The 57,671-nt window shown below is 36.9% G+C and carries 54 protein-coding genes (1 of these 54 running past the window's edge); 49 read left to right on the forward strand and 5 right to left on the reverse strand.

All coding sequences use genetic code 11. From position 1 onward, the window contains the following. Positions 1 to 34: 34 nt before the first annotated feature. Together AC4J95_RS01740 and AC4J95_RS01745 are read right to left on the reverse strand one after the other, a co-directional pair. Positions 35 to 1,273, reverse strand: coding sequence for an aminopeptidase (locus tag AC4J95_RS01740; RefSeq protein WP_494548354.1), 1,239 nt, complete (start codon positions 1,271 to 1,273; stop codon positions 35 to 37). A gap of 160 nt (positions 1,274 to 1,433) precedes the next feature. Then, entirely contained in the window at positions 1,434 to 1,877 is a 444-nt protein-coding gene (locus AC4J95_RS01745) for a flavodoxin (protein WP_316403754.1), read from the reverse strand. A 289-nt stretch (positions 1,878 to 2,166) separates the two neighbouring features. Here AC4J95_RS01745 and map point away from each other — a divergent pair, with 289 nt between their 5' ends. The 42 genes from map to AC4J95_RS01955 all read left to right on the forward strand — a co-directional run bounded on the left by map (position 2,167) and on the right by AC4J95_RS01955 (position 48,088). Then, on the forward strand, positions 2,167 to 2,931 hold the full coding sequence (gene map / locus AC4J95_RS01750) for a type I methionyl aminopeptidase (RefSeq protein ID WP_494548355.1): 765 nt from the start codon (positions 2,167 to 2,169) through the stop codon (positions 2,929 to 2,931). 15 nt (positions 2,932 to 2,946) lie between these two features. Then, complete coding sequence (locus tag AC4J95_RS01755) at positions 2,947 to 3,870, forward strand: YihY/virulence factor BrkB family protein (RefSeq protein ID WP_494548356.1); 924 nt, start codon at positions 2,947 to 2,949, stop codon at positions 3,868 to 3,870. An 89-nt stretch (positions 3,871 to 3,959) separates the two neighbouring features. Continuing rightward, entirely contained in the window at positions 3,960 to 5,078 is a 1,119-nt protein-coding gene (locus AC4J95_RS01760) for a glycosyltransferase family 4 protein (RefSeq protein WP_494548357.1), read from the forward strand. 15 nt (positions 5,079 to 5,093) lie between these two features. Next, on the forward strand, positions 5,094 to 5,888 hold the full coding sequence (locus AC4J95_RS01765) for a glycosyltransferase family protein (protein ID WP_494548358.1): 795 nt from the start codon (positions 5,094 to 5,096) through the stop codon (positions 5,886 to 5,888). Positions 5,889 to 5,901: 13 nt separating this feature from the next. Further along, positions 5,902 to 6,639, forward strand: a complete 738-nt coding sequence (locus AC4J95_RS01770; RefSeq protein WP_494548359.1) for a glycosyltransferase family 2 protein — start codon at positions 5,902 to 5,904, stop codon at positions 6,637 to 6,639. Positions 6,640 to 6,708: 69 nt separating this feature from the next. Next, positions 6,709 to 7,578, forward strand: coding sequence for a glucose-1-phosphate thymidylyltransferase RfbA (gene rfbA / locus AC4J95_RS01775; protein ID WP_494548360.1), 870 nt, complete (start codon positions 6,709 to 6,711; stop codon positions 7,576 to 7,578). An 11-nt stretch (positions 7,579 to 7,589) separates the two neighbouring features. Then, positions 7,590 to 8,162: a dTDP-4-dehydrorhamnose 3,5-epimerase gene (gene rfbC, locus AC4J95_RS01780; RefSeq protein ID WP_494548510.1), complete on the forward strand. Its 573-nt coding sequence runs from the start codon at positions 7,590 to 7,592 to the stop codon at positions 8,160 to 8,162. Positions 8,163 to 8,175: 13 nt separating this feature from the next. Further along, a complete protein-coding gene (rfbB, locus tag AC4J95_RS01785; RefSeq protein WP_316403763.1) occupies positions 8,176 to 9,204 on the forward strand; it encodes a dTDP-glucose 4,6-dehydratase in 1,029 nt (342 codons plus the stop codon). Between the two features lie 72 nt (positions 9,205 to 9,276). Then, positions 9,277 to 10,122: a dTDP-4-dehydrorhamnose reductase gene (gene rfbD, locus AC4J95_RS01790; RefSeq protein ID WP_494548361.1), complete on the forward strand. Its 846-nt coding sequence runs from the start codon at positions 9,277 to 9,279 to the stop codon at positions 10,120 to 10,122. A gap of 22 nt (positions 10,123 to 10,144) precedes the next feature. Beyond that, complete coding sequence (locus tag AC4J95_RS01795; RefSeq protein WP_494548362.1) at positions 10,145 to 10,993, forward strand: glycosyltransferase; 849 nt, start codon at positions 10,145 to 10,147, stop codon at positions 10,991 to 10,993. Further along, on the forward strand, positions 10,974 to 13,070 hold the full coding sequence (locus tag AC4J95_RS01800) for a DUF7657 domain-containing protein (protein ID WP_494548363.1): 2,097 nt from the start codon (positions 10,974 to 10,976) through the stop codon (positions 13,068 to 13,070). The genes AC4J95_RS01795 and AC4J95_RS01800 overlap by 20 nt, the downstream gene beginning before the upstream one ends. Before the next feature lie 20 nt (positions 13,071 to 13,090). Next, positions 13,091 to 14,347, forward strand: a complete 1,257-nt coding sequence (locus AC4J95_RS01805) for an EpaQ family protein (protein ID WP_494548364.1) — start codon at positions 13,091 to 13,093, stop codon at positions 14,345 to 14,347. A 140-nt stretch (positions 14,348 to 14,487) separates the two neighbouring features. Continuing rightward, positions 14,488 to 15,300, forward strand: coding sequence for an ABC transporter permease (locus AC4J95_RS01810; RefSeq protein WP_494548365.1), 813 nt, complete (start codon positions 14,488 to 14,490; stop codon positions 15,298 to 15,300). Between the two features lie 15 nt (positions 15,301 to 15,315). After that, positions 15,316 to 16,521 carry an ABC transporter ATP-binding protein gene (locus AC4J95_RS01815; RefSeq protein ID WP_494548366.1) on the forward strand — a complete coding sequence of 402 codons (1,206 nt, stop codon included), beginning with the start codon at positions 15,316 to 15,318 and terminating at the stop codon, positions 16,519 to 16,521. A gap of 2 nt (positions 16,522 to 16,523) precedes the next feature. Next, complete coding sequence (locus tag AC4J95_RS01820; RefSeq protein ID WP_494548367.1) at positions 16,524 to 19,685, forward strand: glycosyltransferase; 3,162 nt, start codon at positions 16,524 to 16,526, stop codon at positions 19,683 to 19,685. A 4-nt stretch (positions 19,686 to 19,689) separates the two neighbouring features. Beyond that, entirely contained in the window at positions 19,690 to 21,837 is a 2,148-nt protein-coding gene (locus AC4J95_RS01825) for a glycosyltransferase family 2 protein (protein ID WP_494548368.1), read from the forward strand. Between the two features lie 95 nt (positions 21,838 to 21,932). Further along, positions 21,933 to 22,952 carry an acyltransferase family protein gene (locus AC4J95_RS01830; protein ID WP_494548369.1) on the forward strand — a complete coding sequence of 340 codons (1,020 nt, stop codon included), beginning with the start codon at positions 21,933 to 21,935 and terminating at the stop codon, positions 22,950 to 22,952. A gap of 657 nt (positions 22,953 to 23,609) precedes the next feature. Beyond that, positions 23,610 to 23,813: a DUF1659 domain-containing protein gene (locus tag AC4J95_RS01835; protein WP_316403777.1), complete on the forward strand. Its 204-nt coding sequence runs from the start codon at positions 23,610 to 23,612 to the stop codon at positions 23,811 to 23,813. A gap of 21 nt (positions 23,814 to 23,834) precedes the next feature. After that, complete coding sequence (locus tag AC4J95_RS01840) at positions 23,835 to 24,047, forward strand: DUF2922 family protein (RefSeq protein ID WP_494548511.1); 213 nt, start codon at positions 23,835 to 23,837, stop codon at positions 24,045 to 24,047. Positions 24,048 to 24,123: 76 nt separating this feature from the next. Continuing rightward, positions 24,124 to 24,507, forward strand: coding sequence for a hypothetical protein (locus tag AC4J95_RS01845; RefSeq protein WP_494548512.1), 384 nt, complete (start codon positions 24,124 to 24,126; stop codon positions 24,505 to 24,507). Between the two features lie 48 nt (positions 24,508 to 24,555). Then, positions 24,556 to 25,182, forward strand: coding sequence for a DUF2922 family protein (locus tag AC4J95_RS01850; protein ID WP_494548370.1), 627 nt, complete (start codon positions 24,556 to 24,558; stop codon positions 25,180 to 25,182). Between the two features lie 125 nt (positions 25,183 to 25,307). Beyond that, positions 25,308 to 25,670 (forward strand): phage holin family protein, encoded by a 363-nt coding sequence (locus AC4J95_RS01855; protein ID WP_494548371.1) that lies wholly within the window; start codon positions 25,308 to 25,310, stop codon positions 25,668 to 25,670. Positions 25,671 to 25,924: 254 nt separating this feature from the next. After that, positions 25,925 to 28,519 (forward strand): hypothetical protein, encoded by a 2,595-nt coding sequence (locus tag AC4J95_RS01860; protein WP_494548372.1) that lies wholly within the window; start codon positions 25,925 to 25,927, stop codon positions 28,517 to 28,519. Positions 28,520 to 28,720: 201 nt separating this feature from the next. After that, positions 28,721 to 30,112: a sugar transferase gene (locus AC4J95_RS01865; RefSeq protein WP_494548373.1), complete on the forward strand. Its 1,392-nt coding sequence runs from the start codon at positions 28,721 to 28,723 to the stop codon at positions 30,110 to 30,112. Between the two features lie 14 nt (positions 30,113 to 30,126). Further along, positions 30,127 to 31,167 (forward strand): glycosyltransferase family 2 protein, encoded by a 1,041-nt coding sequence (locus tag AC4J95_RS01870; RefSeq protein ID WP_494548374.1) that lies wholly within the window; start codon positions 30,127 to 30,129, stop codon positions 31,165 to 31,167. A gap of 15 nt (positions 31,168 to 31,182) precedes the next feature. Then, positions 31,183 to 32,055, forward strand: coding sequence for a LicD family protein (locus AC4J95_RS01875; RefSeq protein ID WP_494548375.1), 873 nt, complete (start codon positions 31,183 to 31,185; stop codon positions 32,053 to 32,055). Continuing rightward, positions 32,056 to 32,757, forward strand: a complete 702-nt coding sequence (locus AC4J95_RS01880; RefSeq protein ID WP_494548376.1) for an IspD/TarI family cytidylyltransferase — start codon at positions 32,056 to 32,058, stop codon at positions 32,755 to 32,757. A gap of 10 nt (positions 32,758 to 32,767) precedes the next feature. Continuing rightward, positions 32,768 to 33,823, forward strand: a complete 1,056-nt coding sequence (locus AC4J95_RS01885) for an NAD-dependent epimerase/dehydratase family protein (RefSeq protein WP_494548377.1) — start codon at positions 32,768 to 32,770, stop codon at positions 33,821 to 33,823. Then, positions 33,823 to 34,803: a glycosyltransferase family 2 protein gene (locus AC4J95_RS01890; protein ID WP_494548378.1), complete on the forward strand. Its 981-nt coding sequence runs from the start codon at positions 33,823 to 33,825 to the stop codon at positions 34,801 to 34,803. The genes AC4J95_RS01885 and AC4J95_RS01890 overlap by 1 nt, the downstream gene beginning before the upstream one ends. Before the next feature lie 36 nt (positions 34,804 to 34,839). Next, positions 34,840 to 36,243, forward strand: coding sequence for an O-antigen ligase family protein (locus AC4J95_RS01895; RefSeq protein ID WP_494548379.1), 1,404 nt, complete (start codon positions 34,840 to 34,842; stop codon positions 36,241 to 36,243). Positions 36,244 to 36,257: 14 nt separating this feature from the next. Next, a complete protein-coding gene (locus tag AC4J95_RS01900; RefSeq protein WP_494548380.1) occupies positions 36,258 to 37,475 on the forward strand; it encodes a CDP-glycerol glycerophosphotransferase family protein in 1,218 nt (405 codons plus the stop codon). A gap of 80 nt (positions 37,476 to 37,555) precedes the next feature. After that, the gene (locus AC4J95_RS01905) at positions 37,556 to 38,962 is read left to right on the forward strand and encodes a lipopolysaccharide biosynthesis protein (protein WP_494548381.1); all 1,407 of its coding nucleotides are present in this window, start codon (positions 37,556 to 37,558) and stop codon (positions 38,960 to 38,962) included. A gap of 26 nt (positions 38,963 to 38,988) precedes the next feature. After that, positions 38,989 to 39,939 (forward strand): NAD-dependent epimerase/dehydratase family protein, encoded by a 951-nt coding sequence (locus AC4J95_RS01910; protein ID WP_494548382.1) that lies wholly within the window; start codon positions 38,989 to 38,991, stop codon positions 39,937 to 39,939. A 66-nt stretch (positions 39,940 to 40,005) separates the two neighbouring features. Next, positions 40,006 to 40,956: a glycosyltransferase family 2 protein gene (locus AC4J95_RS01915; RefSeq protein ID WP_494548383.1), complete on the forward strand. Its 951-nt coding sequence runs from the start codon at positions 40,006 to 40,008 to the stop codon at positions 40,954 to 40,956. Positions 40,957 to 41,632: 676 nt separating this feature from the next. Further along, positions 41,633 to 42,775: an endolytic transglycosylase MltG gene (gene mltG / locus AC4J95_RS01920; RefSeq protein WP_494548513.1), complete on the forward strand. Its 1,143-nt coding sequence runs from the start codon at positions 41,633 to 41,635 to the stop codon at positions 42,773 to 42,775. A gap of 95 nt (positions 42,776 to 42,870) precedes the next feature. Beyond that, entirely contained in the window at positions 42,871 to 43,350 is a 480-nt protein-coding gene (gene greA / locus AC4J95_RS01925; protein ID WP_494548384.1) for a transcription elongation factor GreA, read from the forward strand. A gap of 135 nt (positions 43,351 to 43,485) precedes the next feature. Beyond that, on the forward strand, positions 43,486 to 44,208 hold the full coding sequence (gene liaF / locus AC4J95_RS01930; protein ID WP_494548385.1) for a cell wall-active antibiotics response protein LiaF: 723 nt from the start codon (positions 43,486 to 43,488) through the stop codon (positions 44,206 to 44,208). Then, positions 44,205 to 45,305: a sensor histidine kinase gene (locus AC4J95_RS01935; RefSeq protein WP_494548386.1), complete on the forward strand. Its 1,101-nt coding sequence runs from the start codon at positions 44,205 to 44,207 to the stop codon at positions 45,303 to 45,305. Before liaF ends, AC4J95_RS01935 begins: the two co-directional genes overlap by 4 nt. A 148-nt stretch (positions 45,306 to 45,453) precedes the next feature. After that, positions 45,454 to 46,086 carry a response regulator transcription factor gene (locus AC4J95_RS01940; protein WP_316403330.1) on the forward strand — a complete coding sequence of 211 codons (633 nt, stop codon included), beginning with the start codon at positions 45,454 to 45,456 and terminating at the stop codon, positions 46,084 to 46,086. 86 nt (positions 46,087 to 46,172) lie between these two features. Beyond that, complete coding sequence (locus tag AC4J95_RS01945; RefSeq protein WP_494548387.1) at positions 46,173 to 46,838, forward strand: potassium channel family protein; 666 nt, start codon at positions 46,173 to 46,175, stop codon at positions 46,836 to 46,838. 12 nt (positions 46,839 to 46,850) lie between these two features. Beyond that, the gene (locus AC4J95_RS01950; protein ID WP_494548388.1) at positions 46,851 to 47,144 is read left to right on the forward strand and encodes a HesB/YadR/YfhF family protein; all 294 of its coding nucleotides are present in this window, start codon (positions 46,851 to 46,853) and stop codon (positions 47,142 to 47,144) included. 11 nt (positions 47,145 to 47,155) lie between these two features. Then, complete coding sequence (locus AC4J95_RS01955; RefSeq protein WP_494548389.1) at positions 47,156 to 48,088, forward strand: glycosyltransferase family 2 protein; 933 nt, start codon at positions 47,156 to 47,158, stop codon at positions 48,086 to 48,088. A 12-nt stretch (positions 48,089 to 48,100) separates the two neighbouring features. Here the strand turns inward: AC4J95_RS01955 and AC4J95_RS01960 are convergent, their stop codons facing one another. Then, positions 48,101 to 49,048, reverse strand: coding sequence for a phosphoglycerate dehydrogenase (locus AC4J95_RS01960; protein ID WP_494548390.1), 948 nt, complete (start codon positions 49,046 to 49,048; stop codon positions 48,101 to 48,103). A gap of 71 nt (positions 49,049 to 49,119) precedes the next feature. Further along, positions 49,120 to 49,935, reverse strand: a complete 816-nt coding sequence (locus tag AC4J95_RS01965) for a DUF1189 domain-containing protein (protein ID WP_494548391.1) — start codon at positions 49,933 to 49,935, stop codon at positions 49,120 to 49,122. Positions 49,936 to 50,097: 162 nt separating this feature from the next. Here AC4J95_RS01965 and AC4J95_RS01970 point away from each other — a divergent pair, with 162 nt between their 5' ends. The 3 genes from AC4J95_RS01970 (at position 50,098) to AC4J95_RS01980 (ending at position 52,758) form a co-directional block, all read left to right on the forward strand. Beyond that, complete coding sequence (locus tag AC4J95_RS01970) at positions 50,098 to 50,565, forward strand: GtrA family protein (protein WP_494548392.1); 468 nt, start codon at positions 50,098 to 50,100, stop codon at positions 50,563 to 50,565. 72 nt (positions 50,566 to 50,637) lie between these two features. Beyond that, positions 50,638 to 51,246 (forward strand): superoxide dismutase, encoded by a 609-nt coding sequence (locus AC4J95_RS01975; protein ID WP_316403338.1) that lies wholly within the window; start codon positions 50,638 to 50,640, stop codon positions 51,244 to 51,246. 249 nt (positions 51,247 to 51,495) lie between these two features. Further along, on the forward strand, positions 51,496 to 52,758 hold the full coding sequence (locus AC4J95_RS01980; RefSeq protein WP_494548393.1) for an LCP family glycopolymer transferase: 1,263 nt from the start codon (positions 51,496 to 51,498) through the stop codon (positions 52,756 to 52,758). Between the two features lie 90 nt (positions 52,759 to 52,848). On the opposite strand, the gene rlmD is transcribed toward AC4J95_RS01980, so the two are convergent. Beyond that, positions 52,849 to 54,222, reverse strand: coding sequence for a 23S rRNA (uracil(1939)-C(5))-methyltransferase RlmD (rlmD, locus tag AC4J95_RS01985; protein ID WP_494548394.1), 1,374 nt, complete (start codon positions 54,220 to 54,222; stop codon positions 52,849 to 52,851). 180 nt (positions 54,223 to 54,402) lie between these two features. Between rlmD and recX the strand changes: the two genes are divergently transcribed. The 4 genes from recX to AC4J95_RS02005 form a co-directional block, all read left to right on the forward strand. Beyond that, positions 54,403 to 55,200: a recombination regulator RecX gene (gene recX, locus AC4J95_RS01990; protein ID WP_494548395.1), complete on the forward strand. Its 798-nt coding sequence runs from the start codon at positions 54,403 to 54,405 to the stop codon at positions 55,198 to 55,200. Beyond that, positions 55,193 to 56,344 (forward strand): A/G-specific adenine glycosylase, encoded by a 1,152-nt coding sequence (gene mutY / locus AC4J95_RS01995; protein ID WP_494548396.1) that lies wholly within the window; start codon positions 55,193 to 55,195, stop codon positions 56,342 to 56,344. Before recX ends, mutY begins: the two co-directional genes overlap by 8 nt. 98 nt (positions 56,345 to 56,442) lie before the next feature. Continuing rightward, entirely contained in the window at positions 56,443 to 56,976 is a 534-nt protein-coding gene (ntdP, locus tag AC4J95_RS02000) for a nucleoside tri-diphosphate phosphatase (RefSeq protein ID WP_010740416.1), read from the forward strand. A 394-nt stretch (positions 56,977 to 57,370) separates the two neighbouring features. Next, positions 57,371 to 57,671, forward strand: partial view of a DUF6056 family protein gene (locus AC4J95_RS02005; RefSeq protein ID WP_494548397.1) — the beginning only. It continues 1,445 nt past the right edge of the window; only the first 301 of its 1,746 coding nucleotides appear in the window; it begins with the start codon at positions 57,371 to 57,373; its stop codon lies beyond the right edge, outside the window.

The raw sequence follows: 57,671 nt of genomic DNA on the forward strand, positions 1-57,671 counted from the left end.
GAGTCATTCCAAGCGGACTTTTTTCTATTCTAAATCAAGCCCAATCTCCATTTCTAAAAATCGGAACCTTTGAACCATCTTTTCGAATACCATCAATATCCATTTGAGCAGAGCCCACCATGAAATCAACATGTGTTTGGCTGCTATTTAATCCAGCATTTGCTAGTTCAGCTTTCGTCATTTCGGTGCCACCTTCTACACTGAATGGGTAAGCAGCCCCGAGAGCTAAGTGATTCGATGCATTTTCATCAAACAAGGTATTGAAGAAAGTAATCCCTGATTGAGAGATAGGCGAAGGGTCAGGGACTAAGGCAACTTCGCCCAAGTGTTTGGCCCCTTCATCGATATCCAACAATGAGGCTAAAACATCAGCGCCATCTTTTGCGGAAAATTCAACGACTTTGCCATCTTTGAATGTGAATTTCATTTCGTTAAGAGTTGTTCCAGCATAGCTCAATGGTTTTGTGCTGGTTATATAGCCATCCACGCGATTGCGATCAGGGGCAGTGAATACCTCTTCTGTTGGCATATTGGCCATGAATTCCTTGCCATCAGCGGCGAAGCTTCCGGCTCCTTCCCAAACGTGATTTTCTGGTAATCCAATCACGATATCCGTGCCAGGAGCAGTGTAATGAAGGGCATAAAACTGTTCATTATTCAGACGTTCTGCTTGTTTACGCATTGTAGCATCGTGTTCTTCCCAAGCTTTCACTGGATCATCAGCATAAATACGTGTGGTTTTAAATATTTCATCCCAGAGCTTATCCACTTGTTCATCACTTGAATCAAGCTCTGGAAAGACTTTTTGTGCCCAAGCGGGACTGGCAGCAGCTACTACAGTCCAACGTAATTTATTTGATTGTGTTGCTTCCATAACCGCTTGTAATGCTTTTCCGCGAGCTGCTTGATACGTAGCGACACGTTTTGTATCAACGCCTAATAGAGCATCTGGGTTTTGAGAAACGATACTGATTCGGGTCACTCGATTTTCTGCAAAAGTATTTGCTTCATCAACTTTATAGGCAGGAACTTCATTGATTCGGTCATCCGCTGCGTGACTTAAAAATTCTCGTTGGATATCGTCATCATTCCACTGCACGATGACTTCTGCCGCGCCTAATTGGTAAGCTTCTTTCGTAACCAGTCGAGCTAAGCGTGCTTGTTCAACACTAGCGTATACGACAACAGTATCCTCTTTTTGAATATTTACTCCAACTTTTGTGATCAAGTGGGCGTATTTTTTTAGTAATGTATCAAAATTAGGTAAAACCATCTATATCCCTCCGTTTCGTTAATCATATATTAGCATTTCTTAGATTTTCTTTATACTAATATAAACTGAAAATAGTTGCATTTACAAATAACAAAAGTAGAACTGCCAAATTTTGTATTAAAAAAGATGCACCAATAATTTGGTACATCACTAAAAGTGATTATGAAACTGCTTCGACGATTTTTTTTGCGAAGGCTTCTAAGTTTTCGATATCTTCTTCTTCTGCTGCCATTTCAACCTTTACACTGTCAGCACCACGTGTTGCGCCGGTTTTTGCGAAAGCCGCATCAAAGTCGTCAACGGACTTACAGTATTGATCATAAAAAGTGTCGCCAGATCCACATACGCCAAAGATTTTTCCACTTAAGTCCAACTCTTGCAGATCTTCATAGAAGTCGACAATCTCGTCAGGTAGATCGCCTTCGCCATATGTATAGGTTGCGACGACACAAATATCTGCGTCTTCAAAATCTTCCGCTTCTACTTGAGTACATTCATCGATTTCTACGTCTAAATCTAAATTCTCGAAGGCCTCGGCAACAATATCAGCGATTTCCTCGGTATTTCCAGTCATGCTGGCATAAACGATTTTTGCTAGTGTCAAAATAATTCCCCCTTATTCGTTTGAATGAATTAATTTTTCAAGGAAAATTAATTCAATTAGGATGCCATATATCATTCAGCTAAAGCATTATTAAGATAATTTCTCTTCTTAACGGATCGTGAAAATTTAACTTCACATCCATAGCTTTAAGCTAAATTTATGGTCATTATATCAAAATAGAAATCAAAAGGAAATGACTGCTCTCTAACCATTTGTTCGCTGTATAGGGTTATGTTAAAATAGACAAGATGAAAAAATGAATATTACGGTCTGAATAGGAGACGAGAACATGATTACATTAAAATCACCCCGTGAAATTGAAATGATGAATGAATCAGGCGAATTATTGGCTGATGTTCATCGCCATTTACGGGATTTTATAAAACCAGGTGTTACAAGTATGGAAATTGAAAAATTCGTCAGAAACTTTATTGAAAGTCATGGCGGAATAGCGGCTCAAATCGGTTTTGAAGGCTATGAGTATGCGACTTGTTGCAGTATCAATGACGAAATCTGTCACGGTTTTCCAAGAAAGAAACCTTTGAAAAATGGTGACTTAATTAAGGTTGATATGTGTGTTGAATACAAGGGAGCAATGTCTGATTCTTGCTGGTCATACGCCGTTGGAGAAGTATCACCTGAGATAAAACGTTTAATGGAAGTTACTAAAAAGGCAATGTATTTAGGGATTGAACAGGCCGAAGTAGGAAATCGTATTGGAGATATTGGTCATGCGATCCAAACATATGCGGAGGGCGAAGGCTTTTCAGTGGTTCGCGACTTTGTTGGACACGGCATTGGACCAACAATCCATGAAGAGCCAGCGATTCCTCATTATGGTGTGGCCGGAAAAGGGCTTCGCTTAAAAGAAGGCATGGTCATTACAATTGAACCAATGATCAATACCGGTGTATGGCAAATGAAAATGGATCCCAATGGTTGGACTGCTTACACTCGCGATGGCGGCTGGTGTGCCCAATACGAACATACGCTGGCAATCACAAAAGAAGGACCAAAGATTTTGACTTCACAAGGTGAAGAAGGAACATATTAGGACGACGGGGTTTTTATGGGACCAATAGATAAAATTAAAGATAATAAAAAAATAATGAGTTTTATCCAATCGATCCAAAAACATTTAGCAGAGACAGAAATAGGCGACCGCTCAGTGGTAGTTGCCTATTATTTGTTGCTGTCCTTTTTTCCAATCTTGATTATCGTCGGAAATCTATTGCCATACTTCAATATTACTCCTGAAACAGTTTTGCCCTATCTAAGTGAAGCAATACCGCCAAATGTCTTCAGCTTTTTAAAACCAGCAATCATCAGCTTATTAGAAAGCACTTCTGGAGGCATGCTGTCTATTTCCGTTTTGGCAGCATTATGGTCTTCTAGTCGAGGGATTAATGCTTTACAAACAGCTTTGAATCGAGCATACGGTGTTGAGGATCGAGGTAATTTTGTGATTAGCCGAATCGTTTCGGTCGGGATTGTCGGCATTCTAATGATGGCCATCATCGCAGTTGCGTTGTTTTTCAGCGCGGGGCAGGTGATTTTAGATGCATTACAGCAATTATTACGTTTTTCACCAGATATTATTGAAACATTCTTAGCCCTACGCTGGCCGGTAACATTGATCGGACTGTTGGTTATTTTAGGAGGCCTATATATCGTTATTCCAAATGCCCATGTTCGAATCAAATACGCGCTGCCTGGTACTGTCTTTGCTACGGTCGGTTGGATCGTATTAGCCCAAGGATTCAGTATATATGCACAAACATTCGCACAACGTGTTTCAGGTTATCAGATTATCGGAAGTTTTATCGTGTTGATGTTTTGGCTGAATTTTGCAGCAACGATTATTATTTTAGGCGGTGTGCTGAATGTGGCGATTGAAGAATATCGCACAGGGCAAGAAGTTAAAGAGGGTTCAAATCGAGTCAATAAATGGTTCAATGAATTGAAAGATCGATTCTTTAAAAAGAAAAAATAATCTCAAGATTTTTTGTAAGTTTCCTGAAGAACCTTGTAAAGAATGTTGAATCCGATATAATAATTTTTAGTAAAAAGGCAGGTGGCAATATGTTAGTATCATTCGGGTTGATTATTAAGTACTTTTTAACGTTCTTGATTTCCTTGATTTTGACCCCGATTTTCAAAATAATTTCGGTACAGACAGGGTTAGTCGATAATCCAAACGCTCGCCGAATGAACCAAGTGCCGATGCCTAGTGCAGGTGGCTTGCCGATTTTCATTACTTTTGCTATTTCGTCGTTAATTTTATTTCGCGGCGTGATTCCTTTCGATTATATTAGCAAGATCCTAATCGGTGGGTTGATCATTGTGATTACTGGCCTTTTGGACGATAAGTACGAGTTGACTCCTAGACAGAAAAGTGTCGGGATATTGTTAGCAGGGTTAGTTATTTATTTTTATGCGGATATTCGTTTTGATTTCTTTACAGCCCCGCTATTTGGTCGAATCAACTTAGAATGGTTAAGCCTGCCTGCGACTTTGTTTTGGATCTTTGGTATAACGAATGCGATGAATTTGATTGATGGATTGGATGGGCTTGCTTCTGGGGTGTCGATCATAGGGTTAACAACGATTGGTTTGATTGGATACTTTTTCCTGCATTCTTCTCAAACATTTATCTCTTTAATCATCTTTTGCTTAGTAGCTAGTATATTAGGATTTTTTCCTTATAATTTTCATCCCGCCAAGATTTATCTTGGCGACACAGGCGCACTTTTTTTAGGCTTTATGGTCGCTGTCCTTTCTTTACAAGGATTAAAAAATGTTACCTTTATTTCTTTGATTACCCCTTTGATCATTCTTGGTGTTCCGGTAACGGATACATTCTTTGCGATGGTTCGCCGGAGATCAAAGAATATGCCGATTTCTGTCGCCGATAAGCAGCACCTACACCATCGTTTGCTGAATTTAGGTTTTACGCATCGAGGAGCGGTCTTAACAATATACGCGATTGCGGTGTTGTTCTCATTTACTGCATTATTACTTAATTATACAAGCCGCGTAGGAACAATTGTTTTGATTATTGCGATGGTTTTTGCCTTGACATTCTTATTAGAATTGATTGGCTTGATTCCTGAAAAATACGGTATAATTACCAAAAGTTTCCGCTTTTTCGGCAATAAGGAATATCGTTCTCAAGTGCTGCATAAATATTTCAAGAAATGAGTGTTGTTGTCCGTTATGAATGTGAATGAACTTAATGTGACTATCAGCATTGTGACCCATAATAGTGATAAGATTTTTTTGAGTATGGATTCATTAATAGAAACAATTGGTGAGAATTCGGGAATTCGGATCAGGATTTTTGACAATGCTTCGGAACCTGATTATCGCGAACGTTTAAAAAAATACCTTGCTTACCCCTTTATTGCTATTGAGTTTCATGAGGAAAATAAAGGTTTTGGGTTTGGACATAATGCAAATCTTTTAGAAATTGATGGATATGGGATTATTTTCAATCCAGACATTATTCTCACAGAGAATCATTTATTAGAGATGGTTAAGCATTTGGCCGATTATTCTGATTGTGGTCTTTTAGCTCCGAAAATTTTAAATGAAGATGGAACGACTCAATTTTTAATTCGCAACCATTTAGATGTATTTGATTATATGCTACGTTTCATTCCATTTAAATTTGTTAAAAAGCTGTTTGACAAACGTTTAGCGAAATTTGAGTGTCGTGATTTACCTGATGAGCAAGATAGTTTTGTACGAATGATTTCCGGTAGTTTTATGGTAGTGGATCTCGCTAAATTCAAGGAGATCGAAGGCTTTGATGCTCGTTACTTTATGTATTTTGAGGACAATGATCTTTGTCGTAAGATGGAACAAGCGGGATACCAAGCGGTTTACAGTCCCCAATTTACAGTGATTCACTTGTACGAACGTGGAGCTGTTAAAAGCAAAAAATTATTTTTAATTTTCTTACAGTCCATGAGAAAATATTTTCAAAAATGGGGCTGGCAATTTTTTTAATTGGAGGTAGGGAATGCAAAAGCAATCCAAGAAGAGAATTTCGGTTTGTATGGCAACGTACAACGGCCGACACTTTATTGAAGAACAATTGAACAGCATCTTCCCACAACTTTCAGAATATGATGAGCTGATTATTTCCGACGACCATTCAACTGATGGGACGTGGGAATTTTTATTAGATTTAAAAGCAAAGGATTCGCGCATCAGACTTTTTCAGAATCAAGGAAAAGGGTTGATCGCGAATTTTTCTAATGCAATTGAAAAAAGTACACACCCAATTATTTTTCTAAGTGATCAGGATGATGTTTGGCATCCAAACAAAATTGCTAAGACAATGCCATACTTTGACAATCCGAAGACAAAGGTGGTTGTTTCTGATTTGATCATTGTTGATAACGACTTCGAAGTACTGGTACCATCTTATCAATCGTTGCGTCATACACATCATGGATTTTGGCATAATCTAGTGAAGAGCAGCTATATCGGTGCAGGAATGGCGTTTCGTGCAGAGCTAAAGAAAATTATTTTACCGATTCCGCCAACTGTTCCCATGCACGACATGTGGATCGGGTTATTGGCAGATTATTATCGTGGTGTCACATTTATTCCAGAGCAACTGGTTTATTATCGCCGACATGGCTTGAATGCTTCTGAAATAAAGACGACAGCTTCAAAGGTCCAGCAATTCAAATGGCGTTGGAACGCACTGCAATTAGTAAGAAAAAGAATAAAAGAAATCAAAAAAAAGTAGCAAAACGATTTTTCTAATACCTAACATCAGGTATAATATGTTCGTATGCATTAAAAAAGGAGCGTAATCATGAAAGGAATCATTTTAGCTGGAGGAAGCGGAACGCGCTTGTATCCTTTAACAAAGGCAACTTCGAAACAATTAATGCCGGTTTATGATAAACCGATGATCTACTATCCAATGTCTACCTTGATGTTGGCAGGGATCAATGAAATTTTGATTATTTCTACACCACAGGATACGCCTAGATTTGAAAATCTTTTTGGAAATGGACATGAATTAGGTATCCATATCGAATATGCTGTTCAGGAAAGCCCAGATGGATTGGCTCAAGCATTTATTATCGGTGAGAAATTTATTGGTAATGACAGTGTCTGCTTAGTATTAGGCGACAATATCTATTATGGCGATGGTTTGTCTCGTATGCTGCAACGTGCGGCTAAGAAAACTGAAGGTGCCACTGTTTTTGGTTACCACGTGAATGATCCTGAACGCTTTGGGGTCGTAGAATTCGACGACGATATGCAGGCTGTTTCGATTGAAGAAAAACCAGAACAGCCGAAATCACATTATGCTGTGACCGGATTATATTTTTACGACAATGATGTGGTAGAAATCGCAAAAAACATCGAACCTTCAGAACGCGGTGAATTAGAGATCACTGATGTTAACAAAGAGTATTTGAAACGTAACAAATTATCTGTTGAAGTCATGAGTCGAGGATTTGCGTGGTTAGATACCGGAACACATGAATCATTATTAGAAGCATCAACGTTTATTTCGACGATCGAAAAACGTCAAAATTTGAAAGTCGCATGCTTGGAAGAGATTTCTTATCGGATGGGTTACATTTCCAAAGAGGATCTGATTGAATTAGCGCAGCCGTTGAAGAAAAACCAATATGGACAATACTTATTACGTTTAGCAAAAGAGGATTAATCATGGGGAAAATTAAAGTAACAGAAACAAATTTAACAGATGTAAAAATTGTTGAACCAGCTGTTTTCGGTGATCATCGCGGATTTTTTACCGAAAGCTTTTCAGTAGAAGATTTTAAAGAAGCAGGCATCGATTTTGACTTTATTCAAGACAATCATTCCTTATCGAGTGAAGCAGGCGTATTACGTGGTCTGCATTTTCAGAAGGGCAAATCAGCACAAACCAAATTGATTCGTGTTGTAACTGGCGCGGTCCTTGATGTAATCGTTGATATCCGAAAAGGAAGCCCAACCTATGGTAAGTGGGAAGGTTACATCCTTTCTGAACATAATCACCGCCAATTATTAGTTCCTCGTGGATACGCTCATGGATTTGTCACATTGACGCCAAACGTCAACTTCATGTACAAATGTGATAACTACTATGATGCAGAAGCGGACGGCGGTATTTCATTTGCGGATCCTGATTTAGCAATTGACTGGCCGATCGATATCGAAAAGGCAATTACATCAGAAAAAGATGCCAAACAACCAACCTTGAAAGAATTTGAAGCTGAGAATCCTTTCGTATATGGTGAGATATAAAGGAGTAAACAAGATGAAAAACATTATCGTAACTGGCGGAGCGGGCTTTATCGGCTCTAACTTCGTTCACTATGTCATAAACAATCATCCAGAAGTTCACGTAACAGTTTTAGATAAATTAACCTACGCCGGCAATAAGGAAAATTTAGCCGGTCTTCCAGCAGAGCGTGTGGAATTAGTTGTTGGCGACATAGCTGATGCAGAGTTGGTAGATCGATTAGTGAAAAATACAGATGCAGTTGTTCATTATGCGGCTGAATCTCATAATGACAACTCATTGAAAGATCCATTTCCATTTGTACAAACGAACATCATTGGAACTTATACGTTGATTGAAGCGTGTCGTAAGTATAATGTTCGTTACCACCATGTTTCAACAGACGAAGTTTATGGAGACCTTCCGCTAAGAGAAGATTTGCCAGGACATGGTGAAGGTGAAGGCGAGAAATTTACTGCCGAAACACCTTACAATCCTTCAAGCCCATATTCATCTACTAAAGCAGGTTCAGACTTATTAGTCAAAGCTTGGGTCCGTTCCTTTGGATTACAAGCAACGATTTCCAATTGTTCAAATAATTATGGCCCTTATCAACATATTGAGAAGTTTATTCCTCGTCAGATCACGAATATTTTGAGTGGCATTCGTCCAAAACTTTACGGGGACGGCAAAAATGTCCGTGACTGGATTCATACGAACGATCATTCTTCTGCTGTCTGGGCGATTTTGACAAAAGGAAAAATCGGCGAAACCTATTTGATTGGTGCCGATGGCGAAGAAGACAACAAAACTGTAATGGAAATCATTTTAGAAGAAATGGGTCAGTCAAAGGATGCTTACGATCACGTGAAAGACCGTGCAGGACATGATCTACGTTATGCGATTGATTCAACAAAATTACGAGATGAATTAGGCTGGACACCAGAATTCACTAACTTCCGTGCTGGTATGAAAGACACTATTAAATGGTACACAGAGCACGAAGATTGGTGGAAAGCTGAAAAAGAAGCTGTAGAGAGCAATTACGCGAAAAACGGCCAATAATATTAATTGAATTAGGCAGGGATAACCTGCCTATTTTTGAGAAAAATAAGAACACTGAAGGAGCAGATACAGATGATCTTAATTACAGGCGGACATGGACAGCTAGGAACAGAGCTGCGCCATCTATTAGATGAAAAGAAGCTCGAATATGTTTCAACAGATGCTGATCAACTTGATATCACTGATAAAGAAGCTACGGACAAATTTATAACTGATATGAAACCAGAAATCATTTATCATTGTGCAGCGTACACTGCTGTTGATAAAGCAGAAGATGAAGGTAAAGAGTTAGATGAGAAAATTAATGTAGAAGGTACTCGTAATGTCGCTGAAGCTGCAAAAGCTGCTGGCTCAACCTTGATTTACATTAGTACAGACTATGTTTTTGATGGTAAGAAAAAAGATGGTATGTATCAAGTAGATGATACAACGAATCCATTGAGCGAATACGGTCGTACAAAATTATTAGGTGAAAAAGCTGTTCAAGAAACGATGGATAATTATTATATCATCAGAACTTCTTGGGTGTTTGGTATTTATGGACATAACTTCATCTACACAATGCAAAATCTAGCAAAAACACATGATCGTTTAACTGTCGTGAATGATCAATTCGGTCGTCCAACATGGACACGTACACTAGCAGAATTCATGACCTTTGTTATTGAGAAAAACGCACCATTTGGTGTATATCATTTATCCAATGAAAACAGCTGCTCTTGGTACGAGTTTGCCAAAGAAATTCTAAAAGATACCGATGTCGAGGTTGCACCTGTAACATCGGAAGAATATCCGCAAAAAGCTACCCGTCCACAGTATTCAATCATGGATTTAAGCAAAGCCAAAGCGTTAGGTTTTGAGATTCCAACGTGGCAAGAAGCCCTAACCAGCTTTCTTGATTTAGAAGAAAAACAGTAAGAAAATTTCGGAGGTAAGAAATTTGTTTGAAATAGTGGTAGTTTTATATAATATGACGGCTTCAGAATCGTCAACGATCACAAGTTTGAACAACCTTCTCACCTCCGAAAATTTTTCTGAAATCAGAAGTGTTCTAATTTTTGATAATAGTGATAAGGTAAGTGAGCCTCAAGACTTAGAACGACGTTTTGAGTATCATCACAGTGAAAAAAACGTCGGATTGGCACAAGCTTATAATTATGCTTTAAGTAACCTTGGCAACGAGTCTGAATGGCTGATTACGTTGGATCAAGATACAACACTTACGAGTGAGTATCTGAATGAATTGATTGCTAAGTCTGCTAAACTACCTGATTCGGTGGTAGCGATAGCTCCACTGATCCATGATAATGACCAACAAATCTCACCTGTTAGCAGCGACACCTTACGTCCATTACATACAGATTTGCCCAAAAAGAACCAAACATATTCACAGGATATTATGGTGATTAATTCAGCAACTGCGTTAAGGGTAAGCTTCTTGCGGGAAGTGGGCGGTTACAATCTTGATTTCCCATTAGACTACTTGGATCATTGGTTAAGTTGGCGTATTTTTGCTGAAAAAAGGCAAATAAATATCCTGTCAAATGAGTTAAATCACCAGTTGTCTGTGTTGAACTATGCCGAACGTATGAATTATTCTCGTTATTATGCGATTTTGAAAGCTGAAAAATGCTATTATTCTTTATATAGAACACAATTGTTCGCTTCTTATCAAAGGCAGCTACTGCTTCGTGCAGGTAAACAGATTATTACTGGTAAATTCAATTACGGAAAAATCACACTTAAATTTTTATTTTCAGGAGGAAATAATGGAATCAAGAGCAAATAAGCGGATCAGGGAGGTGCCTGTGGAAAGAAAGAATCCCCTTTTACAGGTGCTTGATCAAATCATTCGCTTTCGCTACATAATCGGCATCATTTTTCTTGTGTTGATCGTTGCGCTAAATTTAAATGGGAGTTCGATCGGCTCTTGGGATAAAATCGTTTCAGAACGAAGTGACGGTAAAAAATCAGATGTTATCTTTGGAGAGAATCGAGAGGTTCGTTCAGATGAATGGATGGTACAAACCCCTTTTTACTTTTCTCAGACAGAGCAGGACTATCCTGTAGTGAATAAGCAGTACGGTAAGGAAGGGCAAAACATGATCATTGCCTATAATTCACCAGTCAAAGATTTGACAGTGATTGGCAAACCCTTCAACTGGGGCTTCTTCTTTTTGGGTAAGGAAAGAGGCTTATCCTTTTATTGGGGCTTTAAAATCATTGTTATGCTTCTTCTGAGCTTTGAACTAGTGATGATCTTAACGAAACGTAACAAGTATTTATCCTTACTAGGTTCCTTTTGGATTACTTTTTCTCCATCGATTCAATGGTGGTTTATGCAGCATGTGGGAGACTTGATGTTTTTCACATTAGCGATTATGGTAGCGAGCTACTACTTTATCGCGAAACATGAGAATAAGCTCATACGGCTATTGATGATGAGTTTGATCGTCATTAATGGGATAGGGTTTGTTTTGGTGTTGTATCCAGCCCATCAGGTGCCATTAGCTTATTTGATACTGTTCTGGTTATTTGGAACGCTGATTCATTTTCGAAAAAAACTGGTTTTGGATATTTGGGATCTACCGATCATCATCGGTGGACTGGGAATCATCGGATTTGTCCTATTCCATTTTTATAGCACGTCTAAAGATGCAATTGATGCGACCATGAATACTATTTATCCTGGTCACCGGGAAGCAGGCGGCGGTGGCTTGCCTCCATCTGACTACTTTCTATTCTTGACGAACTGGAAAATTCCCTTTGATGATTTCAGTTTTCAAGGTACAAACAACGGGGAAGTTGCATCTTACTTCAACTTCTTGCCATTGACTTTACTTTTATCACCCTTTATATTTTTTTCCAAACAAGGCAAAGAAGAAAAATACAAAGGTGTAATTTTACTTCTATTCTGTTGTTTTATTTTTGGCTGGACGTTCTTTGGCTACAGTCACGGAATCGCCAAAGCGTTGATGTTGACCTATGTTACTAACACACGCGGTTTAGTGACTTTAGGCTTCGGTGCTGTTCTATTGTCTCTCTGGATGATTAACTTCTTTTGGGAGTATGTAAAAGTTCCAGGCTGGCTCAAATTGATTTTTCTAGGACTTATTATGGCGTTGGCAACTCATTCAGTGTTGACCTCCGTGATGGGATTGTATTTCAATAATTTTGAAATTTTTATGACATTAGTTGTCTTTGGATTGATTCTGTTCTGTTTGCTTTACAAGTTGAAAAAAGCGTTTATTCTGGCAATGACTGGACTTGTTTTGGTTTCGGGAATTTTTGTTAATCCGATTGTTAAAGGAACAGGTGCAATCGATAAGAAAACGCTGGCTGAAGAAATAGTAAAGATTAAAAAGGAAGATCCGAATGCTACATGGTTAGCGGAAGACAATCTTTATAATTTTGCGCCTGCGTTAGGTGTTAAAACAATTAATTCTGTGCGTTTTTATCCAGATATGAAGTTATGGCACAAGATCGATCCTAAGCGTAAAAACGAAAAAATTTATAATCGCTATGCGCATGTCCGAGCATTTATAGATAAAGGAGAAACTAAATTCCATTTGGACCGACCAGATAACTTTACTGTCACTTTGAATTTCACCGATTGTAAAAAACTGGGAATTGATTATGTTATTAGTAAGCGTCCATTGAAGGATTACAATCCATTAAATTATGCCCAGTTTGATCGAGTATACGGACCCGATAAGGACAAATGGTCAATTTATCGTTTGACATTCACTTCTGATGAGGAACAAGCAGAGGCAGGTACAGAAACGACTGTTGATCCAATTGGCGGAACCGATAATTATCAGGAAATCCCTCAACCAGCTCCTAATTATAGTGAATATATCAATTAATTGAAGTTCGGAGGAAAAAAATGGAACGAATGAAAAAGAGCACAGTAAATACCTTGAATTTAGTTAGTGCAGTCATTCTGATTGGGATGACCTTGTTGTGCTTTTTCCTTTGGACCAAGGGTATTGGGACACAAGGAATGTTCAATATCTATGCTAATATGAACCGATATATGCCGATTGGAGCAACGATCGTCTTAGTGTTGAACTGCTACAAACTAAAATGGAACGATCTGATTTGGATCGGAGTTGCGATCCTTTCGATCCTCTTTTATCATCAGTTTGACGAATTGAGACAAGCTGGATTCCTGCAAGATATAACAATTGCTCTGATTATCTTTGTTGTACTGGATTTTAAACTCGTCGAATTTACAAAAAGTTTGCGACTGGTATTCGCTGGCTTAATATTTGTAGTTTTATTGATCACTGCTTTTCGTATTTTTACAGAGATTCCAACACCTCCTACAGGAATTAGTATTTGGGATAAGAGCAATAAGCTGCAAGAAATCTGGATCAATACGAACACGATTGGCAGCAGTGTAATGTGTTCAAGCTTCTTGGTTGTGACGCTATTGCAATCACTTGAATGGACTTGGGCAAATATCGCGAAATATCCAATCTATTTGATTGCATTGGCTTGTACTTGGGTTGTGCAATCTCAAGCAGCTTTCATTGCAGTAGTTTTCTTTGTTTTCTTTGATCTATGGCCAAGCTTTTTGAAAACAACGGTCAAATGGGGTTACGGCATTGGTTACAGCTTCTTTTTGATTGGCATCTTTCCATTGTCGTTGTTTTTAGCCAATTCTAGCAATATTGACTTATTTACTGGTCGGGAAGATATTTGGAAACATTTTTACGATACCTTATTCGAAGTGAAACAGCAATTTTGGGTAGGTATGCCGCCATTCACGTTTAAACGCGGTGCGCAGATTCTAGGCAATCACAACAGCTATAATGCGACATTGGGTCAATTTGGTTTGGTTGGTTTAGTGTTGATGAGCTTATTCATTTTGTATAATGTTTGGCTGATCATTATCAAAGATACACAGGCGACCCAATTAAGCTTTGTTATCGCCTTTTTTGCAATCCTTCTTCAATCAACAATGGAGGATACATTGATGGCACCTTATTGGATTCCGATCACTTTCTGTTTGCTAGGATTAGCGTGGCAGAAGAATCAACTACTCGCAGTACCACTTGATTATTCGGAGAATGTTTTTGATCCGACCGAGGAGCAAGAACCTGAAACGAGACTAACACGTAGAAGCCATCGAGGCTAATTCTTAAAAATAAGTTTAGATGTAGATAAACATCTAGGCTTTTTTTTTGTGACCTTGCTTTTACATATATCTTTCTGTAGAATAATAACGTTAATCAACTGTAGAAATAATAAATAAAGCGTTAGATGAGAGGAAAAAAAATGTTCAAAGACTTACTAAGTTTTTTTAAAGAGATTTTTCAAAACCGTACCTTATTAAAACAATTTTCTGTTAATGATTTTAAAGCACGTTATGCTGGATCGGCTTTAGGTATTTTTTGGGCCTTTGCCAACCCTTTGGTAATGGTCGTGACTTATTGGTTTGTATTTGGCGTCGGATTTAAAGCGGCTATGACTGATGGAAAGTATCCCTTCTTAGTATTTCTGTTAACTGGGTTAGTACCGTGGATGTATTTTTCTGAAGTATTAGGTTCCGGTACAAATGTCTTTCGTGAATACAGTTATTTAGTAAAAAAAGTTGTCTTTAATATTCGCATCTTGCCATCTGTAAAACTGTTTTCAGGGATGTTTATGCATGTCTTCTTCATCGTGATTGCGATAATCGTAGCACTTTTCAATCAGGTAGTACCTGGCTTGCATATGCTACAAATTTTCTACTATCTATTCGCGATGATGATGTTCTTGACTGGATTGACATGGATCACTTCTTCAATCCAACCTTTCTTCCCGGATATCAATCAATTTATTGGTGTTATTATGCAAGCATTAATGTGGGGGACTCCCGTCTTATGGAGTATTAACCAATTTGCGGCACATCCAACAATTCAATTTATTCTAAAGTTTAATCCAATGTTTTATGTTGTCCAAGGCTATCGGGACGCTTTTTTTGGTGAGCAGTGGTTTTGGGAAAAACCGTTATTAACGATCTATTTCTGGGTCGTGACCTTGATTCTATTAGTGGTCGGCAGCATCGTCTTCAAGCGCTTGAAACCACATTTTTCTGATGTTCTATAAGGAGATTAAAGCAAAATGACAGAAACAGTAATCGAAATCAACCATTTAACAAAAAAATATGATATGTATAAAAAGCCTTCTGATCGTTTGAAGGAAGCTTTAAGTCCTACAAGAAAGACTTATCATGAAGTATTTTACGCTTTGAATGATGTCAATGTTGAAGTGAAAAAAGGTGAAATGATCGGCTTTATTGGGGAAAATGGTTCTGGTAAATCAACGATCTTAAAGATCATCACTGGTGTGTTGACGCCTTCTGACGGCGAAGTAAAGATTGAAGGAAATATCGCAGCATTATTAGAGCTCGGTTCAGGCTTCAATCCAGAATACAGTGGTTATGAAAATATTTTTCTAAATGGGATGGTCTTAGGCTTTTCTCGTGAAGAAATGGCTGAAAAAGTTGATGATATTATTAACTTCGCAGATATTGGCGATCATTTGTACCAGCCGGTCAAAACCTATTCAAGTGGGATGTTTGTGCGACTTGCTTTTGCAGTAGCCATCAATGTTGATCCTGATATTTTGATTGTCGATGAAGCTTTAGCAGTGGGAGACTTGGAATTCCAGTTAAAATGTATGGAAAAATTTACCGAGCTGCGCAATGCCGGAAAAACAATTCTATTCGTTTCTCACGATGTGAACGCTGTTCGTCGTTTCTGTGATCGTGTCTATTGGTTAAAGAACGGTGTGGTTGAAGCAGAAGGTGAAACGATGGAGATCACCGAAGACTATGAAAACTTCCTGAAGAAGAAATCATTGAAAACTGTCGATCGTGAAAATTCAGCGTTAGAGGAATTTTCTGCTTATGACATTGTAGAAGTAAAATCTGCTGAGTTACTAGATGGTGATTTGCAACCTTTAGATATTGTTGAACAGGATAGTAAAGTGATTGTGAAAGTAACGTATGATGTCAAAGATGATTCCATCAAAAAACCAGTTTTAGGAATAGCTATTCGAACAGTCGATAATAACTATGTTTGTGGTTTGAATACCTTATTAGATGAGAAAACAATCTCTTGGAATAAGGGTGAGAATGTCTTCTATTTAGAATATGAAAAAATGGCTCTTTTGGGTGGCGAATATTATTTTGATGTCGCACTATTTGAAGAAAATGCAACTGTGCCATTAGTCTATAAAACCAGATATTTAACCATGTTCATCTCTGGTAAATATGTCGGCGAAGGCATCGTCGTTTTGGATCATAAGTGGAAGGAAACGATTTAATTATGAAGTATGATTTTGATTTGTCGCTTGAAGAGCACACGAGTGTGGGGAAAATCATCAGTCAGATTACTGAAGATTCTTCCGTTTTAGAATTTGGTCCCGGCAATGGTCGTATGACTCAGTATTTGATCAATGAAAAAAAATGTGAAGTATCGATCGTCGAATTTGATCCGGTCTTATTTGAGCACGTCATGGGCTTTGCCCAGGACGGCTTTTTAGGAAATATTGAAGAGTATAAATGGAACGACCATTTTGCTGGTAAAACCTTTGATTTTATTATCTTTGCTGATGTTTTAGAACATTTGATTGATTCGGAAAAAGCTTTACAAGAGGCTAGTAAATTTTTAGCGCCAAACGGTGAAATATTACTTACTTTTCCCAATCTAGCCCATAATTCAGTCTTAATCGATTTATTCAACAATAAGCTGGATTGGAAGCAATATGGTCTGCTGGATCGAACCCATAATAGTTTCTATACTCAAAAAGGATTTGAGGAATTATTCGAGCGTATTGGGTTATCAATTCGTCGTGAAGATTTCACCTATTCTCAAGTTGGCCAGAATGAGCTATCAGCTAGCTATGATGAGTTGCCGCATATGGTTCGCTATGATTTCAAGAATCGTGCGTTTGGCGAAGTTTATCAGTATTTCTATGCGTTGCGAAAGGAACCAGTAGCTGATCCTGAGCGAGTTGAGCCAATCAACTCAAATTACAACAAGCAGGTGCAATTAGCCTATTTGATTGATGGGAAATTCGAAGTGAAGCCATATATCTTTAACAATCAGACGAATGAAAATAAAGTCACAACTCACCTTGCACCCGCGAATACGGAGAAATTACGGGTCGTGATTGGGAAAGTTCCTGCAACAGTACAGCTTTCGATTGTTGTTGACAATAAGCTTGTCCCTATCGAAGAAACGAATGCCTCATGGTATCAGGAAGACTTATTTTTATTTCCTGAAGTCAAAGAGGAGCCTTATGTGATTATTGATGGAGCTCTTGTTGCGGGGAAAGAGTATACTGTGAACGTCAACGTCTTGAATGAAGAAGAGTTCTTCTCATCTGAAGTAAAGGTGATGCAGGATGTCACGAATGAAAAAGAAAAAAATCGTTTGCTTTCGTTAAAGCTGAATTATTTAGATCAGCATCATTATCAACTGAAAGATATTCCTTATATTCAGGCGAATGGCGAAATCGAAGGAATTAAACTGACGATCGAATCAATCGAAAATAATGAATCAGAAAATGAAGCGATCATTAAGGGCTGGGGTTTTTCTGAAACTAGCCAAATGCCCCTGCAGTATTTATTAGCGGAATCTATGAATCAGCTGCAAGTTAATCCAATTTATCGACCTGATGTAAATGAGGTCTATGACATTGCGTCATCAGAAAAATTCGGTTTTATCTTGACAATCAAAAATATGCAAGTAATGGATGCAATCAAATTGTTTGTTATCGCAGATCAGAAACAGCTGTATCCAGTTGTGGCAAGTAATGCTAAACCAGTAAGCACACCAGTTACAAGAAAGGTTCGTCGTTTACTCGGATCAATCAAACGGAATGGGATGTCGGGAGCTCTGAAAAACTATCAACGTTCTAAACAGCAAAGTGCTAATTATGAAGAGTGGATGACAAAGGTTGAAGAACCTACCCGAGCAAAATTAATTGAGATTTCGAAGGATCTGTCCTTCCAACCAAAAATTTCTCTAGTCGTACCTGTATATAATGTAGATGAAAAATGGTTAAGGGCCTGTGTTCAGTCTTTGACAGATCAAATCTACAGCAACTGGGAGCTTTGCTTGGCCGATGACGCTTCGCCAAAAGCCCATATCAAACCTTTACTGCAAGAGTTAGCAGCTGCGGATGATCGTGTGAAGATCGTTCTGCGTGAAAAAAATGGTCACATTTCAGAGGCAACAAACTCAGCAATTGAGATTGCGACTGGGGATTATATCGGATTCTTAGATAATGATGACATTTTGGCAGATACTGCACTTTTAGCTGTTGTGAATGCACTGAATGAGGATCAAAATCGTGAGTTCATTTATACTGACGAGGACAAGCTATCCATGAGCGGCAAACGTTTTGATCCATTTTTCAAACCGAATTGGAATGAAACGTTGTTGCTGGGACATAACTATATCACCCATTTTGTGGTAGTAAAACGTTCGATTATAGAAAAAGTTAGCGGTTTGCGCACAGAGTTCAATGGCAGTCAAGATTACGATTTTGTTTTGCGAGCTACTGAGGCGGCAAAGGAAATCTACCATATTCCAAACATTCTTTATCATTGGCGAACGATCGAAACTTCTGTCGCTATGGACCCTCAAAGCAAGGAATACGCCTATGTTGCTGGACAAAATGCGGTTCAAGCTGCGCTTGACCGTCGTAAACTTGACGGTGTCGTGTCGATGACGAAGAATTATGGGGCTTATAAGATCGATTTTAAATATGAAACAGATCCCAAAGTTTCGATCATTTTGAGTGGCAAATCAAGTGAAAAACAAGTGAGCGAACTTCTAGCGACTGAATGGTCTAATTTCGAGATCTTGACAAGCAGTTCAGAAATTACTGATGAACGCATTCGGATGTTCTCTGACAAAGATGAAAATAACCTTGCTAAGGAAGCGGCAGGTGAGTTTTTAGTTTTCTTAGCAGAAGATTTAGTACCAACAAAGAAAACTTGGTTGAAGGAAGCAATGAACTTTGTTCGCTTACCAAATGTTGGTGCGGTTGCTGGTAAAGTCATCAGTAAAGATGATGCGATTCTAAATTGTGGTGTGATCCTCGATCCTGCAAATGAGCGAATCGTATATGAGCAGCAAGGTCTATCAAATAAAACAATCGGAACGTATTTCCGTCCAACGCTGCCTCGTGAGATTTATACAGCAACGGAAGATGCGTTGATTATTCGCAGGACTGATTTCTTACAACTTGATGGTTTTGATCTCAACTTGCCAATTCAAATTAAAGGAATCGATTTCTCAATTCGCTTAGCACAGCAGAATAAAAAACTGATTTTTGATCCATATTTTGAAGTACGCTATCCTGGTGAAAATCATTTCAATGTAAAAAAAGAAGCATATGACACTTTAACGAAGAAATACTCTCAAGAATTGAATGATCCATTGATCAATCCAAATCAATTCAGCATAGGAGGCTAATCCCGTGGCAAAAAATGAACAAGTTTGCATTGATCAATGCAGTTATCATCCAGATACCAAACAATTAGAAATCAAAGGCTGGGCACTTGATCTCGATTCAAAAGAAGTCCCAACGATCGAGATTCACTCAGAAAACATTACTAGTGATAAAACAGAGCTTTACCCACGTTCAGATGTAGCTGCTGCTCACAAAACGAGTGCCAGCCTGCAAATGGGTTTTCATTTATTAATTGAAGTGGTCGATCCAACCGAAAAAATCGTGCTTGATTTTCATTTTGCTGAAGAAACTCAAAGTGAGTCATTTGTGCCAAATGAAAATATTATAAAAGAACCTAAACAGTCTTCGCAAATTCACGCATTATATGGCAAAGCGCGTAAAGGATTAGGCTATTTGAAGCGTAATGGGTTAAAAAATACGTTGCGTCGGATCAAGCTGGAGCAAAACAAGCAATCGGATGAAAGCTATCAACAATGGATCGCTGAAAATGAGAATTGGGACAATGACGCAATTCAAGCGGAGATTACTTCGTTTGATTACCAGCCGGTTATTTCGATTCTGATGCCGGTTTATAATGTAGAAGAAAAATGGTTGGCGAAATGTATCGATTCTGTTCAAAATCAATTTTACCCAAATTGGGAACTATGTATGGCTGATGATTGCTCGACAGATGCTACAGTTAGACCACTACTGGAAAAATACGCTGCACAGGATTCACGGATCAAAATTGTTTTTCGCTCTGAAAATGGTCATATTTCTAAAGCTACCAATTCTGCTTTAGAAATCGCTACTGGTGAGTTTGTTGCTTTATTAGATAATGACGATGAGTTAGCGCCAATCGCTTTGTATGAAGTAGTCAAACGCTTGAATGAAAATTCAGAGTTAGATCTGATTTATAGTGACGAAGATAAGATCGATATGGCAGGCAAACGGTTCGATCCAGCCTTCAAGCCTGATTGGTCGCCAGATCTATTATTGGGAACCAACTACATTTCTCACTTAGGAGTGTATCGTCGTTCAATTATGGAGGAAATTGGCGGTTTTCGTGTCGGATATGAGGGATCTCAGGATTATGATTTAGTTCTACGCTTTACTGAGCAAACTACTGCTGAACGTATCGCACATATTCCGCAAGTTTTGTACTATTGGCGTATTTTACCAAGTTCGACAGCTGCTGATCAGTCAACGAAGAGCTATGCCTTCGATGCTGGACTAAAAGCTGTTCAAGACGCGATTAAACGTCGTGGAATCGAAGCGATAGTCAATCACGCGGCTGGAAATGGCTTGTATGATGTCGAATATAAAGTGTTATCTGAAGACTTAGTAAGTGTCATCATTCCTACGCGCAATGGCTATGACGATGTAAAACGTTGCGTTGACTCCATTATTGAAAAAACGACTTACTCAAATTATGAAATCGTGATGGCTGATAATGGAAGTGACCAGCCAGAGATGCAAGATCTTTATGCGAATTACCAAAAACAACTTGGAGAACGATTTGTAGTTGAATCTATTGACATACCATTCAACTATTCTCGTATCAATAATTTAGCTGCAAAGGTTGCTAAAGGAAAATATTTGTTATTCCTAAATAATGATACAGAAGTTATTACGCCGGAATGGATGACCAAGATGGTTTCCTTCGCCCAATTTGAACGTATCGGCTGTGTCGGCACAAAATTGTATTATCCAAACAATACAATCCAGCACGCTGGCGTGATCTTAGGAATGGGTGGAGCTGCTGGGCATGGACACCATACATTTCCACGCGGAGATTTCGGTTACTTTGGAAAACTTGAAATCAACGTGGATTACTTAGCGGTAACTGCCGCCTGCTTAATGATACGCGCAAAAGATTTTGCTGAGTTGAATGGTTTTGATGAAGAGCTGACAGTTGCCTTTAACGACGTTGATTTATGTTTGCGAGAATACGAAAAAGATCACAACAATGTATGGCTGCATGGTGTCGAATTGTATCACTTCGAGTCTCAATCCCGAGGCTACGAAAATACACCAGAAAAACAAGCTCGATTTGAGAAAGAAACTAAGTATATGGAAAATACTTGGGCGAAATATATCGAGAACGATCCGTATTATAACCCAAATTTGACAAGGGTTGGGGGAGATTTTTCGGTGAGAGTTGAAAACTTGTAGCAACCGATTAAGGTCGGTTGTTTTTTTTATTTTATCTAAATTTATCTCTGACTTTTTGTTACAATATAGTTAGTAAAGTTAGGGGTGTTTCGTAAATGGATTTTATTTTTTTAGTTATTGTTTTTTTTATTGCATTTACAAGTGAAAAAAATCAGGATTATAATAATCAGCAATTATCTATCCAAACTACCAGTAATTTGCAAGTAATTGCAGTTATATTTGTAATGATGCATCATTTATCACAGGGACTTAGTGAGTATCCAGATTCTTTTCTAGCTTCACGTTTGGTTGTCGTAGGTAGGTTAGCAGTAGGTCTTTTTTTCTTTATTTCTGGATACGGATTAACAAAACAATATAAGAAAAAAGGGAATCTATATTTAAACACTTTTCTTCAAAAAAAGATTTTGAGCATTTTGATACCGTTTATTTTAGCAATGATTGTTTATTTAATTTATCGAAATATAATAGGAGAGTTTAGTTTGAGTAATGCAATCTTTTCTTTAATAAACGGTAGTCCGATTGTACCTACCGGATGGTTTGCTCTAATGATAATTTATCTATACATGACATTTTTCATTAGTGCGATTATTTCTCGAAAAAACGATTTAGTATTGATTGTACTGCTAATTTTAAGTGTGATAATATCGATTGTACTGGCTAAACGTCTAAATTATGGGGAATGGTGGACAAATGCTGTCTTTTGTTTCCCACTAGGAGTAGTTTGGAGTACTAAAGAAAAGCAAATTACCGATTTTCTTTTTCGTCAATATCGAAAATCTGCGTTAGCGTTTGCCATACTATTTAGCAGTTTTTTTTATCTTGATGAAGTGTCTTATTCCCCAGTTATTCGATCGTTATCTGTTCTTTTTTTTGTTTCGCTAGCAATGTTCATTAGTTACAAAATTACTTTTAAAAATTGGATATATCAATATATAAAAATAGTTTCTTTTGAGCTGTATTTATATCAGGGTCTGTTTATTCGTTTTTTTCGTAGTGACATATTATCTATCGACAATCGTTTATTATATGTATGCTTGGTTATTTTAGCGACTACAGTGTTAGCATTTGCTATGCAACAGATTGCAAAAATAATTGGATCGTTATTACTGAGATAAAAGACCTACGATTGTCTGGCTATAACGAAAGGAAAAATATTTTTCTTTTGATCTATAATTTCAGAATTCAAAATCAAAATATGCAAAGTAGCGCTCAAGGTGCTTTACATATTTCAGGATACCTCATACCTCATCTAATCGTGTTGGTGATGACAAATCTGGATGAAAGTTAGTTGTGTATGCGGCGCTATTCTGTGCGTCGCATACTTTTTTAGTTTTCAAAGATAACACTTATTGTAAATAAATTCGTGCTGTAAAAGCTGTGAAAATTAAGGTAATTAAAGGCCATTCGCTACCCATTTAAGAATAAATGATTTGGAAGTTTGAGTACCTTATAAAAAATCAGTCGAGTTTCTTTCATAATCAATATAGTTTGGCTATAGCCTAGCTGATAAAGCATTTCTTAGTTATCAGCTTATTACGAAGTATCACTACTTATAAACTAAACTCTTTATTATAAACCCAATAGAAAACGATTTCAAATCGCAATTTTGCACTTACCCCCCTCAAATTAACCGATTTTGGTCCAAAAACGGCTTTTTTCGCTCAAAATGTGCAAAATTGAGGGGGGGATCTGCAATTTTGCGATTCGCACTTTTTTGAAACCGTTTATATTTTAGTCACCGGCCGGTACAAAAAAATATTGGAGGAATTCAAATGATTCAACACATCGGAAACAAACTGCAAGTAGAGATTGACGCAGGTGGAGAGAAAGTGAAGAAAATCAGCTTCGCGAATGTGATCGAAGAACCAAGTGAAGAAAAAGTTCTGGAGCTTGGCGAGATTATGAAGGAATTATCGGTAGAAGGCAGCGAGCTGTACGGCGTAGTTCTTACCAGTCAATCACGCTACACCAAATAGAAAGGGGAAAAATAAATGTCCATGTTAAAAATCGTCGCAACCTTTAAAAACAGCTTTGGCAAGAATCAAATGTGGAGCTTCAATGATCCGGATACTACGAAGACAGGCACTGAAATCAAAGGATTATTAGAACGCATGACGGACGTGAAGCTTTGTCAAAAAGACGGTTCTGAGCTCTTCCACACCGTGGAAACCGCTAAGTACGTCGAAACGATTGAGACCATTATTTTCTAAATTAAACACTTTGAGGAGCGGCGGTAACGCGCGACCACCCTTCTCCATTATGAAAGCGAAAGGATGAGAACCTATGATGCAGAACCAACCCCTGTCGTTCCGGCAGCTATTCCATTTGAAACCAAAAACCCTAGAAACTCGAATTACCGATTTTTATCAAGCCACACAAAACAGCAGCATCACGATCCAATATATCTTAACGTTAAAAGTGCGCTACCAGCTGGGAGCGGCGGAGTTTGATCATTTTCTGAAGGATCTTGTCCGTGAGCTGTTTATGAATACCAAGGCAACACGCACCATGAAACGCTTCTTTCATTATTTTGAAGATTACTTTATGGCTCCTGAGTGGAAAACGTTAAGCGCGAGAATCTCTCCGCAAAGAAACTTCGGGGAGAAAGTCGTGACAAAGCTCCGTTCCCTCTTTTCATTTGCTCGTCCTGAAGAAACTAACGAACCTTGATAACTACGAACCTACGCAGATAAAAAACTATAGAAAGGAAACAGAACAATGATACAGAATTTAATTGTGACATTTGGAAAAGGCGATGGTGGCACCCATGACTGGACCTATAAAGGCCTCAATCCTGACCTAGCCGCACCAAAGATCAAAGAAGCTTGCGAACTATTGACGAAATTGGATATTAGTACACAAAACGGCGTAAAACTATTTGACTCTGTGGTGACCGCAAAGGTCGTGAAATACATTGATACCTTAATCTTTGATCCAGAACATGAGGCACAGAACGTGAATTATTATGGCGAGCCAGGCAAAGAAGCAGAACCAACCTGTGAAGAAGTACGCTGCTTTGAGGTATCGGATAAGCCAAAACAAACAGAACAGGAACTGTTGGCTACTCCGAAACCAACAGCTCTACCCAAAGCACCACTTGGACGCTATTTCAAACAGTTAACAAGTATTGAACCAACAGAAAAACCAGAAGTAGCAGTGGCAAAGGACACTCTTCCAGAATCGATGACGGTACCAATCGAGACGATCAAACAAACGCATGATTCTGTTCGATCAGCTGAACCTGACCCAAGCCAAGACACTAAAGAACGAAACGGACTACTGCAATGGCTTCACAGGATCAGAAAGAAAAACAAAGAAGGACCAACTGAAATTCCACGCGAATAAGCCATTTTCGCGATTACATCCGATCATTGACAAGTTCATAACTGCGTAGGGAACAACATTTTACTGACACCTGCGATTCTACTCGCAGGTGTTTACAAACTATATTTAGAAAGCGAGGTATATACATGAATCTTTTAACAATCGTATCAGGAGGAAGTATCCTCGATTATTTATTCGGTGGAAGCGTGCCGATCATGGGTGTTTTCTTAACTATGACCGGCTTAGATCTTTTCACTGGCTACATTAAAGCATTAAAGAACCATACATGGGTCTCCTCCATTAATCTTTATGGACTATTTACCAAATTCATCACCTTTTCCACCATCATTTGTGCGGCAGCATTGGATAAAATAGCGCCAACCGTTGGGATCACGCTACCCATCAATGTCGCGCTGATCTGGACTGCTTTACTAATCGTTTACGAGATCGGCTCGATTTTGGAAAATGCTCATGAATTCAAGCTAAAGATCACTTGGATGCAGAAATAGCTGCAAGTCCTCTAGGAAAATTAGGAAAATATTCTAAAACATGAATATTGAAACTATTTCTTTTTCTATTATGTTAAAATATTTATAAAAACATTAATAATGTTAGGGGGGATGTTAAATAATCCTGTCGGATTATTTAACGTTTAATTATGAAAAAGAGTAAATGGTTATGGTGCCTGTCAGTCGTTTTGTGTTTACCGTTATTTGGTTTTACAAACTCTAGTGAAGACCTATCCTCTGGAATACTTTCGTCAATGAGTACAGTTCAATCAGAAACGAATAGTAGTTTAGCTAGCTCTGAAACTGAACAGACAACAGAAAGCTCAGAATATGTTTCTGAAGTGTCATCATCTTCGGTAGTTTCTAACGAAGAGACATCGATGAGTGAAGAAAATCAAATTACAAAAAAGGCAGAACACAGTATACAGGCAGAGCCAGTGGGCGATAAGTTTTTTATTTCAATCCACGATGAGAATTACGTTTTATTTAAGAATCTAGATGGTGAAACAATTGATGATGGACGAAAGAACTATCAAAAAACGTTTGCTGTACAAGAAGTTACCAGCAATGATGGAACAACATACTATCTTTTAAGTAACTCTAAGCGTGAAATAGGTTATATTAATCCAGATAGTACTGAAAAGGTAACTAGTGAGGAAGGAAAACTATTTTCTGAGTCTAATACTTATGGTAGTATAATATCCGCTGATGCAGAGCTATTCACTACGGATTTTAAACAAAATGGAACGACGAAAAATTTAAAAGATCAAACTTTTGAGATCGCAGGCTATTATAATCACTACGATGAGAAAGTATATTATTTATTAAAAAATTCCACTGATCAATCAATCGGTGTGGTAGAGGAATCTGCAGTTGAAAAAGCAGACAATCAAGCAGGTATCAAGCACTCTGTGAATGACTATTATTCTGTTATGAAGAAAGATCAAAAAATTTGGAAGGATCTAAATTTTGATGAGTTGGGAACCACTGCATCAATCAATGAAAAAACTTTTAGTGTTAAGGAATGGTATTACCATTTTAACGGGAAAAAGTATTATGCACTTTATGATAATGGTGGAATATTCAGAGGGTTTGTTGAAGAAGGGACAATAAAGAAGGCAAGTAGTTCTGGTGGAATATGGCGATCAATGAATCAATATATCACTATTACAAAGAATAATTGGGCAATCTGGAAAGATTTTAACTTTAAAAATGGGAATTCTACTAAAGGCCTGTACCAACGTACCTATAAAGTTACTGGATATTATAATCATTTAAATGGATCGAAATATTTGTCTGTTTATGATAGTAAAGGTATTTGGCAAGGCTATCTTAATTCAGAAGGCGCTGAAGTAGTACAGACTCTAGGAGGGAAATGGTATGGAACCAATCAGTATATAACAATTACAAAGAACAATTGGACCATTTGGAAGGATTTCAATTTTAAAAATGGAAGTTCGACTAAAAGTTTATTTCAGAGAACGTATCGAGTAACAGGCTGGTATCGCCATTATAATGGCATAAAATATTTATCAGTCTATGATAATAAAGGCAAATGGATGGGATATTTAAATGAAGGCGGAGCACAGACAGTAAATAACCCTGGAGGCAAGTGGAATGGCGTTAATCAATATATCTCCGTTACTAAAAACAATTGGACCATTTGGAAGGATTTCAATTTCAAGAATGGAAGTTCAACAAAAAATCTCTATCAACGTACGTATCGAATAACAGGCTGGTATCGCCATTATAATGGCACAAAATATTTATCAGTCTACGACAATAAAGGCAAATGGATGGGATATCTGAACGAAGATGGAGCACAAACGGCAAATAATCCTGGCGGTAAATGGAATAGTACGAATCAATACGTGACCGTAAATAAGAATAATTGGAGCATTTGGAAAGATTTTAATTTTCAAAATGGAAGTTCAACTAAAAATTTACACACAAAAACCTACCAAGTAACTGGTTGGTATCGCCATTTTAATGGAACCAAATACTTATCTCTGTATGACAATAAAGGGAAATGGCAGGGCTATTTGAATGAAGGTGGTGCTGCTAAAGCGGGTGGTGCCCAAGGAACTGGTTTTTCTATGAATAAATCGGTTCTAGTAATAAAAAGTGGATATTCTATATGGAATAACTTTAGCTGGAAAGAGAAGACTAGAACGAATTCACTGATCAATAAAACTTATCAAGTCAAGTGGTATTACAAACATATGAATGGTTCAACTTATTATTCGCTTTATGATGCTAATGGCAAATGGTTCGGTTATGTTAATAGTGGAGCAGTCAGAGAGCGAAGAGGTGTGTCGCATTATCTAGGAAATACTCGTCAAAAAGTACTCAATGAGCTAAATGCACATCAAAATGATCGTTTTTACTTAGGAACGCCATTCCGCTTAGCTGGTTTCAGCAATCCAGAGATGTTTTTAGTTCCTAATGGTGTGCCGAGTGTATACGGACCAGGTATGAATTGTACTGGGTTCGTTGCTACTGTCACTCGAAGAAGCGGTGGAAACTTAAATCGCATTTCAGGAATAACTTCTGGAGTTGGTGGGTACGTGAATGCTTATAATTGGCGAGATGCCTTAACCCGAAATGTTGAGTATTATTCGTTTAGTTCGATTGATGCTTTATTAAGAAGCGGAAAAGCGCAAAAGGGCGATCTTATTTATCTGGAAGCCGTTTTTACAAATCCTACTTATGATTGTCATATCGGGATTTTCTGGGGAAATAGCCCGAGTGAGAACAGATTCTGGCATCAAGTAATTGATGGCAATAAAATATCTCACATCTATTCCGGTACCCCCTATTCAAAAGTGTACCTTTTCCCACAAGATTAGAAATGTAAAAATATGCATTTTTAAAGTTTAAAATTTCTTTATATAATCCATCTGAAACTTTGATTAAAAGCGGTCAAAATCTACTGATTTGACCGCTTTTTGTTCTTTTCTTTTTTATTACTTTTTCTAGGAATGCTACTTTTTTTTTAGGGTGTATGGTAAGATGTGAAGTGGATTATTTTGTGGATTAGGAGTGTTTGTATGAATAAAAGTGGCGAATGGAGCGCTGCCCGCCGTTTTTTTATTATTTTAGTGGACGTGGTTGTTTATAATTTCTCTGTTTACCTTAGCTTTTTGCTAAAATTTGGTGGAGAAATTCCAGCAAGAAACTTTCAAACATTTGAAAGTTCTGCATTATTTACTTCGCTGTTCTTCATTATATTAAATGTTTTACTAGGGACGTACGTTTTTTATAATAGAATCGTCAGTGACATTTTTTTTGTGACGGTTATTGGGCAATTCTTGATGTCCTTGGGTATTATGATCATTACTTTTGCTGGACGTTGGTTCGCTTTTCCCAGAACGGTAATTTTGATTTCATTTTTACTTGGTACAGTATTATTGATTGTCTATCGTACAATCATTTATAAAGCCTATATGAAATTGAGCTCTGATAAAAAAGTGACAATTCTTGGTTTTGAAAAGGATGTAGCACCAGCGATTCAAAACTTTAGTTCACAAAAAAACAATAAACATAAAGTAGAGTCAGTTGTTTTAGATCACTTCTATGATAACTTGTTTAAAATCATTAGTAATGTAGATATCGTATATTTGGCATCAGACATTCCTGAGGCTGAAAAAATCAAAGTATATCAATTAGTAACTAAAGAAGAAAAGAAATTGTTTCTAAATACAACCTTTGAAAACTTAGTGACGATTAATCCGAATATCATGAACTTTGAAGATGAAAGTATTATTGAGTCATCTGGATTCAGGATTCCTTCAGAAGATGCTATGTTTAAACGCCTTTTTGATATTGTGGTTTCTTTGATTTTACTGGTAATTGCATCGCCCTTTATGTTGATTACCGCAATTTTAGTAAAAGCAACATCGCCTGGTCCAGTTATCTACAAGCAAATTCGAATTACTCAGGATCAAAAGGAGTTTCCTATATATAAGTTCCGTTCCATGAGCGCAACAGCGGAGTCTAAATCAGGACCAGTTTTAGCTAAAAGTAATGATGCTCGCGTAACGCCTGTTGGAAAATTTATCCGTGCTGTTCGTTTTGATGAACTACCTCAATTGATTAACGTGCTAAAAGGGGATATGTCCATTATTGGTCCACGTCCAGAACGACCTTTCTTTGTTGAGCAATTTAATCAAGAAAATCCCTATTATTATCTACGCCATAACGTGCGCGCTGGAATTACTGGTTATGCTCAGGTTTATGGTAAATATGTTTCGGACTACAACAGCAAATTGAAATTTGACTTGCTTTATATCAAGAAATACTCTTTCATGTTGGATTTAAAAATCTTGCTGCAGACCATCAAAATATTATTTGATAAAGTTTCTTCACAAGGTCTGGAAGAAGACGAGGTTTGCACATCGTTAGATAATATGGACTTTCCAAAAGAGAAAATCTTACAGTAATTTGAGGTGAAAGAATGTCCAAACCAAAATTTAGTATTATAATTCCGATTTTCAATGCTGAACTAACCATTACCAAGACTATCGATATATTGAAGAAAATGGATTACTCGAATTTTGAGGTTTTACTCATTAATGATGGTTCTACTGATGAGACTGAAAAAGTAATTAATAATTATATTGCAGGAGATACAAGATTCACTTTGTTTAGTAAAAAGAATGAAGGACCTGGATTAGCTAGAAATTTCGGAATTGAGCAAGCAACGGGTGACTATCTGCTTTTTTTTGACGCAGATGATTTTCCTAAGCAAACCATACTAGATGATTATTTGAGTATCATTTCTGATAATCCTAACCTTGATTTGATTATAAGTTCATTCACTTTCAGAACTCTAAATCAAGAAAAGATTGCTGATGAAAAAAATTATTTAGTGGATGATTATGTTTATAATAATAATGAAGGATTTTTATCTGACATGTATGAATTGATGAATAAACAATTGATGTATGTCGTGTGGAATAAATGCTATCGACGGGACATTATTATGGATCGAGATATACGTTTTAAGAATTATAGTAGTTGTGAGGATCGAATTTTCAATTTAGACTATTATAAACATTGTTCTAAGGTTGTAATGAACTCAAAAATTGAGTATATTTATGAGTTTGAAGGCGGCCTAGGAATTACGAATCAGTATAATAAAAATAAGTTTGCCACCTTTAAAGAGTTTTACGAACGTAGTAATGCAATTACAAATGATGAAAATAAAGATGGAATGGCTGCATTATTACTCAAAGGGACAACATCTGTCATTTTTTCGATTTTGGAAACAGAAAAAATTAACAAGAGTCAAAAAAAAGTTGAAATTAATAGAATTTTGCTTGATAAATCGGTTTTAGATGCAAAAAGAATAGCTAAAACTGATACCATAGCAAAAAGAATTACCAAGATACTTTTTAATATGCCAAAGCCTTTGTTTTTACTGGTGCTTAATACTGGTGCTTTTGTTGAGACAAGGATGCCTGGATTAATGGCATTATTAAAGAGAAAATATTAGCGATTGAGGGATCATATGTACAGTAAAGACAAGCAATTACGTCAAGTACAAGAAACTAGCTTAAAGCTTGCAAAGTATTTTTCTGATTTTTGTGATCGGAATGGATTGTTATGCTATTTATGTGGTGGGGGAGCAATAGGTTCAGTTAGGCATCAAGGCTTTATTCCTTGGGATGATGATTTAGATTTTTTTATGCCTAGGTCAGATTATGAAAAATTACTGGTTTTGTGGAAAGATCAAGAGAGCGATAATAAATTCGTTTTATTGAGAGCTAGTAAGAATTACAATGATCGAAATTCGTTCACAACGCTTCGAGATAAAGAGACTACTTTTATCAAGACTTATCAAGAAGACTTGGATATTAGTCATGGCATTCAGATTGATATTTTTCCTTTAGATGTTGCTCCAGGAAAAAAATATCAAAGAAAAATCCAAAAGTTTTGGGCACTAGTTTATGCTGTATACTGTAGTCAACAAGTTCCCCAAAATCATGGCGCTTTTTTTGCGAAATTAGGAAAATTGTTATTGAATCTGGCCCCTAGTCAATTGAATAAGTATCATGTTTGGAAATATGCAGAAAATAGGATGACAAAGTATAATTCAAAAGAAACTGATTTTGTTACTGAATTATGTGTAGGTCCTAGGTACATGGGTAATGTCTACCGTAAAAAAGATTTCTCTGATGCTAAAAAAGTTCCTTTTGAGGATACAGAATTACCAATACCAATTGGCTATGATAATTATCTATCAAATGTTTTCGGACACTACATGCAGCTACCTTCAGAAGATCAACGAGTGACGCACCACGAAACAGTATTTATTGATCCAGATAATGCTTATACAAAATATAAAGGTATTTATTATTTAACCAACAAGGAGGATAAATAAGTGATTACAGCATTAATTATTGCCGGCGGTGTCGGAAAAAGAATGGGACAAGATATACCAAAACAATTCATAACAATTGAAGGTAAACCAATCATCATCTATACTCTTGAGTCTTTTGAGCAACACCCGCTGGTTGATCGGGTATTAGTGGTTTGTAAACATGGTTGGGAAGAAACACTTTGGGGATACGTGAAGGAATACGGACTTAAAAAGATTCAATGGATTATTCCTGGAGGTTCTAAAGGACAGGAGTCTATCAATAATGGTGTTCAATTTCTTAAAGAGTATTCGGAGGAAGATGACACAATCATTATTCATGATGGAATTCGTCCTTTAGTTGATGAAATTGTATTGTCAGATGTAATCGTTAAGTGTCAAGAGCATGGAAATGGAGTTACTTCATTACCATATAACGAGCAAATTTTCTTAAAGGATACAGAAGAAACTACGAAACAATATATTGATCGTAATACCTTACGCAGAGTTTCTACTCCTCAAGCCTATCAGTTTGGTAAACTTAGCTGGGCGTACGACAAGGCAATCAAGGAAGATGTTGGAATGACTGATTCTTCTTATACTAATACCATGATGGTCGAATTAGGGGAAACATTGTATTTCGCAGCTGGATCTGACAAGAACATCAAATTAACCACACAGGATGATTTAGAACTTTTCAAAGCATATTTAAAGATGAAGGACTAGAGGTGGAAGTGTGTTATTAGAAAATGAAATCTATCTTTCTGAGTTAGATAGAATCAACCAGGCAAAAAATGACTGGAACAAGATTGATAACCATTCATTTTTGATTATCGGTGCAACTGGAATGATTGGTTCCTATATGATAGATGTTTTAATGAGAAGAAATGAGAAACTAAATGCAAACATCCATGTTTTTGCAATGGGAAGAAGTCTAGATCGCTTAAGATCAAGATTTTCAATGTATCTGGACTCTAGCCTTTTTCATATGGTAGAAACAGATGTCACTCAACCAATTGCATTAGATGATAAAGTTGATTATGTTCTCCATGGAGCTAGTAATACACATCCCAGAGCCTATGCAACTGATCCAATCGGAACAATCATGACAAACTTAATGGGCACGCAACAAGTTTTAGATTTTGCTGTCCGTAATCGTTCAAAGCGAATTGCTTTTCTCTCAACTGTTGAAATCTATGGTGAAAACAGAGGAGACGTGGAGAAATTTTCAGAAGATTACTGTGGCTATATTGATTGTAATACATTGAGAGCAGGATATCCTGAGGGAAAAAGAGCTAGTGAGAGTCTTTGCCAAGCATATATTGCAAAACATAAATTGGATATTGTTATTCCGCGGATTTGTCGTACTTTCGGGCCTACAATGCTATTAAACGATTCAAAGGCATCATCGCAATTCATCTTGAATGCTGTTAATGATGAGGATATTGTTTTGAAGAGTGAAGGTAATCAATATTTCTCTTATGCTTATGTTGGAGATGTGGTATACGCATTGCTCTACTTGTTAGCAATTGGTAAAAATGGTGATGCGTACAATATTGCTGTTCCAGAATTTGATTTACATTTAAAAGATTTAGCTAAAGTGCTAGCTAGCTTTAATAAGAAAGAAGTTATTTTTGATTTGCCTGATGAAGAAGAACGAAAAGGGTTTTCGACAGCGAATCAAGCTATCCTAGATTCAAATAGAATTAATTCCCTCGGTTGGAAAGCACTATTCGGAGTGAATGAGGCTTTAAAAAATACAGTAGAGTTAATCAGAAATGAGCGAATTTAATGTGTGAAATAAGTATTATCGTTCCTGTCTATAATGTAGAAAAATATTTAAGGAAATGTGTTGATTCTATACTAGATCAGACTTTCAAGGACTTTGAACTGATTTTAGTAGATGACGGATCGCCAGACAATTCTGGTGCTATTTGTGACCAATATGCTAAAGAGGATGCTCGTGTCAGAGTAATCCATAAAGAGAACGGCGGATTGAGTAGTGCGAGAAACGCTGGAATTGAAATTGCCAAAGGTAAATATTTAGGCTTTGTGGATAGTGATGATTATATTGCTGAGGATATGTATGAAGTTTTATTTAATCAAATTATAGCCTACAATGCCAATATATCAACGATAGAAATGATAGATGTCTATGAAAATCGAGTGACTAAAGTATCCAACAAAAAAAAAGTACAGCTTATTAATCAAAAAGATGCTATTAAGGCAGTTCTAGATAGTACGGATGTTTTTGCCTATGCTGTGAATAAACTTTATCAAAAAGAGCTATTCAATAAGGTGCGCTATCCAGAAGGTAAAATTGTGGAAGATGCTTTTATCATTATGGATTTGTTACTGCAGTGCGATAGAGTCGTTTCAAATACAGAACAAAAATACTTTTATTATAGAAGAAATGATAGTATCACTGGATTAGCTTTTTCTGAAAAAAATTTTGATGTTATAGAAGCATGGGAGTATAATGGAAAATTGATTAAGAAAGTATACCCAGAACTCATAGATTCTATTCAGAGGAGAATTTGTTGGTCCTATTTTGATGTATTGGATAAGATGGCTTTGAGTGATGAAAAAGGGATGAAAGAAAGCAGAAAACAAATCGTGAACTTTCTTCGTTCTAATTTTACATTTATAATGAAGAATTCAGTATTTACAAAAAGTAGAAAATTATCAATGATAGCTTTGATGATCAGTAATTCTTGTTATGATTTATTAGCAAAAATAAAGTATAATCATGTGGTTAAAAAAAATAGTTGATAAAGTTTTAATTTGTCAAAAGGAAGAATGGATTTTATGAAATATAAAGAAAATGTGTTGCTCCAAAGAGGGAAAAATATTTTTATAATTGGGTTGTTACTACTACTGATTAGTAGAGCGGTCGGACCTTACAGCTTATTGCCTTCAATTATTGATAATGTAATATTTTCATTTTTAGCAATTTTTGGAAGTATCGTCTTAGCTGCAGATTTTTTTACAAGAATATTGAAAAGGAATCGTTGGACTTATGATACATTACTTCTTTTGTTCATTGTTATTATGATTATTTCAAGTCTTGTCAATATGAAATATGGAATTTTTGCAAACATTAAATTCATCATATGGGAGGCATTATACTTTTTCATTGTCTATGACCACGGTGTAAGTTCCAACCAAAAAGATTCCGAACAATTATTGTCTTGGATTAGTGGTATTCTGATTACTGTTTGGACGTTTCTAGTAGTAGTTTCACTCGGAATGTTCTTGACGCAATTTCATTATTTGATTCAATTAACAAGGGTAAACCCATTGAGAATTGGCATGCTTGAGGGCCGTTTATTTGGGGTTTTTTCTGATCCAAACTATGGATCAGTAATGTGTGTCGTTACTATTTTCTTAAGTCTATATTATCTTTTCAGCAAAAAATATAAAAACAAATGGTTGATTGCAGGTATTTGTCTGTCAATTTTTCTAAATATTAGTTATATCGTATTATCAGGATCTAGAAATGGACTTATTACGCTATTATTGACAAGTTTTGTTTTTGTATTCTTCACTATGTATCAATTTCAAATAAAAAAAAATACAAATTTAGGGTTAACTATTTTCTTATCTATTTTAAGTGGGATAATAGTCGCCGTAGTTATCTTTTTAGTGACTAAGTTAATTAAAACCGGATGGTCATATTTTCCACAGTTTTTTGAAAAAAAACAATCTCAAGGAAAAATAGAAGGCAAAGTTAATTTGACTAGACATGATGTTTCGGAGAGTTCGGATGTATCTAATTTACGTTTCACTATTTGGAAAAGTGCTTTAGAAATTTTTCAATCTAACTGGCTATTTGGAACATCTCCGAAAAACATGATTGCATATGCACAGGATGTTTTACCTAATACTTATATTGCACAACGTAATTTTTCGGTCCATAATGCTTACTTGAATACGTTAGCTTCTACTGGGATTTTTGGTGGAATAACTTTTATTGCCTTCATTGTCAGCAAAGCTGCCAAGGTAATAAATTTTCTATTCAAACCGATAGCCAATTTTTTATCTCAACGTTTTGTATATTGCATTTGTGGTGTTTTTGCACTAGCTTTTTCTGGTTTTTTTCACAATGAAATGATTTTAGTGAATATTTCAGGAGCATTTTTATTCTGGTTTTTACTGGGGAATGTGATGGGGAAATTGAACGAGGAAAAAGAAGAACAGAATTTGCATTGAGAGGAATAATGTCTATGAATAATAATTTAGAATCTAAAATATTCCGAATAGTGTTTGTGTTAAAAAGTATTCTTCTTAGAGTTGGAAGATATGGGGTATTCTACTGTTGCTACCCATTCCTAATGTTAAAACCACTCAACAAAAATAAAATTGTGGTTTCCAGTTATTTTGGCAAAGGCTATGGTGATAATCCAAAGTATATTTGTGAATACTTATTATCTCAGAGGAAGGATTTAGATATTGTATGGTTATGTAAACCAGAAGTAATCGAAACTCAAGCTATGCAATTTCCGATAGGAATTCGTTTGGTAAAAAATAGATCAATAAAAGCCCTTTTTGAAATGTTTTCGGCAAAAATTTGGATAGATAATAGTCGAAAAAGTTTTTATCCTCCAAAACGAAAAGGTCAATTTTACTTGCAGACTTGGCATGCTGGATTTGGATTAAAACGAATCGAAAATAATGCTGTCGAAAAGTTAAAACCAAGATATGTAAAATTAGCAAAAAAAGACTCCGAAATGTGCGATCTGCTTGTATTTGAGAGCTCTAAATTGTTCAATAATATTGGAAAAATGTTTTGGTACGAAGGAGAAATTTTCAGGGAAGGAGTTCCTAGAAATGATGTAATTGTAAATAATGATCCTGCTGTAATTAAGAAAGTTTACAAAAATTATTCTATTCCTTCAGAAAGAAAAATTGTGCTCTATGCTCCTACATTTAGGGCAGGTGAGCTTGTAGAAGTTAACTCCGAATTTTTAGAGAACGTAAGAAAAACAATTTCTGTGAAGTTTAATAAAGATTATGTATTACTTATTCGTTTACATCCCAATGATACAGAAAATAAGAAATTGATTCTCGGAGATATTAATAACACCAATATCATTGATGCTTCTAATTACAATGATATGCAAGAGCTGTTATGTGCTACTGATTTACTAATAACTGATTACTCGTCAACTATTGGCGAAGCTTTGGTTTCTGATAAAAAGTGCTTTATTTATGCTTATGATTATGATAAGTATAAACTAAATAGAGGATTGGTAATGGACTTAATTGATTTACCTTTTCCAGTAACGATGGACCAAAATTCCTTTCTTGATAGTATCAGAAATTTTGATTTGAATGAATATTTGCTGAGTGTTCGAAGATTTAAAGATGAATTAAATATTTCCGAATCCGGACATGCAAGTCAAACTTTAGGAGATCGAATACTATTGGAAATGTCAAAATAGGAAGAAAACTTAATGTATAGGCATTTGCTAATGTTCTCTTTTGTTTAAAATTATTCCGAAAGGTCGTATATTGAGTTAATATGGGTAAATACAAAAAGTTAGTAGGAAATTCGTTTATATTTGCAGTAGGAAATTTGGGAAGTAAATTAATTTCATTTGTCCTAGTTCCACTATATACATATTATCTTACGACTAAAGAATATGGACAAGTTGATTTAGTAACAACAACAGTCAGCTTAATGATTCCAATAGTATCTGGAGGAATATCTGTTGCTGTTTTGCGCTTTGCGTTAGATAAAGGCGTAGATAAGAAAGCCGTGGTTACCAATTCAACAGTAATAGCTTTAATAGGTATCTTAATTACTGCTCTCTGCTATCCTTTATTGTCCTTAACCGGAGCGTTTAATAAAATATTATTGGCGTTTATAACGCTGTTAGCAATTCAAATTTTCACACAAATAATTGCTCAATTTGCCAGAGGTAATGGTCAAGTAAGAGTTTTTGCCTTTAACGGTATGATTAAGACATTAGCAATCGGATTATTGAATATTTATTTTTTAGTGGTTTTAAAGATGGGCTTGAATGGTTATCTTATTTCTCTAATACTTGCTGAAATTATTTCTTTGATCTATCTTTCAATAACGACGCCATACTTTAAAAGTTTTTCGGCTAAACTGATTAGTAAAAGTTTTATCAAAGAAATGCTAATGTTTTCTGTTCCGACAATTCCCAATGACGTATTATGGTGGTTTGTGAACAGTGCCAGCCGGTATTTCATTCTATATTTTTTAGGAGTAGGAGCAAACGGAATTTATGCTGTAGCAAACAAGATACCCTCAGTGATTTCTATGATGCAGTCTGTATTTTCTCAAGCTTGGCAGATTTCATTAGTTGAAGAGATTGATTCTGAGAATCGTGGTGAGTTCCATGCAAATATTTTTAAATATTATGCATTTTTACTTTTTTTTACTGCATCTTCAATTATGGTCATATTGAAGTGGTTATTGGGTAATCTTGTTCAGAGTTCATATTTTACCAGTTGGGAAGTCACTCCATTTTTATTAATTTCAGCGATTTATTCAGGGTTTATTGGTTTTTATGGGCAATTTTATATAGCAGAAAAGAAAACAAGAGGATTAATGAATACTTCAATTATTTCTGGTATTTTAAGTATTGTTCTTAACTTTGTGTTTATTTCAATGTTCGGCTTAATAGGTGTCGGGTTGGCCTCTATGATAAGTTTGTTTGTTGGTTGGATGATCCGAATCTATGATACAAGTAAGTTTATTGTTGTCAAAATAGATATTAAGAATATTGTAGCAAATCACATTGTCTTAGCTCTTCAAGTTTTTTTAATTTTTAAATTCGATGGACTAATACTAATAATCTTGGAGACTATCTGCTTAATAATCCTGTTGTTTGTAAATGGAGATATTGTAAAAGGAACGATTGAAACAATAAGACGTACTATTCGTTCAAAGAAATAGAATTTTAATCAGAGGTGGATAATGTAATGAGAAGTATCTTAATCACAGGTGGAGCCGGCTTCATCGGTTCTACTTTAGCCAATCATTTATCTAAAAAAAGTTCTGTAATTGTTCTTGATGATTTATCGATGGGGAAAGAGGAGAACTTAGTAAAAAATTCAAACCTTACATTTGTTAATGGTTCAGTTACGGATAAAGAGCTAATGAATGAAATTCTTTCAAAAAATACTTTCGACTATATTTTCCATCTGGCTGCAATTGCTAGTGTGGCAGATTCAGTCGAGCGTCCGGTAGAAACACACCAAATAAATTTTGAAAGTGTTTTGATGCTGCTAGAACTAATCAAAAAATATCAAAAAGATTTAAAACGGTTAGTTTTCAGCTCATCAGCAGCAGTTTATGGAGATGAGCCAACTTTACCTAAGAAGGAAGAATCTGTAATTCGTCCGCTAACTCCCTATGCAGTTGACAAGTTTGCTGCAGAGCAATATGTATTGGATTATAATCATCTGTATGGTATACGCACTAGTGCTGTGCGCTTCTTTAATGTTTATGGACCAAATCAGAATCCAGAATCACCATATAGCGGTGTTATCTCTATTTTAGTAGATCGGTACAAAAAACTACAAAAAGGAGCAGAGGCTGAATTTACTTTGTTTGGAGACGGTTCGCAGTCACGCGACTTTGTCTTCGTCGAGGATGTTATTCAGGCTTTATTACTTGTAGCGAGTAAAGAAGATTCTTTAGGTAGACAGTTTAATGTTGGAACTGGAGAGGCAATTGATTTAAATGAACTAATTAGAGTAATTAATGAAGCATTAGATATCAAGTTGCCTGTAAAGTATGAAGCAGAAAGAGATGGAGATATTAAGGACTCAGTTGCTGATATTTCCAGACTAAAGAGTTTAGGATTTAAACCAAACTTTAGTGTTCAAGCAGGCATGAGAAAATATTTAGAATCTGAAAATTTGATTTAAAAGTCGGAGCGCATCCGACTTTTTTTTGGTATTATGATATATAGTTGTGAAGTTAGGAGAGTAAACATGAACAATGAAAAAATAGCTATCCTTATCCCTTGCTATAATGAATCGTTAACGATAAAAAAAGTAATTAATGATTTTCAAAGGGAACTGCCTGAAGCGGATATCTACGTCTATGACAATAATTCAACAGATAATACGTACGAAATTGCACTGAATGAAGGAGCAATCGTAAAAAAGGAACCACGCCAAGGGAAAGGAAATGTTATACGTCAGATGTTTTTTGATATAGAGGCAGATTACTATTTGATGGTAGATGGTGATGATACGTACCCAGCTGAAAACTCTAAAGAGCTAATTGCAGCTTTAAAAGAAGGCAGAGCGGATATGGTGATTGGAGATCGATTATCCAACGGGACGTATTTTAACGAGAATAAACGAGCCTTTCACGATTTTGGAAATAACTTGGTCAAGAACTCAATCAATGGTTTGTATCAAGCGGATATCAAGGATGTAATGACTGGCTATCGCGGATTCAACCGAATGTTTGTTAAGAGTTTTCCCGTAATGAGCTCAGGATTTCAAATTGAAACAGAATTTACAATACATGCTTTAGATAAGCGTTTTAAACTGGTAGAGATTCCGATAGATTATCGTGACCGACCTGAAGGTAGTGAATCGAAGCTAGATACTTACTCTGATGGGATCAAAGTTTTATTGACGATTTTGAAGATGTTCAAAGATTATAAGCCGTTATTGTTTTTCTCTGTTATTAGTCTAATTTTCTTTTTGTTTGGACTGATTTTTGGTGTACCAGTGATCAATGAGTTTGTTCGCACAGGTTTTATTACTAAAGTGCCTTCTTCGATATTAGCAACAGGCTTAATGGTTTTTTCGTTGTTGTTGTTAATTACGGGATTAATCCTGGATACAGTAGTCACAAATGCCAAAAAAGAGTATGAGTTAAACTTGTATCGTTTGTATGAAGAAGAAAGTAAAAAGAAAAAAATATAATTTCCTTAACTAAATAAATTTTACATTTCCCTCCTCTTTCATTTCATGTATAATGGTTAAAGTTATGACATGAAGTAAGGAGGAGTTGTTTTTGTCTGAGGATCAAAACCAACACTCAGAAGAAGGATCTTTTAAAGAGCAGATTATGCGGGCTTTAGAAGAGGGAAAGAAAAATCGTGATGTAGAGTCAACCAAAAAAAAGACGACGAAATCTGGAACTTTAGGAGCAAAGAAAGATTCTAGCGATGATGACGATTTAGCTTCGTCTTATGAGCGCTTATTTGGCAACAGACAAAGTAAGAAAACATCAGCGGTCTCTGAGCAGAAGTCTAAGCCAGTCGAAAAGAAAATAGAAAAAAAGGAACCACCGAAAGAAAAAAATATTTCAGATGATAAAGTTTCTGAAACAGAGGTTGAGTCACCAAAAGAAACTAAGAATACAACTGTTGAAGAAAAGAAAGCTATTAAAAAGAAAGAGCAAAAGTCTGAACCTTCAAAAGTACCAAATAAAAAAGCATTATCCCGTCATTTAGAATCTTATAAAACCGCCAAAGGTGCTGCTGTTGCAAAGAAATCGATAGATCAGGTTGAAAAGCAGCCCAAAAGTGATGGAAATACTGAAGAAGAACCATCAATTTTCCACCGTTTAGGTGAGAAGTTTGATGAGCTTCGTAGTATGGATGATGAGTTTGAAGGGGATTTAAGTGAGGAGAGCAACTTGAAACGAGCAGAACGTCGCAAAGAGGATCGGGTCGTCCGCAAAATCGTTTATATATTGACGATTGGGATTTTGATCGTCGCCGGAATTTTAGCAATCTCAGGCTATAATTATGTCAGTGCTGGGTTAAAGCCGTTAGATAAGAACGATAAAAAACTTGTACAGGTAGAAGTTCCAAGTGGATCTTCAAATCGTCAGATAGGTGATATTTTAGAAGAAGGAGATGTCATTCGCGATGGGATGGTCTTTAACTTTTATACGAAATTCAAAAATTTAACGAATTTTCAAGCGGGTTATTATCAATTTTCACCTAACATGACATTAGATCAAATCAGTAAGGAGTTACAGCAGGGAGGCAGTGCTGAACCATTGGACGATGCATCTAAACTAACTGTTCCTGAAGGCTACGATGTTGATAAGATTGCCAGCTTAGTTGCTAAAAAGACAGACTTCAAGAAAGAAGATTTCATCAAAGTAATGAAAGATGAAAAATTCTTCGATCAATTGAAAGCTCAGTATCCTGATTTGTTAACAGACGCCGGTAATGCCAAGGACGTGCGTTATCGCTTAGAAGGCTACCTATTCCCAGCAACCTATAATGTTCACAAAAATAGGAGTCTGGAAGATTTAGTGACACAGATGGTTGATACGATGAATCAAGTATTAACCCCTTACTATAGTCAAATCAAAGAAAAAGGGTTAACTGTCCAAGAAGTCATGACTTTAGCATCATTGGTGGAAAAAGAAGGCGTCACTCAATCTGATCGTAAGAAGATTGCACAAGTCTTCTTTAACCGAATTGAAGCACAAATGCCGCTGCAATCAGATATTTCAATTCTATACGCGTTAGGTGAGCATAAAGAGGTTGTCACGATCAAGGATACAGAAGTTGATTCGCCGTATAACTTGTATACAAATGCTGGTTTTGGACCTGGACCATTTGATAATCCAAGTCAGGAAGCAATTCTAGCTGTGCTTGATCCAACCGAGAATGATTATATTTATTTTGTAGCTGATATCTCAACTGGAAAAGTTTATTATGCTAAAACTTATGAAGAGCATATGGAATTGGTTGAAAAATATGTCAATAAAGAGAAATAAACAATTTACATTACAGTAATTACGTGGTAATCTTTTGTGGATAAAATCTATAAAGGATTACCTTTCGTAATTTTGTTGATTGAAGGAGAAGAAAAATGGTAGAAAAAACATATCCAATGACTCTAGAAGGAAAAGAAAAGTTAGAGCAGGAATTAGAAGAATTAAAAACAGTAAAACGTGGAGAAATTATTGAAAGAATTAAAATCGCTCGCAGCTTTGGCGATTTATCTGAAAACTCTGAGTATGAATCTGCTAAAGATGAACAAGCTTTTGTTGAAGGACGTATTAGTACTTTAGAAAATATGATTCGTTTTGCGCAAATTATTGACAACGAAAATGTTGACTCAGATGAAATCTCAATCGGCAAGACAGTAACTTTTGTTGAACTCCCTGATGACGAAGAAGAAGAATATACGATCGTTGGGAAAGCCGAAGCAGATCCATTGACTGGTAAGATTTCAAATGATTCACCGATTGCACAAGCGCTGATTGGTAAAAGCGTTGGAGATATAGTGACAATTGCGACACCAGGCGGAAACATGGAAGTCAAGATCGTTAATGTAAAACAAAATTAGAAATAAACGTAAGAGGCGCTGGTCGCCTCTTTTATTTTAGGTTCTATTGACGGAGGTTGCGACCTTAGACCGATAGTAATTAGAACGTAAAGAAAGTAGAATAAGGTATAAATAAAAAGTTGGGAGGAAGACAAAATGAAAAGTCCGTGGCGCTTTTTCATTGTAATTGAAGCCTTGCTTGCAATTTTCTTATTATGGCAATTATCTTCAAATCCTGCGATGTTGATTATGCTGCTTTTTGGCGCATTAAATATATACTGGGCATTGCGAAAACACCGTCGTCGAAAATTTCAATTGATCTTAGGCTCTGTGATTTTAATCATCTGTTTAGTGAATAGTCCTGCGACTTGGTTGATGTTGATTTTTGCTGTAATATTTCTTGGCCTTAAGGGGTTTGAAATTGCAGGCATCTCCATGCCGAATCGATCCTTAAAGAATAAAAAGAGCATCGTGATGGTGGAAACCACCGATCCGACGAGTCATAATGGCGAGCGGAAGAAACAAAGCTGGATTGGAAATGATCGAATCGGGACACAAGTTTTCGAGTGGGATGATATTAACGTGGCAGTTCTAGCTGGAGATACGATCGTTGACCTAGGAAATACATTACTGCCGAAAGAGGATAGTATAGTGATTGTTCGTAAGGGTTTTGGAAGGACACGTATATTAGTTCCTTATGGGATCGGTATTCTTTTCGAACATGCGACATTGTATGGGAAAGTTGATTTTGATGAGGACACACAGGTTCTTCGTAATGAAACAATCAAGATGTATAGTGAGGATTACGATGAAAGTCCTCGAAGATTAAAAATTGTGACCAATACATTGGTTGGAGATGTCGAGGTGATCCGCGTATGATGGGGAAATATTCTCGTTTACAAATTTCCCTTTATTCTGGGCTGATCTCCTTTTTATTGATTCTGACAACGTTATTTTTGTACATGTACGCAATTGGTAAAAAGCAGATGTTTGGGCAATTGTTTGTAGCACGAATTTTTTATATCCCTTTATTTGTTCACATTATCGTCATTTCCTTGACTGTGAGTGCGGCAGTCTATTTTCTTGTGACGTTTTTAGAAAAACGACAACTGGGAAAAATCGAAGGGAAACTACAGAACTTAGCTTCTGGTGATTACGATCAGCCTTCTTTAGATGTTGCCATCTCTCAAAATAAAGAGATGCTTCTGGTAGATCATGATATTAAACGGATCAAAGAAAAACTAGTCAGTATGTCACGGGAACTGCAGCAATTAAGTAATCAGCCGCAAATGGTGGATGGGACGACTAAAGAAAAGATTTTAGAAGAAGAACGGCATCGTTTAGCCCGAGAATTGCACGATTCAGTTTCTCAACAGCTGTTTGCGACGATGATGATGATGTCAGCCCTGAATGAGCAGTCTCAGCATTCGGAAGAACTAGAGCCCTACAAAAAGCAACTGGCGATGGTAGCCGATATTATCAACGCGGCTCAATCAGAAATGCGGGCATTGCTTCTTCATTTACGACCTATCAGTTTAGAAGGAAAGAGCCTGCGGCAAGGGATCGAGCAGCTGCTGAAAGAGCTGCAGACAAAGATTCAGATTCAATTAAAATGGGATGTCCAAGATATCCAGGTTTCGGCTGGTATCGAAGACCAATTGTTCCGTGTGGTACAAGAATTACTCTCCAACACGCTGCGTCACGCGAAAGCGAATGAGTTGGAAGTCTATCTGAAAATTGTTGGTCAGAGCATCTTGCTGCGTGTCATCGATGATGGGGTCGGCTTTGAAGCTAAAGATGAACATGCTGGGAGCTATGGACTGCGAAATATTCGTGAACGAATCGCTGGGGTTGGCGGCTCAACTAAGATCATCAGTTTCAAAGGTCAAGGAACGAGTATTGAGATTAAAGTTCCGGTTGTTGAAGATGCCAATTCAAACATTGAAAGCTCATTAGCAGCGAATGGAAATGAATAATCGTTTTAGTAATTTAAAATTCTGTTGTCAGATAGTGTCTGGCAATGTCAATAGAAGCGAAATAAGGATGTCAGTTCAAATAATAGTAGGATTGCATTATAGTTGAATGACAAAGGTCATACAAATCGAATATACAAGGAGGCAGAATATGATACGAGTGTTATTAGTGGATGATCACGAAATGGTGCGTTTAGGCGTTTCTTCTTATCTATCGATCCAAGCGGATGTAGAGGTCGTTGGCGAGGCGGAAAATGGCGAGGAAGGCTACGAGAAGGCAATGGATCTTCGGCCGGATGTAATTTTAATGGACTTAGTGATGGAAGTAATGGATGGAATCGAATCAACTAAGAAAATTTTGAAGGAATGGCCAGAGGCTAAAATCTTGATTGTAACCAGTTTTATCGATGATGAGAAGGTCTATCCAGCAATTGAAGCAGGGGCATCTGGTTATCTGCTGAAAACATCGACTGCTCATGAGATTGCGAACGCTATCCGAAAAACATTCAATGGTGAGCGGGTCCTAGAACCAGAAGTGACAACAAAGATGATGGAGCAATTATCAAATCGTAACCGTCATGTTCTGCATGAAGAATTGACGAATCGCGAACAGGAGATATTGCTATTGATCGCGCAAGGAATGAGTAATCAAGAAATTGCCGATGAGTTATTCATCACGTTGAAAACAGTAAAAACACATGTATCCAATATTTTGGCTAAGCTGGAGGTAGAAGATCGGACACAAGCAGCGATCTATGCCTTTAAACACGGGTTGATAAAATAGAGAGTTCATCTCTGTTTTATCAACCCGTTCTTTGCTATACTTAGAAAGTGAAATAAAAAATGACTAGTTTAGTGCGAGGAGATAATATGAAACAGAGTTTTGTGATCATTGGATTAGGTAGATTCGGTGGTAGTATGTGCCGGACACTGATTGAATCGGGACAAGAGGTTTTGGCGATCGACAGCAGCGAAGATCGTGTAAATGAGTATATGAATATCGCCACTCATGCCGTAGTCGCAAACGCACAGGATGAGATGACTTTACGATCGTTAGGTATCCGTAACTTTGATCATGTGATTGTGGCGATCGGTGAGGATATCCAAGCGAGTATCTTAGTGACTTTGATGGTCAAAGAGATGGGTGTGCCAAACATCTTAGCTAAGGCGCAAAATGAATACCATGCGCGTGTGTTAGAAAAGATCGGTGCTGACCGCGTCGTTCATCCTGAACGTGATATGGGGCAGCGAATTGCGCATAATCTAGTTTCAAAAAATATCTTAGATTATTTAGAGCTTTCAGATGAATTCTCTTTAGCAGAAATTAATGTAACCAATCGGAAATTCTATGGGAAAACGTTAGATGAACTGGACTTTCGTCAGCGCTTTGGCTTGAATGTAGTAGCGATCCGCCGTGACAACCAAGATCCGATCGTAACTCCGCCAGCGGAAGAGGTCGTGCAAAAGAATGATCATTTAGTGGTGATCGGTCGTGATGAAGACGTAGATTATTTAGATGAAAAAATGAATGGATAGGTGGTTCAATAAATGAAGTTAACAATAACACCAAAAGCCCAAGAATGGTTCAAACGCGAACTTGAATTAGAAAAAGGACAAGGCATCAAGTTTTATGGCAAAGTCTATGGAAAAACACAGGTACACGATGGTTTTTCAGTAGGAATGTCAGTGGATAATCCAGAAAGTCCACTTGTGAAAACAACACTAGAAGATCAACTATTTTATATTGAAGAGGCCGACGAATGGTTTTTCAAAGGATACGATCTAGTCGTTGATTACGATATAGAACTAGATGAACCTAAGTATGAGTTTAACCAAATTTAGGAGTGGCTTGAATGATATCAGTAATTGTTCCTTGCTTTAATGAAGAGGAAGCAATTCCTCTTTTTTTTGCGGAGATGGAAAAAGTAAAAAAGGAAGTCTCTCATAGCTTTGAGTATATTTTTATCAATGATGGTTCAAAGGATAAAACCTTAGAAGTTTTGCGGAATTTAGCACTGAGGTACGATTATGTTCGATATATTTCTTTTTCACGCAATTTTGGAAAAGAGGCGGCACTTTATGCGGGGTTGCAAGCATCAACTGGTGATCTTGTAACTGTCATGGATGTTGACTTACAGGATCCGCCAGAGCTACTTCCACAAATGATTGAGATGATCGAAACAACAGACATTGATTGTGTTGGAACTCGCCGGGCAGACCGCAAAGGTGAACCACCAATTCGCAGTTTTTTTGCAAAGAAATTTTACCAATTAATTAATCGAATTAGTGAAACAGAGATGGTCGATGGCGCGAGAGACTATCGCTTAATGACCAGACAAATGGTGGATGCAATTTTAGAATTAACTGAACACAACCGTTTTTCAAAAGGGTTATTTAGTTGGGTTGGATTCAAGACAGAATATATTTCATTTGAAAATCGTGAACGTGCAGCAGGAGAAACGTCATGGTCATTTTGGAAATTATTCAATTACTCAATTGATGCAATAGTCAATTTTTCGGATGCACCGTTGAACATTGCTTCGTTTGTAGGAGCTTTTTCCTGCTTAGTTGCTGTGATCGCAATGATTTTTATTATCGTGCGTGCTTTACTTTTTGGTGATCCGACAGCGGGGTGGCCGTCAATGGTGACAATTGTCCTCTTCATAGGAGGGGTACAATTGTTGTGTATCGGTATCATTGGAAAGTATATTGGAAAGATTTTTATGGAAACTAAGAAACGCCCAGTATATATTGTCAAAGAGACTGAAAAAAAGTTGGAGAAATAATCTCCAACTTTTTTAGTATCCGCGCTTTAACTCGACTTGATTAACTGACAATTCTTTATCCGTAACATAGCTCTTTAAATTGGCCAAAAAGATTTTCATAAATTTATTTTGAAAATCAACTGTCATACCAGAGATATGGGGTGTAATCAGCACGTTATCGAGTTTCCATAATTTATTTTCTTTTGGCAAGGGTTCTTCTTCGAATACATCGAGAGCGGCAAAAGCAATGTTTTTCTGCTCCAAAGCTAAAGTTAATTCTTTAGTATGAACGGTGTCACCACGACCGACGTTTATGAAGACGGCGGTCTTTTTCATTTTTTCGAAAATATCGCTATTGAAAATGTGATAGGTCTCGGGAGTTCCAGGTAAGATTCCTACCACAATATCCATCTCAGGTACAATCTTCGCCATATTTTTAATAGAGTAGGTCTCAACAAACCCTTCAGCAGGATGGCCGGTAGTATTGATCCCATAAACATTTACACCTAAGCTGTGAATTGACTTGGAAAGCTGCTGCCCGATGTGGCCGGTACCTACCACTAATAAATTTTTACCGGAAAGCTGATCGTAATGAATTGAGTCTTGCGCCCAAGTTTCCTGTTCTTGTTTTTTTACTGCCTCATTCAATCCTCGATAATAGCCTAACAGGACACCGATAATATGCTCACTGATTGATAGCGCATGAATGCCACTGCCATTAGATAGTAGAATGTTTCGATCAGAAAAATCCTTTAACGGTAAATAGTCCACCCCTGCTGAAATCGACTGTACCCATTTCAAGTTGTCAGATGCTAGTAATGTCTCACTAAAGTGTTTTGACCAGCCGACTGAGATTTCTACAGCGGATAGGTCAGCATTCGTTAATTCTGTTTTGATTTGATAATCGGGAGCAATTGTCTGAATCTTATCTATAAATTCCTCACGAAAGGTTCTCTGTAAGTAAATAATTGGCTTTGTCATGGTTTATACCTCACTTCAATTTCATTTTAACAAAGCTTGCGAAAAAAAACTGCTTATTGACTCATAAGCAGTTAACTGGTTGGTAATTCAATTTTTGGAAAATGATTGATGACTTGGAAAAAGATAAACAAACTGATAAGAGTTATGAGTATGCTTGAGTCGAAATTTGGTTGAAACAGTAGCACGATAGTAGCTAAGATAGTTGGAATCGTTGCACAGAAAATAATTGTTTTGAAGCATTCAAAGAAAGTCACTCGCCGTAATCTCAGTTTTGCTACGATCATACCGGCAATACCTGCAAAGATCAAGGTGATAAATAAGTTAATGAAGGAAGGATAAATTCCTGCTAACAGCATTATCAGTGGAGTCCAAATGGGTATTTCCAAATCTTCAAGACCAGTTCTTATTTTATCTCCAGTCATATTTTTTAATGGGGCTTGTTTGTACGAGAATTTCAGAACATTGTCACCGAACATTGCGGAACTAACACCACCATAATCCGGTAAGACTACGATAGCCTGATCCTTCAATAATCCAACACTGAAATAATTTCCGATCAAATCTTTCTCAACATCTTGCTGCGTACGTTTTCCCGCAGGATCAAAGGTCAAAATAATTGAATTGGTTTGATAGATGAAGCCTTTTTCTGGTTGATCTGTATGGATTTGGCCATTTTCAATTGTGAAATCGGGAATTTTTTCAGCGATTTCCAAGCTATCAGCCTTTAGTTGATTCATTACCTGAAGCGCTTGATAGACACTCGGAATAGCTAAGAGCAGACTCAATCCTAGCAGATAAACAATCGATTTCCAAAAAGGCGTATCCTTTGCTGATTTTAGATCCTCAAAGCGAAATAGGGATCCTTTGATTAATTGACGAAAAGTCATGTGATCGCTCCAATCTTTATATACAAGAGCCATTGTAGCGAAACAGGCTTGAAATAACAAGACGAACTGTAAAAATGTAAAAAGAATGCAAGAAAGAATTGACTATTATTTCTCGGTTCGCTATCGTACTTAAAGAAGAGAAGAATAAGAAAGTGAGTAGTCATGAAAATCTATCATGCATTTAAAAATTATTTAGAAGAAAAAAGACTGTGGGAAGTTTTTATTTATTTGTTTTTTGGTGGTCTTGCGACTGTTGTAAATATTGTTACCTATGCAATGGCCTTTCAATTATTTCATTTAAGCTGGCCTGTCTCTAACGCTATTTCGTGGATCTGTTCTGTTCTTTTTGCTTATGTTACGAATAAAGTTTGGGTTTTTCAATCAAAAACCGGAAATTTCAAAGAACTAGCTTGGGAATTCGGGAAATTTGTTTTTGCTCGTGTGGTATCATTTGGTATGGATATGATTTGTATGTATCTATTTATCGATATGTTGCACACTGGTAATCTAATAGCAAAAATAATTACTCAAGTCGTTGTCGTTGTTGCCAATTATGTTTTCAGTAAAGTGTTTATTTTCAAAAAAGTTGAGATTATTGAGGATGAGAAAACGAATTCTTCTCCACAGTAGGCAGATGTTTTGAAGAAGTTTGCAATGTTTGTTACAGTTAAGATGTAAGATATTTTAAGGAGGAATTGAACTATGGCTTATACTTTACCAGATCTACCTTATGGCTACGACGCATTGGAGCCTTATATCGATGTTGAAACGATGCACTTGCATCATGACAAGCACCATAACACTTATGTAACTAATTTAAATGCTGCGATTGAAAAATATCCAGAATTAGCAGAGCAATCAGTTGAAGAACTTGTGACGAACTTAAATGAAGTTCCAGAAGACATTCGTACAGCAGTACGTAACAATGGTGGCGGGCATGCAAACCACAGCTTCTTCTGGAAAATTATGGCGCCAAATGCTGGCGGCGAACCAACAGGCGCAATTAAAGATGCAATCAATGAAGCGTTCGGCAGCTTTGAAAAAATGAAGGAAGAATTTAAAACTGCAGCAACAGGCCGTTTTGGTTCTGGCTGGGCATGGCTAGTAATGAATAATGGAAAATTAGAAATTACTTCAACTGCTAATCAAGATAGCCCATTAACGGATGGTAAAACACCAATCATCGGATTAGATGTTTGGGAACATGCTTACTACTTGAAATACAAAAATGTACGTCCTGACTACATTGCAGCTTTCTGGGATGTTGTAAATTGGGATCAAGCAAACGAAAATTTAGCAGCTGCTAAATAATCAAAATGATGAATTGGAAAGACTGGAGTACTCGGTCTTTCCATTTTTTTTGTGGAATCATCTATTTAAATTTTGTCTCTTCCAAAATTCTTCATATTTTTATGGTATAACTCTAAGTCGAACGGTAAATTAATAATCATTATTTTATAAGTTTCCATTATATAAAACTAATTATTTTTTTGCTGCGGTTGAACAGACGGGTGATCTGTGAGAAAATAAAACGAAAAAATTCGTTGATAGAGGTGTGCTATGAGTCGGTGGAAAAAAGTTATCATAGGATTGTTGATCCTATTGAATTTATTTATTGGTGGGATTACATACTATGCTGTTCAAGTGACAAATGATGCGAGCAAAATGATCAGCAATATCCGTCAAACCGTCAAACGAACAAGCCTAAAACGTGAAAGCGGAGATAAACCGAACATCGACAATGCAGAGCCGTTCTCAATTCTTCTTGCTGGTATAGACACCGGTGATTTAGGTCGTTCCGATCAAGGACGCTCAGATAGTATGATGGTAGTGACAATTAATCCAAAACAAAAAAAATCAACGATTGTCAGTTTAGATCGAGATATTTTGACTAAAATCGTCGGTTATGGAACGAATGACAAATTAAATCACGCGTATGCTTTTGGTGGAGTAAAAATGTCTATGGATACAATTGAAACGTTATTAGATATTCCTCTGGATCATTATGTATCAATCAATATGCGTGGATTAAAAGATTTGATTGATGCCGTTGGTGGAATTGAAGTGAATAATAAAATTGACTTTACTTTAGATGGCATTCATGTAGAGAAAGGAAAACAGACTTTAGACGGCGAAAAAGGTCTAGCATATGCGCGTATGCGTTACGAAGATCCAGAAGGCGATGTTGGGCGGCAGAAACGGCAGCGAGAAGTGGTTACTAAGATTTTACGGAAAGCGATGTCCATTAATGGTGTCGGAAATTATCGGAAAATCTTAAAGGCAGTAGAGAAAAATATGAAGACGGATTTAGATTGGGACGATATGATGGATATTGGGACCAACTATCTATCCGCTTTTGATACGATCAAACAAAAACAATTAGTTGGTAAGAGTCAGATGATTGATGAGATTTATTACCAGATATTAGGGGTAAATGAATTGCTTGATATTCAAAATACATTGAAGAAGCAATTAGAAATACCGACAGATGAAACTTTATCGAATCTGAAGGAAACCGATGCGGATACTTTGTTCTATGATGATTCTGATGGCAAGGCAAGTGAGGATACCAGTCAATTTGCACCAGGCTACGATGATCCGAATAGTTATGATAATAACGGTGTTTACGGAGATTCGTCAAGTACAGATAGTGGTTATCAACAGAACGACGATACTGCACAAAATAATCAGGGCTATAGCGATTCAAACCAATATGACCAAGGATATACAGATCCGAATCAAGGTTATGGCGGAGCGACAGATCCTAATGCAGGTGTGGGACAACAAAGCGATGTCTATGGACAACCAGCTGCAGGCTACTAAATTGAAAGGCGTGACCAAATTCTGGTCACGCCTTTTTCGCCTTTTCACAATCTATATAATATATTATTTGTTAAAAACTTTGGAACAGGTTCATTTTTTTGACAGCTTTACGACCACTTCACAGCGTGCGGTTTGTGGAAACATATCAACGGATTGCAGATATTCTACACGATAGATTTTTGTTAGACTGACAAGATCACGGGCCAGTGTTGACACGTTGCATGAAATATAGACCATTTGCGGGCTAGGTGATTCTTGGATTGCTTTTAATAGCTTCGCATCTAGACCAGTTCGCGGCGGATCAACGACGATTGCATCAGGTGCGAAGCCTTCTTTTAACCACTTCGGCAGCAAGCTTTCAGCTGTCCCAACTTCGTAATGGGTATTTGTCAAACTCATCGCCTCTGCATTTTTCATCGCGTTATCAATCGCTTGCGGAATGATATCCATTCCTCGAACTTCTTTGGCTTGTTTAGCTAGAGACAGTCCAATTGTTCCAACACCACAGTAGGCATCTACTACTGTTTTCGGACTTGATAAATCTAAAGCATTGATGGCTTCTTGATAAAGGACTTTTGTCTGTTTTGGATTTAATTGAAAGAAAGCACGTGGTGAAAGTTCAAAGCTTACTTCATTTATTTTTTCATTGATGGCTTCCTTGCCCCAAAGATGGATCGTCTCATCGCCCATAATGACGGACGTTTTTTTGTCCTGGATGTTTTGCATGATTGAAACAACTTCCGGCAGTCTATTCGTAATTTCTCGAATCAAAGCATTTCCCTGAGGCAGCTTTTTGGTTTTTGTAATCAACACTAACTGTACTTCACCAGTTTCAATGCCGATACGAACCATCAGAGTACGCATGATTCCAGAGTTTGTTCGTTCATCATAGATCGACATGTCGTATTTTGATAAGAGGTTCGTGATAGTATTGATCACTTTTTGAGTAGTCGGTTCTTGGACCAAACAATCTTTAATAGGAACCAACTGATGGGAATCTGCTTGATAAAGCCCCGCTTCGACTTGCTTTGTTTGTTTATTTTTCCGCAATTGAAATTGTGCCTTATTACGATAATGCCAAGGATCATCCATTCCAATCGTGTCCCGTAGTTCAAACTGTTGATAGCCTGCGGGTTTATATTTTTCCAGTGCTTGTCGCAACAAATCTTTTTTAAAGTCTAATTGTTTGTTGTAAACAAGATGCTGCAGCTGACATCCGCCGCATTCTTCGTAAATCGGACATGGTGGAGTGATACGATCTGGACTTTTTTTCGTAATTTTTACTAAGCTGGCTTCAGCAAAACGCGGAGTAGCTTTTGTGATCCGAGCAACAACTGTTTCATTGGGCAGCGCGCCAGTCACAAAAATGATTAGACGTTTGTAATAAGCGATGCCTTCACCATTGATACCAAGTCTTTTGATTTTTAATGTCAGGGTTTGATTAGGTTTAAGTTGAACAGCCATAAAGAGCCTCTTTCTTAAATAGTATTTTCAGCTTTTCAGCGCAATTCATTTTAGCATATTTTTATCGATTGGTCGGTTATCTATGATAGAATTAATTTTTGCGAGTATAGAAATTTCAGAGTGTTATTGGTTTACGAAGACCAATTATGATAAATGTAAACTATGAGTAGGAGGGAAAAAATGTTAACAGTAGTAAAGATTAGTCAAGGCCGTGGCCCATTTTATAAGGTGGAATTTTCCAATGGCGAAAAATTACGGTTATCGGAAGATACTGTTGTACGCCATCGTTTGCTCAAAGGGCAAGAATTAGACGAGAAAGTGTTGGAGGAAATCAAACAAGAAGGCAAAGAGGATATGGGCTTTCAGATGGCATTGAATTATTTAAGCTATCAATTACGGACGGAAAAGGAGATTCGGACGTATTTAAAAGACAATGAGATCGAAAGCGCGGATCGTCACAAGATTGTTGATCGGCTGAAGGAAATGGATTTGCTGAATGATCTTGTCTATGGGGAAAGCTATGTTCGCACGCAAATGCGTTTAGGAGATAAGGGACCGCGAGTCTTACAACAAAAGTTAAAACAAAAGGGTTTAAGTGACAACGATATTCAGCAAGCGCTCTATCTTTATGAAGGCGATGAACAATTTCACGTGGCCTTACAAACTGCACAAAAAGCCTTGAGAAAATATCATCACAGCAGTCAGCGTGAAGTACAGCAGAAAATTCAACAATTATTGATGACTAAAGGTTTCAACAGCGATATTAGTAAGAATGTTTTAGCTGAAATGGATTTTTCCGAAGTTGAAGAACAGGAAAACGATGCATTGGAAATGCAAGGGGAAAAATTATGGCGTAAAAATCAGCGCTTTGAACCACCAAAACGACGGCAAAAAGTAAAACAGAGTTTGTACCAAAAAGGCTTCCAGCTAGATCAAATTGATGCCTTTATTCGTGGAAAAGAGGAAGAAGATGAGTAAGGGATGGGAGAATTGGACAGCTTCAGAGGTGGAAGATTTTCAGGCGGATTTTTTGATGTGGTATCAGCAGGAAAAGCGGAATCTACCTTGGCGCTATAATCAAGATCCTTATCGTATCTGGATTTCGGAGATTATGCTGCAGCAAACGCGAGTTGATACGGTGATCGATTATTTCTATCGTTTTATGGAAGAATTTCCAACGATTCAGGATTTGGCAAAGGCACCAGAAGACAAATTGCTGAAAGTTTGGGAGGGCTTAGGCTATTATTCTCGGGTTCGCAATTTACAGGCGGCAGCAAAGCAGATCATGGAAGATTTCGAAGGGGAATTTCCAACAACGGTTGAAGACATTCGCTCCTTGAAAGGGATTGGTCCCTACACTGCTGGAGCAATCAGCAGCATTGCGTTTGAGATACCTGAACCAGCGATTGATGGCAATGTGATGCGTGTAGTTAGTCGCTTATTCTGTATTGAAGCAGATATTGCGAAAGCTAGCAGTCGAACGATTTTTGATGAAGCGATGCGGAAAATTATCAGTCAAACTCAACCAGGAGATTTCAATCAAGCAATGATGGACTTAGGCTCCAGTATTTGCACGCCAACGAATCCACAATGTGAAGTTTGTCCGATTCAACAGTATTGTCAAGCCTATCAGGAAAATCGTCAAGCGGAATTTCCGGTGAAATCTAAAAAGCAGAAACCAAAAGATGTATACTACGTAGCTGGCATCATTGAAAACCAGCAGCAAGAAATTTTTCTGAAAAAGCGATCAGAAATAGGCCTTTTGGCGAACATGTGGCTATTTCCATTAGAGGAGATCAACGCCGCTCGTTATACTGAGCTCCAGGAGCAATACGATCCAGCCGCTTGGGACTTATTTTCTAGCTCTAATGTCGCTGAGGATAGTCCAGATTTCTTTTCAGATCAAGAAGTGATCTGGCAGAAAAAAATCTTAGGTGAAGTGAAGCATGTTTTTAGTCATCTGCGCTGGCATATTCTTGTTTTTTACGGTCGTAGTGCTGCGCCATTGACAATTGATGGCCGATGGGTAAAACCTGATGATTTTCCCGATTATGTTTTTCCAAAACCACAGCAGAAAATGTTGGAAGTTTTTGAAAATAATTTAGCTGACGACAAAGATTAGTAGGCAATCTTAGATTTTATTGCTATAATAATTCTGATGTCGGTGTGATAACACCCAAACAAATGCGAAATCTTTTTTTCGCTGAGGGAAGGGTAGCTATGGGAGTTCCAAAAGAAGGAGAGTTTGTAACGATCAAAAGTTACAAACACGACGGCAGTTTGCATCGAACGTGGCGTGATACCATGGTATTAAAAACAAGTGAGTGTTCACTGATCGGCTTGAATGACCATACATTGGTCACAGAATCAGATGGCAGAAGATGGGTCACTCGCGAACCAGCGATCGTTTATTTTCATCAAAAATACTGGTTCAACATAATAGCAATGATTCGAGAGAAGGGAGTTTCTTATTATTGTAATCTAGCATCACCTTATGTATTAGATGACGAGGCACTAAAGTATATTGATTATGATTTAGATGTCAAAGTTTTTCCGGACGGCGAGAAGCGTCTATTAGACGTGGATGAATATGAAGCCCATAGTCAGCAAATGCATTACTCTAAAGAAATTGATTATATCCTCAAGGAGAATGTCAAGATCTTAGTGGACTGGATCAACAATGAAAAGGGGCCTTTTTCCCAAGGCTATATTGATATTTGGTATGATCGTTACAAGCAATTGTCGCGAAAGTAGAGAAAAAAGCTGTACCAGAAATGGTTCAGCTTTTACTTTATTATTTTAACTAATAATATACTAAAACTTGAAAGTGTAATTTTGTCAAATTCTTTTAGCACGATCGCTAGCATAGATCAGTTTGATAAGAATTATCCATCGTTATAAACTGTCTCAACAATAGATAGGATTTAGAGGGAATAGCTGCTGTTGCTATTCTATTTTAATCTTTCTAAAAGTACAACTTGAATGAGTTCATTAGTTTTAAGATTAAGTGAACTTTTTATTTTTCAAATTCTATTTATTGAGATTACTATGTTTTGTTGTCTTTTGTTTATTTTCAATCAGTCATTGGATTTTGTTTGTGTCTTTGTTACACTAAATGAATAATATTGTATAAGTAGGAGAATTTATTTTGGAACAATTAAGAAGAAGTAAAAAGCAGATTAATAAAAAGTTCAAAGCTAACAACAATTTAAATATTTTTTTGTGTATAGGGATAGCAACTATCCTGATTATAATTCCTCTATTTTTCACCCCAATCTCAAGTGATGACTTTATTTATATTACGAATAACTCTGAGTGGTCAGATATATCATGGCGATATATGAATTGGTCGGGTCGGCTTGTGGCAGATGTAGCTTCTCTAATATTGCTACAACTTCCACCGATTATTTACATTTGTTTTAAAGCAATTGTTTGGGTAGGCTTGATAT

This window comes from Enterococcus sp. GPZ-007 (assembly GCF_059374735.1).

Coding starts and splice junctions, on each gene's coding strand:
- AC4J95_RS01915 (WP_494548383.1), top strand. CDS start 40,006: ATGAACAATGAAAAAATAGCTATCCTTATCCCTTGCTATAATGAATCG.
- AC4J95_RS01900 (WP_494548380.1), top strand. CDS start 36,258: ATGAATAATAATTTAGAATCTAAAATATTCCGAATAGTGTTTGTGTTA.
- AC4J95_RS01870 (WP_494548374.1), top strand. CDS start 30,127: ATGTCCAAACCAAAATTTAGTATTATAATTCCGATTTTCAATGCTGAA.
- AC4J95_RS01960 (WP_494548390.1), bottom strand. CDS start 49,048: ATGACAAAGCCAATTATTTACTTACAGAGAACCTTTCGTGAGGAATTT.
- AC4J95_RS01770 (WP_494548359.1), top strand. CDS start 5,902: ATGCAAAAGCAATCCAAGAAGAGAATTTCGGTTTGTATGGCAACGTAC.
- liaF (WP_494548385.1), top strand. CDS start 43,486: ATGAAAAGTCCGTGGCGCTTTTTCATTGTAATTGAAGCCTTGCTTGCA.
- mutY (WP_494548396.1), top strand. CDS start 55,193: ATGAGTAAGGGATGGGAGAATTGGACAGCTTCAGAGGTGGAAGATTTT.
- AC4J95_RS01845 (WP_494548512.1), top strand. CDS start 24,124: ATGCAGAACCAACCCCTGTCGTTCCGGCAGCTATTCCATTTGAAACCA.
- rfbD (WP_494548361.1), top strand. CDS start 9,277: ATGATCTTAATTACAGGCGGACATGGACAGCTAGGAACAGAGCTGCGC.
- AC4J95_RS01945 (WP_494548387.1), top strand. CDS start 46,173: ATGAAACAGAGTTTTGTGATCATTGGATTAGGTAGATTCGGTGGTAGT.
- AC4J95_RS01855 (WP_494548371.1), top strand. CDS start 25,308: ATGAATCTTTTAACAATCGTATCAGGAGGAAGTATCCTCGATTATTTA.
- AC4J95_RS01890 (WP_494548378.1), top strand. CDS start 33,823: ATGTGTGAAATAAGTATTATCGTTCCTGTCTATAATGTAGAAAAATAT.
- AC4J95_RS01835 (WP_316403777.1), top strand. CDS start 23,610: ATGATTCAACACATCGGAAACAAACTGCAAGTAGAGATTGACGCAGGT.
- AC4J95_RS01740 (WP_494548354.1), bottom strand. CDS start 1,273: ATGGTTTTACCTAATTTTGATACATTACTAAAAAAATACGCCCACTTG.
- AC4J95_RS01850 (WP_494548370.1), top strand. CDS start 24,556: ATGATACAGAATTTAATTGTGACATTTGGAAAAGGCGATGGTGGCACC.
- AC4J95_RS01970 (WP_494548392.1), top strand. CDS start 50,098: ATGAAAATCTATCATGCATTTAAAAATTATTTAGAAGAAAAAAGACTG.
- AC4J95_RS01875 (WP_494548375.1), top strand. CDS start 31,183: ATGTACAGTAAAGACAAGCAATTACGTCAAGTACAAGAAACTAGCTTA.
- AC4J95_RS01815 (WP_494548366.1), top strand. CDS start 15,316: ATGACAGAAACAGTAATCGAAATCAACCATTTAACAAAAAAATATGAT.
- AC4J95_RS01765 (WP_494548358.1), top strand. CDS start 5,094: ATGAATGTGAATGAACTTAATGTGACTATCAGCATTGTGACCCATAAT.
- rlmD (WP_494548394.1), bottom strand. CDS start 54,222: ATGGCTGTTCAACTTAAACCTAATCAAACCCTGACATTAAAAATCAAA.
- ntdP (WP_010740416.1), top strand. CDS start 56,443: ATGGGAGTTCCAAAAGAAGGAGAGTTTGTAACGATCAAAAGTTACAAA.
- AC4J95_RS01910 (WP_494548382.1), top strand. CDS start 38,989: ATGAGAAGTATCTTAATCACAGGTGGAGCCGGCTTCATCGGTTCTACT.
- AC4J95_RS01980 (WP_494548393.1), top strand. CDS start 51,496: ATGAGTCGGTGGAAAAAAGTTATCATAGGATTGTTGATCCTATTGAAT.
- recX (WP_494548395.1), top strand. CDS start 54,403: ATGTTAACAGTAGTAAAGATTAGTCAAGGCCGTGGCCCATTTTATAAG.
- AC4J95_RS01865 (WP_494548373.1), top strand. CDS start 28,721: ATGAATAAAAGTGGCGAATGGAGCGCTGCCCGCCGTTTTTTTATTATT.
- map (WP_494548355.1), top strand. CDS start 2,167: ATGATTACATTAAAATCACCCCGTGAAATTGAAATGATGAATGAATCA.
- AC4J95_RS01950 (WP_494548388.1), top strand. CDS start 46,851: ATGAAGTTAACAATAACACCAAAAGCCCAAGAATGGTTCAAACGCGAA.
- greA (WP_494548384.1), top strand. CDS start 42,871: ATGGTAGAAAAAACATATCCAATGACTCTAGAAGGAAAAGAAAAGTTA.
- AC4J95_RS01820 (WP_494548367.1), top strand. CDS start 16,524: ATGAAGTATGATTTTGATTTGTCGCTTGAAGAGCACACGAGTGTGGGG.
- AC4J95_RS01955 (WP_494548389.1), top strand. CDS start 47,156: ATGATATCAGTAATTGTTCCTTGCTTTAATGAAGAGGAAGCAATTCCT.
- AC4J95_RS01760 (WP_494548357.1), top strand. CDS start 3,960: ATGTTAGTATCATTCGGGTTGATTATTAAGTACTTTTTAACGTTCTTG.
- AC4J95_RS01905 (WP_494548381.1), top strand. CDS start 37,556: ATGGGTAAATACAAAAAGTTAGTAGGAAATTCGTTTATATTTGCAGTA.
- AC4J95_RS01965 (WP_494548391.1), bottom strand. CDS start 49,935: ATGACTTTTCGTCAATTAATCAAAGGATCCCTATTTCGCTTTGAGGAT.
- mltG (WP_494548513.1), top strand. CDS start 41,633: ATGGATGATGAGTTTGAAGGGGATTTAAGTGAGGAGAGCAACTTGAAA.
- rfbB (WP_316403763.1), top strand. CDS start 8,176: ATGAAAAACATTATCGTAACTGGCGGAGCGGGCTTTATCGGCTCTAAC.
- AC4J95_RS01940 (WP_316403330.1), top strand. CDS start 45,454: ATGATACGAGTGTTATTAGTGGATGATCACGAAATGGTGCGTTTAGGC.
- rfbA (WP_494548360.1), top strand. CDS start 6,709: ATGAAAGGAATCATTTTAGCTGGAGGAAGCGGAACGCGCTTGTATCCT.
- AC4J95_RS01810 (WP_494548365.1), top strand. CDS start 14,488: ATGTTCAAAGACTTACTAAGTTTTTTTAAAGAGATTTTTCAAAACCGT.
- AC4J95_RS01805 (WP_494548364.1), top strand. CDS start 13,091: ATGGAACGAATGAAAAAGAGCACAGTAAATACCTTGAATTTAGTTAGT.
- AC4J95_RS01830 (WP_494548369.1), top strand. CDS start 21,933: ATGGATTTTATTTTTTTAGTTATTGTTTTTTTTATTGCATTTACAAGT.
- AC4J95_RS01935 (WP_494548386.1), top strand. CDS start 44,205: ATGATGGGGAAATATTCTCGTTTACAAATTTCCCTTTATTCTGGGCTG.
- AC4J95_RS01975 (WP_316403338.1), top strand. CDS start 50,638: ATGGCTTATACTTTACCAGATCTACCTTATGGCTACGACGCATTGGAG.
- AC4J95_RS01800 (WP_494548363.1), top strand. CDS start 10,974: ATGGAATCAAGAGCAAATAAGCGGATCAGGGAGGTGCCTGTGGAAAGA.
- AC4J95_RS01860 (WP_494548372.1), top strand. CDS start 25,925: ATGAGTACAGTTCAATCAGAAACGAATAGTAGTTTAGCTAGCTCTGAA.
- AC4J95_RS01895 (WP_494548379.1), top strand. CDS start 34,840: ATGAAATATAAAGAAAATGTGTTGCTCCAAAGAGGGAAAAATATTTTT.
- AC4J95_RS01840 (WP_494548511.1), top strand. CDS start 23,835: ATGTTAAAAATCGTCGCAACCTTTAAAAACAGCTTTGGCAAGAATCAA.
- AC4J95_RS01755 (WP_494548356.1), top strand. CDS start 2,947: ATGGGACCAATAGATAAAATTAAAGATAATAAAAAAATAATGAGTTTT.